This is a genomic window from Tropicibacter sp. S64, from assembly GCF_049803835.1.
Classification (GTDB): Bacteria; Pseudomonadota; Alphaproteobacteria; order Rhodobacterales; family Rhodobacteraceae; genus Pacificoceanicola.
Genome location: NZ_JBNAGK010000004.1, coordinates 221,000 through 275,556, shown reverse-complemented (window position 1 = coordinate 275,556; position 54,557 = coordinate 221,000). Strand labels below are relative to the sequence as shown.

Below are 54,557 nucleotides of genomic sequence, written 5' to 3'. Positions count from 1 at the left end.
CGCTGACGGCGGCAGCGAAAGCGCTCATCAGAACGCGCCGTTCAACCGCACCCGGCCGACGGTGTCACCAGCGCCGCCCGCGACCGCCTCGATGGCGACGCCGATCAGCGTGTTCGAGGTGGCCACGTTGGTGGTGCGCTTGTTGGTGTCGTCCCAGTAGATCCTGGCACCCGCGGTCCAGGCCTGCGAGCCGATCTTGGTGATGTCGAAGACGCCGGTGAGCGCGACCTCGACGGGATCGCCGAGGGCGGCGGCGACCGCGGCGATGCCGAAGATGGAGCCGACGAGCAGGCCATCGCCGGAGGCGACTGCATAGGGCGCGGTCAGGGTGATGGTGTTGCCGGGCTGGACGTAGTTTTTCATAGGAAGGATCCTCGTGGAAAGACGAAGGGCGACCCGTCAGGACCGCCCGCATGTCAGGGTTCAGCATGTTGGGGTGCTGGTTATGCGCCCGGGTTCTTGTAGAGACCGCGCCAGTCGATGGCCTTGGCGCCGAAGTCGAGGCGGCACTTGATCTCGACGCCGTCGACGTCGAAGCCGTTGCGGGTCTCGATGTAGGCGCCCTGCTGGCCCTCGAGATAGGCGTACTCGATCGTGTCGATCTGGTTCGGGCTGGCCGCCAGATACCAGGCGGTCTCGCTGGCCGCGTCGAGCCGGGGCTCGCTGATCGGCGCGAGGGTGCGGATCGACTGCGGCACCACGCTAGACGTCGCGGCGGGCACCAGGTTCTGGGCGACCAGCTGCTCGGCCTTCAGTTCCAGCGAGGCGGGCACGATCAGGAAGGCGGGCCGGACGTTCAGCACCGTCTTCTTGTCGAGCCCAGTCTGCTTGGCCATGGCGGCGCGGGCCGCGCCCACGCTGCCGACGTCCAGCGCCGCGCCGGTGCCCGCGAGGTTCTTGTGCGTGGTGTGGAACAGCGCGTTGCCATCGGCCATGGCCGGGTTCGCGGTGATGATCCCCCAGACCACGTCCGACTCCAGCTGGGCGATGGAGTTGCCGTACATCGCCGGGATGCGGGTGAAGGCGTCGAGATCGTCGTTGATCAGCGTCTGTCGGGTAATCGCGACCACCCGGCCATAGGTCTTGACCTTGTAGCTCTCTTTGCTCTCGCCCAGCGTGCCGCGCTTGAACTCGCCGCTCTCGCCAACCTCGAGCAGCTGCGGGGCCTCGCCGAGCTGGACCCGGTGCATGGCCTTGAAGTCGGTGGCGAGCACCTGGCGGCAGAACAGCATGAAGGTGCGGGGATAGGCCTCGTAGGCCTGCCGCAGGGTCTTGTTGGTGACCGCCGACAGGATCTCGGGGAAGTCCGAGGTCGAGTGCAGCGCCCGCGTTGCCACCTCTTCGCGCGACAGGCCCCGGGTGTTCACCCCGGCGTTGCCGAGACTTTCGCGGGCCAGTTCCAGGAGCGTCATGCCGCGGTACTGGCGCGCCGCGTCCTCCAACTGGAACAACGTCGGGCTGTAGCGGTGCAGCAGCGCGTTCGCCACCGCGTCGCGGCGGGTGATGCGCTCGTCCCGGCCGCCAAGGGGGACCGAGACATGCGGGAAGGTCCGGGTCTCGTCGGACTTCGCGGCGACCTGGTCGAGGATGAGGCGGCGGGACTCGTCCACGCAAACGCCGCGCTTGACCAAATCCTCGGCGAAGCTGCGCTCGAGGTTCAGCCGCCCAGCCAGATCGTAGATGGTGGAGACGCGGTCGCGCTCGGTCTCGCGGGCGCGGGTGGCGATGGCTTCGGTGTCGGGAGCCTCGGGCTTGGGGGCCTTGGGCTGGCTGCGCGTCTCAGCCGCGCGCGTCTGCGCCTCAGTCGCGCCGGTCTTGTCGTCGGGCATGGTGATCTCCTCGGTCGCTGCCGTCTCTTGGGTGTCGTCGGCCGGGGCGGCCGGGGTCGTCTTGTCGGTCATCGGGGGTGCTCCTTCGCTGGTTTCGGCGTCCCGGCGATGGAGGACGCAGTCGTGATGTTCGCCCTTGGCGCGGAAGCCGGCGGCGGGATCGGCGCCGACCGGCACGGCCGAAATTTCGAACGGGGTCCAGTCGACCGCCCGCCAAAGCTCGCGTCCGCCATCGGGTTTCGAGATGTCGAAGCGGTGGACCTGATAGCCGATCGAGACCGCGCGGATGTGCCCAGCCTGGATGTCGCGCCAGATCGGCTCGACATCGGCACGCTCGCTGATCCGGACCAGCGCGATGCCTCGGCCGTTCTCGATCCGGGCCGAGCCCGGCACGACCGAGCCGATCACAGCATCGAGCGTGTCGAGCTCGTGCACCTTCAGGAACGGCGCGCCAGCGTTCAGCCGGTCGAGCCGGACATGGGCGGGGTCGAGGCTCAGTTCCTCGTCATAGGGCTCGCCGAAGAAGGTGGCGCGGCGGACGCGGGCCCCGGCCGACCAGACAACCTCGACGGTGCGGGTGTCGGCATCGGCCGTGTTCGGCGCAAGCTCCGCCGACCGGCGCATGGCCGGCAGTTCGATCATCGTGTCCATGAAGGTCAGTCCTGTTGGTCGGCCTGCGCCGGGTCGGTTTCAGCGTCGGCGGCCGGGTCGTCGGTGTCTGGTTTGTCGGCGGCCGGATCGCTGGCCCCGTCTTTGGATTGTGCGCTGCCGGTCTTGGTGACGCGGCGCGGGTCGCTATCGAGCACAAGCCCCAGCGCGTCGAGCTTGGCATTGGTCGCGGCGATCTCGGCCAGCACGGCGTCCGGGTTGCGGCCCTGCCGCGCGATCACCTCGGCCAACGTCATGGTGCCGGAGCGGATCGACAGCAGGTTGGCCATCGCGTCCTTCTGCGGATCGACCGCCTCGAACTTCGGCGGCGACCATTCGACCGGTACGGTCGGTGACGGGATGTGCCCCGCAGCCCACGCGGCCTCGGTGAACCAGCGCCAGACCGGTGCGCAGAGCATCGGGATGAAGAGCTGCCATTGCACGGCATCGATCATGCGCCGGAACTCGACCAGCCCCGCACGGATCGAGGAATAGTTGACCTGGCTGAGGTCCCCGGTCAGCAGCTCGTAGGGCACCCGGAACCCGGCCGAGATCGTGTGCAGGCTCGCCCGCTTGTACTCGCCGTAGCCGCCTGTGGCGGAGGGCTGGTTAAAGCGGATGTCTTTGCCGCCGCGGGCATAGGCGATCAGTCCCGGCTCGAACTGCTCGACCCGGTTGCCGTCGGCATCGACGACCGATGGCGCGATGCCCTGCTGCGCCTCGTCGTCGCCGAAGACGATGGCGGTGACGCAGGCCTCGGTCTTCTTACGGACCAGTTCCGCCACCTCGTAATCGTCGAGATCGCGCAAGCTGCGGATCACTGGCGCGCCCCAGGGAACGCCGCGCGCCTGCGTGCGCTGCTTTTCATAGATGTGGGCGATCTCGGTCGCGGGCACCGGGCGCGATCCAAGTCCGCCGTTCAGCGCTCCCCAGGCGTCGCCCGGGTGCTCGGCATGCAGCCAGTAGGCCCTGCGCTTGCCGACCGGATCGAACTCGATCCCCTGCACCAGCCGCCCCGCGCCGAGCACGCCGGATTTCGAGGCGTCGAGGAAATCGGCCTCCAGCACCTGCAATTGCAGCGGCACCGGCAGGCCATCTGACGCCCGCCGCAGCCTGCGGCGCACCAGGACCTCGCCCGCTTCGACCATCTCGCGGCAGATCAGCGTCTGCAGGCCGTAGAAGTCGAGCTGACCATCGGCATCGCACTCCGCCGTCCAGCGTTCGAAGAGCGTCTCGACCTTGCGGTCCAGCCTTTCGTCGCCACTGGCGGCGCGCGGCATGATGCCCGCGCCGATGATATTGTTGACCAGCACCGCCACGGCCTTGGCCGCATGCGGGTTGTTGCGCACGAGGTCGCGCATCCGGTCGCGCAGCAGCGCCCCGGCCACGCCGATCTCGGTGTCGGCCGAGGATCCCGGCGCGCGCCAGCCCTCGGTGCGCCGCCCGCGCGCCGCGCCGTCATAGCCTCGCGTCAGGGTCTCGAACGCCTGCCGCGCCATGATGCGACGTGCGGCCATGCGCGGGGCCACCGTCGCGATGGCGTGATCGAACCAGGTCGCCGACATCACCGGTCCCCGCGCGAGAAGCCCGCGAGCCCGGCCACCGGCAACGGCCGGGTCGTCCCCGCGATGGCCCGCTCGATGGTCCGGATGCGGGCGAGCAGATCCTCGGCCGAACCGTAGTCGACGGACTTGCCGTCATAGCTCACCCGCGTCGTGCCGCTGGCATAAGCGCGGCGCAGCGCCGAGAGCTCGGTTTCCGTCCAGTCCGTCATGTTCAGAACCATCCCTCCCGCCGCCCGAGCCAGTCGGAGCGGCGCTTGCCCTGCGGGGCCTGTCCCGGCCGGTTGATCTGCCCGGCGGGATCGGTGTCGGTGGGAGCCGCCCCGAGCTGATCCTCGAGGTCGCGCCATTTGTCGTCGGGCCAGCGATCCGCGCCCGCGATCCAGGCGGCGGCGCGGGCATAGACCCGGCAATCCAGCGCCTCGTTGCGCTCGCGCAGTTTCTGCCATTCCAGCCGGGCGAAGCCGCGTTTCGTGCGCACCGTCACCAGCTGCTCGGCCACGAACTGCTTCAGCCATTCGTTCTCGACCCAGTGTGGCAGGTGGACCGAACCGGGCGGAAACGCCGCCCCTTCGGCCATGTCCTCCTCGGTCGGCCGCGCCAGCCGCAGGAAGCGGTAGGTCTCGGCCTTGAAGGTCGACACCGCCACGGTCCAGAGCCGGGCACCGCGCCGCAGGCGTTTCCCGCCCTCGGTCGCGTCGACGAAGGTCGGGCCGGACACCGGGCTCGAGCGGTTGAAGCCTTCGACGCCCTTGACCGGCGACACCTGCGCGAAGCCTTGCGCCCGCGACCAGGAATAGACCGCCGGGGCCTCGTAGCCCGTATCGATGGCGAGACGGGCGATGCGCAGATGCGCACGGCGTTCATGCGGCCAGCTTCGGTCGAGCAGCGCGGTCAGCTCCGACCATGCGTCGTGCCGGTCGGGCCCGCCCTCGATCACGACGTGATCGACGAGCCAGCTTTCCAGCCCGCGACCCCAAGCCCAGACATCGACCTCGATCCGGTCCTTCTGGACGTCGGCCCCGGCGGTCAGGAATAGCCCGCCCGCTGGCACCGTGCCGGAGGTCCAGCGCTCGCGCCGGTCGTAGAGCCGCTGCCAGTCGGGGGCTTCCCCGGTCTCGACCCAGGTCTCGCCGAGGATCGTGTTGCGGAAGGCCTTGATCGCCTCGTCCGACCCCTGTGCCGCGTCCCAGGCCCGCACGATCCGCTCCCAGCTCAGCCAGCCGATCGGCGAATAGAGCGCCGAGAGGTGATACCCGACCGTGGCCGGATTGGCCGCCGTGGCGGTCGCCCGCCATTTGCCCCCCTCCAGCATCGCCGTCTTGTGGTGCTCCGCGATTGCCGCGTCGCAACCCTCGCAGTGATATTCCGCCGTCTCCGGACGGCCCTTCTGCCAGCGCAGCCGGTCGAACTTCAGCCACTGCAACGCGCCGCAATGCGGGCACGGCACGAAGTATCGCCGCTGGTCGCTGGCCTCGAACTCACGCTCGATCCGTGAGAGCCCGCGGATCGTCGGCGTCGAGACCAGCAGCACCTTGCGCCGATGCGCGAAAGTCAGCGACCGCGCTTCCGCCAGCGTGACCGGATCGCCTTCCTCGTCGGCCGAGGCCGGATAGGCGTCGACCTCGTCGAGGAAGATGTACCGCGCCGGGGTGGAGCGCAGACCGACCGCCGAGTTCGCCCCGGTCATGATCAGGATGCCGCCCGCGAATTCCTTCGACAGCATCGTGTTGCCCGCGTCGCGGGAACGGGCGGGCTTCACCCGCTCCCGCAGCTCCGGGCTTTCGTCGATCAGCGGGTCGATCCGCTGGCGCGAGTTGCGCTTGGCCAGTTCGACCGTCGGCTGGACCGCGAGCATCGGCCCCGGCGCCTGGTGGATGGCGAACCCGATCCAGTTGTTGCCCGCCTCGGTCGCGCCGACCTGCGCGGCCTTCATGAACACGATCCGCTGCGTGGGATCGCCGGGCGACAGCCGGTCCATGATCTCGCGCATGTAGGGCGTGCGCACCGTGCGATACCGCCCCGGTTCGGCCGAGGCGCGGCCCGAGAGCATCCGATGCCGGTCGGCCCATTCCGAAACGGTCAGGTCAGGGTCGGGCCGCAGCCCGCTGCCCCAGGCGCGCAGGATCTCGCCCGCGCCGTCGAAGTCCGTCAGGCCATCATCGTCACCGGAAGTCGGGCCGGACCTCGGCGAGTTCGTCGAGGTGGGCGCGTACATGTTTCTCCAGAACCTTCTGCATCGTGGCTGGCTCCACGGCGATCTGCTGGCCCGTCGCGTCGCTGCACGAGGCAGAGAGCTCTGCCGCCATCAGCGCCGCCGCACGCGCGGGCCAGGTCACCCATGCGTCCCGTTCCTGCCGCGCCAGACGGAACACCAGCGCCAGCGCGCGGGCCCGCTCGATCAACTCCCCCTTCAGCTTCTGGAGCCGGATGCGCCTTTCCTGCGCCTTCAGCACCTCGTTCGCCGTCTTCGCCTGCAGGAAGGTCGTGCCGCCGCCGACTGCCGGAACCGCCAGTCCCTGTTCGCGCAGCGTGTCGCCAACCGCAGCCACCGCCGCCTCAGGGACGGGCTTCAGCTTCGGCGCGGGCGGCTTTCTCGTCTTGGACGGGTCCGTCGTCTCCGCGCGCCGGGCGTCGCTGGCGGGCGCGTTGATGCTGCCGTCGGGATAGAGAACCAGCCGCTCGGCCGTCTTCGCCTTCTGGATCGCGCCCCGCGACAGCCCGACATGGGCGGCGTACTGGCGCTCGCTCATGCCCTGCATCGACGGCTCCGATTATCATTCAAGATCATGTGCTTATCGTGTTGATAAGCGTCGCGGACAGAGGGAACGTGATCCCACGAAGACGATGCAACTCACCAAGGAGCCACGACGATGACCACCCGCCTGAACCCGATCACCACCCCGCGCCAAGAACTTCGCGCACAAATGGCCCGGCGCAACAAGGAAGCGGCACTAGCCGCCTTCATCGGCAAGAAGGCCGAGATCGACGAGATGCTCGCCCGCCTGCAGGCGCTCAGCGACGACCATTTCAATTGCGCCCCCGACGAGGCGGGCTGGGCGATGGTCGGCACCCTCGAACACTACGCCAGCCTCCTGAAGCGCATCACCGACAGCGCCTTTGGCGAGGGCGAGCACGCCCGCTGATCTTCGGCACCGCCGGAACTCCCGCCGCGCCAACGCGCGGCTCGGGGTCGTAGAAGGCGCCGCATGTCGCGGGCCCGAATACGGAGACGACCCCATGACGAAGATTTCCGATACGCAAGCCATCATCCTCAGCGCCGCCGCACAGCGCGAGGACCGCATCGCGCTTCCGCTCCCCGACAGCCTGCGCGGCGGCGCCGCCGCCAAGGTGGTCGGAGCGATGCTCACCAGGGGCTTCCTCGAAGAGGTCGAGGCCGACATTCGCAACGGCGAACCCATGTGGCGCGAGACCGGCGATGGCCACGGCGTCACGCTGGTGGCCACCGACGCGGGCCTCGCCGCCATCGGCATCGAGCCCGAGGACGCGAACACCGCGCCTGCGGGCGCGACGGACGCGCCTTCCGAGGAGTCCGCGCCGACAACCCCCACTCAGCCCGCAGCCGCGCCCAAGGCGCGCACGCCGCGCGAGGGCACCAAGCAGGCCACCCTGATCGCCATGCTGCGCGCACCGGACGGCGCGACCATAGAGGAGATCATGGCCGCGACGGGCTGGCAGTCGCACACGGTGCGTGGCGCGATGGCCGGGGCGCTGAAGAAGAAACTCGGGCTCGAGGTGACCTCGGAGAAGGTCGAGGATCGGGGGCGGGTCTATAGCCTGCCGCGCGACTAGCGTAGCGCACCACACCGGTCGAAATGCCGCCGTCCCTCGGGGCGGCGGCTTCTTTGTCTCAAAGCGAAATGTTCCAGTAGTCGAGCACCTTGAGGACATCATCCCGAGGATAATGCGGGCCAGCGGATGCTAGATCCTTGCAAATGGAGGCCTTCCTGCGTTCTGCAGCGTCCTTGATCCGCGCCGAGAACTTGGCCGTGCCAAGAGGGAGCGAGGGCCGATCAGGCTTCGGCCAGCTTTCCGGGTAAGCGTCCCAATCCGACCATTCCGCCACCTGCCGCTCGTTGTCTGCGACCTCCTCATGGTCACAAGACCAACCGTAGAGTTGCAACGCGCATACCCGCAGCATCATCTTTACTTCGGTCATGACGTCCGTGAATGCCTTTAGTGGCGTGGGGAGAAGGACCATATTCGCCACACAGGAAAAGAAGCGTCGATCCTGCACCACCGTATTACTGATCTGATAAGCGGCATCATCCACACCCCATATATGGCAGCATGACCAGTTTGGCCGTTCCCCGGCACGAAGGCCCAGTGCGAGCGTCAGAGCCTTGTTCGCGTGAATGTTTCCTTCGAATTTGTGGATGATCGCGCCCGTTTGCCGATTACGGTTCATCTGCGGCTCGGACCAGTTCGCCTTATAGAACAGGGCTCGTCGCGCGTGTTCTGGATACCAGACGGGAAGATACTCGAATGTTCGCGGGTCGACCCATCGCGCAGTCCTCTCGATCAACCCCATCACATCTGCGAGGCCGAGCTCTCGCCGCAACGCCTCTAGGCCGTCTGGAAGCAAGTCGGCGGCGTCGCTGTTTCCTTCTTCCTTTTGGTTCTGCAGCACTACAATCTCAATCCCAAATCTCTGGGCGGCAAATTAGATCAGCCGCCGTCTCCAACTCGGAGAAACCATAGGATCTGAGTGGTATAGCGGCAACTTCGAAACCGCTTGGTAGTGATCGGCCTAAAGCTGGTGTTTCTTGTCCATGGCGAATCGGATCGCCTCGAACACCCGCCGCAAGGCGAAGGAACGAGCTATCGACACGACCGTGAACACCGCCCCCAACTTCAGGTTCTGCGCCAGTGTCGTGTGCAGCCCGAAGACCGGGAAGATCAGGATCTGCGTGACGACGGCGACGCCGTAGCCGACGAGCACGTTGGCGATGGACTCGACCAGCGACATGAGGCGCGACTGCTTCATGCCGCTGCCTCATCCATCTGCCAGCAGTTCAACCGCCAGAGTTCGAAGCGCAAGCGCCGCAACCAAGGGGACCACGCCGTTGCCACAGAGGCGAAGCCGGTCCACCCGGTGGGCCAGCCCATCAGCGCCTCGACGAACAGCGGGTTCAAGGTCCGGCGCGCGTCGGAGGCATCGCTCCCAACCATCGGCATCACCAGGACCTGGCGGCCAAGCAGTCCGTTCACCGGCGTGTTGGCAAGGCTCGTCGCCCCGTCCTTGTGATCGCGCGCTGTCGGCGTCATCCACATTCCGGCCGCGTGTGTCAGATCGGCCGTCTTGCGGTTGCCCGCGCTCGGCTTGCATCCGTCCGTCGCCATCGGCGTCGGCCAATCCCGCGCCATCAGGTCCAGACCTTTCTCGTCGCGCCTGTCGCCGCCCCGGCTTCGAAAGCTGTCGATCTGCGGCGTGGGCCACATCGCGGCCGTCGTCGCGAGATTCATCCCGTGCTGGCCCGCCGCCTGCGAGGGCGTCGGTTTCGTCTGCCGGTTCTCGTTGGCGCTGGCCCTCGGCGTCGGCCATAGCCGCAACAGTTCCGTCCGGTTCCCGCCGCTCGACCGGGTGCCAGAGCAGGCGCGCGGGGTCGGCCAGCTCGTCGCCCTCGCGGATGGCGAGAATGAAGAGCCGCTCGCGCTTGTGGGGCGCGCCGACCTCCGCCGCCGTGAAGAGGCCTGCCGCAAGGCGGTAGCCCATGCCGACCAGTCCGCCGGCGACTTCGGGGAAGCCGAGGCGGAGATGATGGGCGACATTCTCGAGGAACACGAAAGGCGGTTTGATTTCGCCGATGACGCGAGCGACGTGCGGCCAGAGGTGGCGCGGGTCGTCCGCGCCCCGGCGCTTGCCCGCGACCGAGAACGGCTGGCACGGATAGCCCGCAGTGACGATGTCCACCGCGCCGCGCCAAGGGCGGCCGTCGAAGGTTCCAACATCGTCCCAGACAACAGCCTGATCCAGGGACGCGTCTTCCATCCGCGCCACGAGAGTGGCTGCGGCGTAGGTTTCCCGTTCGACATGGCCCACAGCACGATATCCGGGGAGGGCGATGGCGAGCCCGAGATCGAGACCGCCCGCGCCGGAGCAGAGGGAGAGGCCGAACAGACATGCGTCTCCGGCTCCGGAAGCGTCTCTGGAGGAAGGTAAAGCCAGGTCATGCATGTCACGCGGCGGTCTGGCGCTTTCGCGCGGGTTCGGGTTCGGCGTCCGTGTCCGGCGTATCGGTGTCGTCGCCCAGCCGCTCGGTTCTCACCTGCGCGAAGGTCCGGCCGTCGCCGTCGAGGATCGCGTCCTTGCCGGTTTCGGCCTGCCAGCGTTCAACGGCGACATCGATGTAGGCCGGGCTGATTTCCATTGCGAAGATGCGGCGGCCGTTGGCTTCGCCCGCCATGATCTGTGAGCCGGAGCCCGAGAACGGCTCGTAGCAGAGGCCGCCCCGCGCAACATGTTGGCGCATCGGGATGCCGAAGGCGTCGAGCGGTTTCGGCGTCGGGTGGTCGGGCCGCTCATCCTTGGCGAAGGACGGCATCTCCCACGTTGAGGGCAGCGTCTGTTCGGCCACCTTCGGCGGGCGGTTCGGGCGGCGCCAGCCCATGAAGCAGGGTTCGTGCTTCCAGAGGTAGTGCGACCGGGTCAGGACCCCGCGGTCCTTCACCCAGATGATCTGCTGATGCACGAAGGCACCGGCCTTTTCCCAGCAGGCTTCCAGCATCGCCTGGCGGCGCGATGCGTGCCAGCAGTACCAGGCGGCGTCCTCAGTGATGGCCTCCGCCACGGCCGCCGAGATGAACCCGTCGTAGAGCTCGGCGCCCTGCGAACTGTCGTCCCAGGTCGTGCCGTAGGACGCCGACCAATCCTTGTTGCGGGTCGGATGGTTCGAGCCGTCGTAGTCGACGAGATACGGCGGATCGGTCGCGAACAGGATCGCGCGCTCGCCATTCATCAGGCGGCGCACATCCGCAGCGCTGGTGCTGTCGCCACAGAGCAGCCTGTGGTTGCCGAGGATCCACAGATCGCCCTTGCGCGACGCCGGATTGCGTGGCAGTTCGGGGATGGTCACCGGCGGCACGGAGCCCCCGGCGCTACCCTCTTCACCGTCCCCCTCCGGCACGAAGGCCAGCAGCTTGTCGAGTTCGCCATCGGAGAACCCGACCAGCGACAGGTCAAAATCGTCGGCCAGCAGGTCGTTCAGCTCCGCCGACAGCAGCGCCTCGTCCCAGGTGCCCAGCTCCGTCAGCTTGTTGTCCGCAATCCGGTACGCCCGGCGCTGCGCCTCGGTCAGGTGCCCGAGCACTATCACCGGCGCTTCGGTCAGTCCAAGCTGGGTTGCTGCCAGCACGCGCCCGTGGCCCGCGATCAGCTCTCCGTCCTCGGCGACGAGGCAAGGCACTGTCCAGCCGAACTCGGCCATGCTGGCGGCAATCTTCGCGACCTGGTCCGGCCCGTGCGCCTTCGCGTTCTTCGCGTAGGGCTGCAGGCGCGACAGCGGCCACGTCTCGATCGCGTCCGGGGCGAAGCTCAGCGTCATGGTGGGCAAGGTTCCTCGGTCGGGTGGATGCCGATGGCTTCCGGACTCCGGATGCCGGGCTGGACTCCAGACGGGGTCCAGCGGCCACCAGCGGTGTCCGGTCGGAAGGCCAGCGTTCATTGGTGTTTGCGCGTGGGGTAAGTGGGTCCGGCTTCCGGGTGGCTTCCCAAAAATCCGGCCCTGTCGCTGGCGATGTCCCGCGCTTCGCCCGCCAGCATACGAATATCGCCAGGAAGGAACCGGGCACTGCCGTGGGCTGGACCCCGGCCGGACCCTCGCTGGATACCGGGGTCCAGAAGGCCCCGTTAACGCAAAGGGGAGAGCGAGCCTTCCAGCGCACTCTCCCCATCTTGCCTTCGGAATAGCATGGATCTGTTGCATATGTCGAAGGAAAAAGTGTTGCAACACATTGGATTCACTGCGAATTCAGGCGCGCGGCGATCTTGGTCAGCGCCAGTTGCCAGCGACGCCAAGCCGTCGTGCGGTCGCAGCCGAGCTCGCCGCTGATCTGCTTCCACGGCACACGGGCCGCGCGCGACCAGACCAGCTTGCGCTCCGCCTCCTCGATCCAGAGCACCCAGTCGAAGGTCTGCTCGAGCCGGGTGATCGCGGCGGCCGAGGGCCACACGCGCATCGGATGCGGCTCCATCGCCGCGATCTCGCGGCTGGTCCGCACGATGTCGGGCCAGGTGTTGAAGTAGCCCTGCGCCTTCACCGGCGGCAGCTTGCGCAGCGTGCGGAACGCCTCCTCGAAATGATCGGCGACGCAGTCGGCGGTCCATTCGCGATCAGCCATGGCGCGCCTCCCTGTCGGAAGGACGCGGGCCGTAGAGCTTCTCGCCCAACTGGCGGACCAGTTCACGCTCGGGCCAGGTGAGGCGGTCGTCATCGGCGGAGACCGCGAGGACGCCCTGTTCCCGCCAGCCCTCGCGCTTGACCTGTTCGGGATCCCGGCGTCGGCCGCCGTATCCGTGGGGGTGCCATCTCATGCGACACCTCCCTTCGTCTCGATCGCCCAGAGCAGGATGGCGATGGCGTCGGCCTCGTTGTCGTCGGCCGGGCTGAAGCCGCGGGCGCGGACGGCGGCAACCATCGTGGCCTTGTCGGCGTTGCCCTTGCCTGCGGCATGACGCTTGATCGTGCCGACCGGGACGCCCTCGTAGGGCACGCCGCGCAGCTCGGCCCATGCGGTCAGCGTGGCCATGAGCCCGCCGTAGATGTGGCTCGCGTCGGTGCCCGCGTGGCGGCGGACCTCCTCGAACCAGATCGCCGCAACCGGACCGGAAAGCCGGTCGATCTCGGTCAGCCAGTTCGTGAAGCGCAGGTAGCGCATGCCACCGCCGTCGAAGCGGCCGGGACGCAGCGAGACGGTGCCGCTGGTGATCAGCCCGTCATGGCCGCGGATCGCCCAGCCGGTCGAGGTGCCGAGGTCGAGCGCGAGGATGCAGCGGTTGCGGGGGGTGTCGAGCGGCAGCGATTCAAACCTTGCGCCGTCGGATTTCGGGATCAGAGTCGGCTGAGCCATGATGGGTCTCCTTTGCCGGGGGCCTGTGGTGGTGGAAGACGACGGCGGTCTGGTGCTTGGCGGTACGGGGCCGCCGTCGTCGGATCGGAGAGCACAAGGGAGCGTCACGGCGGCGCGCGCGGCTGGCCCGGACGTATGGGAGGAGTGGCCAACCCTGTGGGGTGGCCCTCCCATACGTAGTATGGGGGTTTGACACCTAACTGATCCGGGGAGGACAAGTGGCTGAAATCATTGTGGAATAAGACTTCATGAAGTCTTCGGGCATGAGTTAGGGACCTGACTCTTATTTTCTGGTAACCCGTTGTTTTCGTTGAGTGCACAGTTGGCGCTGTCATATGAGTCAGGCCTCACTCATATGAGTTAGGTCGTCCTCGAGCCCCTCCGGGTAGACCCAGACGGCGGGGTTTTCGACCTGCAGGCAGAGCCCGGATTGGGGGCACTTGAAGTGGCTGGGCAGGACCGGACGGGCGGTTGTGGTGACCTCGCCAGTGTCTGGATCGACATGCTCGACGGGCGCGCCGAACTGCATGCCCTCGACGCAGAGATAGCCGAACCGCGACCGGGTGACGGGGAAGCCGAACCCCGAGGGGTCGCGCAGGAACTTCACGAAGCCCTTGGTCGCCAGCACGCTGAGGCGCTCGCGGATCGTGTGCTTGCTGCCCAGACCGCCCCGGTTCTCGAAGGTCTCGGCGAACTGCATGGCGGTTTAGAGGCGCTCGCTCGCCGCCTCATCCAGCAGCATGCCGAGGATGACATCGTGCTTGCGGAGCCGTTCGGCATCGAGTTTGGCGCCGACCTCCTTGCGCACCAGGCGCTCATTCATCGGGTTCAGCTCGACCCACTCGCCCTTCACCTTGTCGATCAGCTTGCCCGGCAGCGCGGGGCCGTTGCGCAGTTCCATCTCCAGTCTGCGGACGGTGCTGTCCTCGTCGGGCCGGTGCATGAGCAGCCCCGAGGTGTAGAAGCCGCGCAGCGCGCTGGCGCCGGAGAGGGCAAGGAAGGGATCGTCCTTGACCTGGTGCTTGCTGGCCTTGCGGGTGTGGTGGGCGAGGATGACGCCCGCGTCCGGATTGACGGCATCGCGGAGAAGCTCCACCCGGTCCTTCAGGAAGAACATCATGGCGGTGTTGTCGTTCTCGCCGCCGCCCTCGGGTCCGCCGTCGAAGAGATTGCGGATCGGGTCGATGACGATGATGTCGGGCGGCGCGTCGGCGAATGCGGCCCGGATCGCCTCGGCCACGCGGGCGACGCCCTCCGCGTCGAGCAGCAGCTTCAGCTTCGGTGTGGCGATGAAGGTGTCGCGCGCGGCGGCGATCACGGTGGCGGGCAGCGCGATCTGCTGCATGCGCTCGCGCAGGTAGTGATACTGGATCTCCGCCTGAAGGTAGAACACGCGGAGCGGCCGGGGCGGCGTGAAACCGAGGAACGGCACGCCCGCCGCCATGTGGACGAGCCAGCTGATCAGGAAGTCGCTCTTGCCGACCTTGGGCGCGCCGCCCAGCACCAGGAGACCGCCCGGCGTCAGCACGCGCGGCCCGATGACGTCCTCGGGCATGGGGCTCGTATCGTCGAGCAGAGCGCCGAGGCTGAACGTCGGCAGCGGGCTGGCCGGGGCGTCGATGCGGGCTGTGCGCAGGAGCGGCGGGCCGTTGCGCTTCACATGCAGCTCCCAGAGGCGTTCGGACTCGGCCATCAGCCGATCGAGCGGCCAGGACGGGCGCAGCATGGCGGCGTTGTAGCCGCAGATCGCCTCCCAGCCCGCGAACGGGTCGAGGCGGCCCTCGTGCACCAGGCGCACGTAATGGCCGATGGCGGCACTGGCCCCCTGGAACCGCGACCAGTCGTCGACCGCGCCTTCGCGCACCGGCGTGGTGAGCACCGCGTCGATGCCGGGCTTGGCCTGCGGGGCCGAGACGTCGCTGGCGAAGCCCACGCCGGGCAGCGGCGGCATCTCGGCGACCCGTTCGGCGAAATCCACAAGGTCCACCTCGACGTCGCGATGTTGGCGGATCTGCACGAGGCGTTGATGGCCATGCTTGTGATAGACGGTGCCCGGCACCCGGATCGGCTGGTGTGCCGAGCGGAAATGCGTGTCGCCGCCGACCTTCACGGCGATCTCGCCCCGCAGGCGGCAGAGGGTGGTTAGCTCTTCGCTCTCGGCGGGTTCGGTCAGTTTCCACCAGACATGGAGCTTCGCCGCGCCCTCGGGCGTGCGCCCGCCGCTTTCGATGATGAGCGTCGGCGCGCCGAGGTGGCGGGTGACATGGTCCAGCTTGGCCGGGATGTCGCCCGCGTCGAGATCGACCACGATGGCCTGCATCTGCAGCACATCGGCGGCGCGGGCCTGGCCCTGCTCCTCGACTGTGCCGGGGATGACATAGACGGCCGCCCCTTCGCGGTTCGCCCATCCGGCGAAGGTTGCGAGTTTCTCGGGCGCGGTGTCGTCGGCCGGGTTCCAGATGTTGTGCGGCTTGCCGTCCCGGCCCTGACCCTTGTCGACGAAGCCGCGTAGCGGGATCAGCCCCTCGCACCAGCTGAATACCGTGTCGAGGAAGACGGCGATCTGCTCGGGGTCGGGGTCGCAGCCGAACGGGTTCTCGGACGGTGGCCCGTCATTGAAGTCCATCCACGGGTTGAAGTGCAGGATGCCGTCGTCGCTCATGCCGGCAGCCCCCAGCAGCGCTCGGCCCACGGGCAGAAGCGGCATTCGAAGAAGTCGGGCGTGGTGGCGATGCGCGGAAGCAACTCGCCCGCATCGGTCGCCTGAAGGATCCGCACGCCCCGGTCGGACATGCGCTGCGCGAGATCGGCGTCGAAAGGCACCAGTTCGTGGTGCATCTCGGCCGTGTCCTTGTTGATCGCGGTGAAGAGCGCGGGCGCGGCCGAGATGCCGGGGACCGTTCCTTCCATGTAGGCCTGGTAGAGCGCGATCTGGGCGGCGTAGACCGGCTTGGATTTCCTCACGCCGTCCTTGACGCAGGCGCGCCAGTTCTTGGCGTTCATGGTCTTGCATTCCCACAGTGCGGGGACGGCGAGACCGAAACCCTCGGGCCCGGCGGCGATGATACCATCGACATGGCCGCGGATGCGCCCGCCTGCGACCGAGAAGCCGAACTGGCCGCCATCGGGCCGGTTGCCCTTGCGGGTGTAGAGGTCGAACCCGGCGCCGCGCAGCCAGGCGACGGCCAGATCTTCGAGCGCGTGGCCGATGGCGAAGATGCGCAGCGACTGGCCCGAGAAGTCCTTACCCTCGTCCTTCGGCGTCGCCGTGAACTCGAACTGCAGCGCCCGCTCGCAGGCATGGCCGAGGCGCGAGCCGCCGAGATAGTCGCGGGGCGGCCGCGTGGCCTGATCGGCGGTGAGCGCCCGATCGACGGCGGCGTTGACCTGCTCCGCGAAACTGGGCCGATGATTATAATCGAGGGTCAAAACGGCACCTCCGGCGTCTGCGCCCGGGCGATGTCGGACATGGCCTCGCGGAAGCCCTCGACGGCTTCCTCGATCAGCGCGCGCACCTGCGCCTCGGTCAGATCCGCAAGTGGGGTGGCCCAGCCGATCTCGTCCATCAGCAGCGCCACGCGCTTCATGGTGGCGGTGATCGCGGCGCGCTCCTCCTCGGTCAGGTCAACCATGGCGAAACGCTCCCGCGCCAAACGCGTCCAGAAGGACTGGCAGGGCATCGAGCAGAACCAGACCGAAGGCCGGGGCTGCTTCGACCGGTGCGGATCGAACCAGCCAAAACCACGGGTGTGTTGCCGGCAGACAGCACAGAGCGTCCCACGCGGATGCCAGAGCCGCCGCCGGTCCTCGGCCTTGATGGTGGTGCAGGTGGACATGGGTCATGCCGCCCTCCGTTCGGGGCTGGCCGCGCTGTCGATCAGCTGGCGGATGGCGCGCTTGTTGAAGCCGAAGGTCATCAGCGCGGAGGCGCGGTAGCGCGTCAGGCCGAAGTCATGGCGGCACTCGGGCGGCAGGTACTGGAGCTGCTTTTCGGTTGGCGGCTGGCGGAGCCAGGAACGGGTCTTGAAGGCGCTTTCGTCGGTCTCGTGGGTGTTCAGCCAGTCGTCCGCCTGTGCGAGGCAGACCGTGCGTTCGCCCACGCCCAGCAGATGCGGGCGCTCGCCCTTCGCCCCGCCGATGGCGTACCAGACCCCATCCAGCCAGAAGATGCCGCCCCAGGCTGCGAAGCCCGTGGCCATCAGCGCGTCGTCCGTGCCGTAAAGGTCGACCCACGCGAAGCTGGACCGCTTCAGCAGGTCGATCTCGGTCATCATGAAGCCCGACAGCGGCGCGGCACCGCCACCTTCACCGGCCTCTTCGTCCTCGCGCGGGAACACCTCGCCGCAAAGCGGGCATTCGGTGGCGGCCAGCGGGATCGCCGCCTCGCAGGTCGGGCAGGTTTTGGTCGGCGCCTCGCCAGTCTCGGTCTTGCCGTCGAGATCGACATCCTGTTCCAGCGTGCCGTGGATCAGGCTCGACGTCCCGAAATCCAGCACGACGCAGTCGGTCTTGACGATGCCGGGATGTTCCTCGGGATCGACGGTGCGCAGCCCGCGCCCGACCATCTGGATCATCGTGGACTTGTAGGAACTCGGCCGAAGCAGCACGACGCAGGAGGTGGGTGGATGGTCCCAGCCCTCGGTCAGCACCGCGACGTTGACGACGACGCGGATGTCCCCCGCCGCGTAGTCGGCGAGGATCGCCTTGCGGGTCTCGGCCGCCAGATCGCCGTGGATCAGCGCGGCGGAAACGCCAACTGCCCTGAACGCGTCGGTGACGTGTTCGGCATGCGCGACGGTGGAGCAGAACACTACGGTCTGCCGGTCGCCCGCCTTCTCCTTCCAGTGCCGGATCACCTCGTCGGTGACGGGGGCGCGGTCCATGATGCCGGCCACCTCTGCCATGTCGAAATCCGACATGGTCTTGCGGACAGAACGCAGCTCGTCCTGCACGCCCACGTCGATGACGAAGGTGCGCGGCGGCACGAGATGGCCCGAGGCGATCAGCTCGCCCAGCCGCACCTGATCGGCGACATTGTCGAAGACCTCGCGCAGGCCCTTCCTGTCGCCCCGGTTCGGCGTCGCCGTGACCCCGAAGATCCGGGCGTCGGGATTGGCCTCGCGCACCCGATCGATGATGCGGCGGTAGCTGTCGGCGACGGCATGGTGCGCCTCATCCACGACCAGCAGGTCGAGACGCGGCATGTCGGCCAGGTTCGAAGCCCGCGCCAGCGTCGGCACCATGGCGAAGGCGACCTGGCCGCCCCAGGACTTCTCCGTGGCGTCGATGACCGAGGTGGCGACGCCCGGCACCACGCGCTGGAACTTGGCGCGGTTCTGCGCCGTCAGCTCGTCGCGATGGGCGAGCACGCAGGCCTTCGCGCCGTCGCCGATCATCTCGCCGGTGACCGCCGAGAGCATGATGGTCTTGCCCGCACCGGTGGGCGCCACGCCCAGTGTGTTGCCGCGGGAAGCGAGCGCAGCCACGCTGCGCTCGACGAAGGTCTTCTGGCGGGGGCGCAGGCGCATGGCCGGTCTCCCCCTTACTGCGCCCAGCTCGGCCGACCGGCGGTGCCGGAGGCGGACGCGGGCTGGCTGGGCTGGGTGGTCGTGGTGGGCTGCTGCGGGGCGTGGCCCTGCGCCGGGGCGGCGGCGAGCTGAGGCGCGACCGTGCCCATCAGCCCGGCATAGTCACGGTGATCGGGGGTGACCGCGGCGCGGATCTCGTTCTTGTCCTCGCCGTTGGTGTCGGTGCCGATGTCGATGCGCGCGACAAACTCGACGCCGTCGAGGTCGCCGAACCCGTTGATGCGGCGGCGCGCCTGCGCCTCCGGCGAGTTGTCCTTGTCCGACACGCCGCGCGCGGAGTTGAGGATACCGCGGATCAGGCCGCGCCCCATGTTCGCCCAGTCCGGGCCCTTCGGGCTGTAGAGGCCGATCAGCGACCAGACCTTGCGGCGGGCATAGGGCCCTTCGAGCACCGTGTATTCGGCGTCGAGATAGACGGCGCCGGTGGCTGCGCGGCGCGCCCAGCCGCCGGTCCAGCCCTGCGAGGGGTCGTCGAAGCCGCCGGGGCGGAGCGTCAGGCGCACCTTGGCGAGCGTGCCCTTCGGGATGACGTTGGTGTTGGATTGCGCGGAGTTGAAGTCGTTCCAGGGTCCGGACATTGCGCGGCTCCTTTCAGTTGGAGGCTGGGACGCGCAGCGGCGTCAGAAGGGAAAAGCCACCCCGGCGACCGGATCGGGACACCGGGCGTGGCGAGATGCGCTTAGCCATGGCCGGGCTCCTGCGCGGGCGCGGGATCGCCCGGGATCACCGGCGGCCAGGTCAGGCGTTCGGAGGCTGGCGCCGCGGGACGCTGGATCTTCTCCATCAGCCGGCCGAGATGCGGGGCCTCGACCCTGTCGAGGCGGCCGGAACGGTCCTTGGCCGGATAGCCCCAGGGGTTCAGCGTCTGGCAGACGAAGGCGCGCTGCGGCTGGCCGCCCGGGTCCGGGATGTCGGCCATGGTGATGACCTGATCGACGATGCCCGGCAGTTCGAGCCCGGTCTTCGAGCCGTCGATCTGCGGCTGGAAGACCTTGCGGTTGAAGTCGTCGATCCGCTCGTCAAGGATGCCGACGAACCAGACATGCTTGCCGCGCGTGTGCTGCAGATGGGTCAGCCAGCCGATCATCTCGCGGCCATGCAGCCCGTAGGCGCCGCGGATGTCGGGCTTGCCGGCCTTCTCGGAGAACGCCTCGGGCTGGCCGCGGCACCACTGGAAGCAGAGCCGCCCGGCCACGGTGATCGAGTCGATGAAGACGGTCTCGTATTTCCCGATCACCGCGGGATCGCCGTATCGGCCGCAGACCTCGTCGAAATGCGCCTGGCTGTAGGGTTGGTCCTCGCGCAGCGCCGGGTTCGGCCCGCCGATGAACACGGCGAAATCGCGGCATTCCTTCCAGGTGCGGGGCCGGAGCGTGTCGATCTCCAGGCCCTCGACCGCCAGATCCCCGGCCTCGAGATCGAGGAAAAGCGTGGTCGAGGCGTTCAGCGTCCAGAGCAGGCTGGTCTTTCCGATGCCGGACCGGCCGAAGATGACGCCCTTGATCCCCTTGCGCTGCGCGAGCCGTTCGTCGGCGCCGATGATCGGGAGGGCCATCACTGGCCCTCCTTCTTCATCACCGCCGCGGCGGCGCGATCTGCGCCGATGCACCCCGCCTCGCGGGCGAGCTTGTAGAGCCGCTTCAGCGCGTCGGCGCGGCGGTAGGCGGCCGAGCTCTCCCGCTCCGCCTCCACGATCGCGAAGGCGATCTCGTCGACGCTCGCCTCGACGACCGGCAGCGGCTCGCGCGGCTCGTCACCGGCGCGCTGCGGGAAGGCGATGGTTTCGGGGAGGTCTTCGAGCGCGTAGCTCGCCTTGCGAAGACGGGTGATGTCGTCCGGTTGGTCCGGCATGGCGTTTCTCCGTGGGATGATGTGATCGAGGAGGCGCATCAGGCGGCTTCGCGGACGTCGGCCGCGGGCTCGGCGACGTAGATCGCCAGTAGCGGCGTCCCGTCGGCATGGGCGCCGGCGTCCTCGATCTGGTAGTTGCGGTTGGGCTCGCAGACCTCGGTCAGCTCCCAGCGGCGATAGAGCCCCGGGAGACGCCTGAAATCCTCGAGCGACAGATCGGCAGTGCGGTTCATGCGTGTCTGCTTTCGGTTGGAGGGAAGGCGCTCGGGGCGCTCGAATGGGAAAAGCCACCGGCGGGACCGGATCGGGACATCGGTTCAGGGGATTTCCTCGAGGGCGTCGTGCAGCCGGCGCATGGCGCGCTGGTACCGCTTGCGGGCGGCGGCCTCGGTCAGGCCTAGTTCGACGGCGACTTCGGCCTGGGAGAAGCCCTCGATCGCCACGCGGATCACCAGCAGGGCGTCATCGCCGAGCAGCTTCCGCACGGCGCCGTTCAGCCGTGCGTACCCGGCCGCGCCGATCCCGCTGTCGCCGCTGTCCGCCACCTCGTCGGGATCGGCGCCGCTGGCGAGATGTTCGCGTGTCTGGTCGCGCTGGCGCACGCGGATCATGTCGCGCTCGACATTCCGCAGCACTGTGGCCGCGATCCAGTTGACACGCCCGAGGTCGAGGCCGCGGACAGCCTCGGTGGTGCGCGCCAGAACATCGGATGCGACCTCGTCGGCGGTGCCGATCCTGCGCCAGATCGACCGGCGCCGGATGGCGTCGAGGCCGGGCCAGAGTGCCAGCAACAGCAGCGTCAGGGCGCAGTCGGACGCGGGTCCGTCGCCCTGCGCCGCCCTGACGAGCGCGGAGAGGATCACGTTCTTCTGGCCCTGATCGCCGGGCGTGCGGTGCAGCCCATCCAGCAGGGCCGCTGGATCCCGGAACGGTGCGAGGGCGGCCTGCGCACGCCTGACGGCGTCGAAACTGCGCTGGAAGTGAAGGTTGGAGGAAGATTGCATGAGGTGATCACGGATCTCGTGCCACGCGAAGGACATCGGACGCCTGCCTTGCGGCCAGGCGTCCGGCGCCTTCTCGTGGCCAGGTCAGGACGTCGCGCGTCTCTGCGATTTCAGTGGGTTGGGTGAATGCGCGCGTCAGCGCGCGGGCGCGGCCGCGTGGTTCAGCGTGCCGCAGCCCCGGCAGGTGGCCTGAACCGGAAAGCCCACGAGATACTCGTGCCCCCGCGCGAAGCGCAGGTGCATGCGGCCGTCCCGGCAGACGCCGAGCAGCTTGTCACAGCGCGTGCAGCGCCATTCCGAGTTGGAGGTGGTGGGCTTGGTCGTCGCGGCGCCGGACCAGTTCGTCGTGGCTGCCTCGCGCGAGGGGAAGGGAGTCGGCATGGAAGTGCTCCTCTATGTGGAGCCCTTCCAATAATCAGCGGTTTGTTAGACCGTCCCCCTTCGCATGTTAGACCGTTGTTAGACGGGTTCCTCGACCGGGGCTTCGGCCGCGTCTTTGACTGGCTGTGCATCGACGACCAGCAGGCGCCAGTATCCCCGTTTCGCACCCGCGCCGATGTAGACGCCGCGGATGCTGTCCCAGGTTTCCTTCCGGAATGCCTGCTGCGGACTGCGCGATCCAAGCCCGTCCATCAGCTGCTTGACCTGAACATCGGGGCTGCCAGCCTTGTCAGCGGCGACCAGACGTTCGAAGATCGTGATCTGATCCGCACCCGTCAGCGCGAGCGATGTCTTGCCGGGAATGTGCAATGTCGCCGATTGCGTACCCGATCGCAGGACCTGCGGCGTCGCACCGCCGCGCGCCAGCGAACGATTGGTTCGGTAGGCGAGTTCGAGCGCATCTCTGGAGAGAAGAAGTTCGTCGGTGCCGGTTGACGTGCAGCCAGAAACGGGAACGACGAGGTTCGGCCCGAGGTAGCCTGGCCCGTCAGTGCTCGCCGACAGCACGATCCCGACGCCGGCCGCGTTGCGCGCGCGCATCAGCTGATCTAGGCGCGAAATCGTCTTGAGGTCGTGGAGGCGGCGGGCAAAGTAGATCGGAACATCGGCACCGTCGATCCGCATGGACCCGAGCATCGACAGGTCCGGATCGAGCACCTGCGCAGCAAGTTTGTTCAACATCGGCTTCAGAAGCCCAACCACGGTTTCGTGCAGCCACTCGCGGTTGATCTCGTACATCTCGAGATCAGATGTTGGCCTCAGCCCCCCATCTTTTCCGAAAGCACCGACAACGCGCGACATGTCCTCAGTGCCGGACGGCTTGACCTCGGCTTCCCCGCCCATGTCGTCATCGTCGATGAGCACGATGTCCTGCCGCCCCCGCCGGTCGAGAAGACCGCCTTGGATCATGCGGTCCGGATCGAGACCGAGTTCGCGCAGATGCTCTCCGCTGACATCATCCTCGGTCCGGTCATGAAGCATGACCAGTTGCGGGAATATCCCGCGCAGGTCGGTGGGCTCGATCTGCTTGAAGGCGCTGAGAATGCCCCAGGCATCGAGAAGCGCGAACCCGAGGTTGCGCTCATCCGGATCCTTGTTGCTCTGGAGGTTGCAGCTCTTCGAGCCGGAAATGGTGATGTTGAGCGTGCGCACCTTTTCGTCACCGATGCGATTGTAGCTGACGGCGATCCCCACGCGGCTGAAGCCATCGGCGCGGCGGAAGATGTTGTTGGGCTTCAGATATCGGTCGGCGACCTCCTCGATGTCGTTGTCGGCCGCCACCTTCAGAAGAAGCTTCCGGCTCCATGAGCCAAGGCGGATTTCAGCCTCGAGGACGCGCGCGTCCGTGATCTCGTATCCAGAGATACGCGGCAGATCGAGCCGCAGCGAACTGCGGAAACGCGAAAGGTTGTAGCGCTTCCAGGTCAGCGGCTTCTGCGAAATGTCGTGCCCCAGCGCCTCCTCAGCGAACGACCCGGCAACGCCCTGCCGCACGACCGGACTGTCCGCGCAGACCTCGATCTGTCGGATGGCGGGTGTGTAGATGAGAGTGGCCTCGTTCGGCGGACGATAATAGATCGTGCCCCGACGCCCGTCGTCACGATGGTCATGGACGCTCGAGAGCGGCCCGCCGTGGCGAACGATCAGCATGATCGACGCTGGGTGCGCGGCAGTGGCGGGCAAATCCAGCGCCTTCACCGTGCAGGCCGTCTTGAGTTGCAGAACCGACGTGATCTTCGCGGCCAGAGCTTTCTCGTCGATCGACCCCGAATTGAGGTTGACCGCCTTTTCCAGTTCCACCTCGAAGGCATCGTAAAGCTTGCCATAGTCCCTGAATTTGCGGGCGAAATGGAAACTCTCGGCGTCCTCGAATGTTTGGCGGGCATTCAGAAATGCCCAGATGCTCTTGCAGAGCGGATCGGGTTGCCGATCAAACTCGAGCGTTTGCGCATCGCCGAGTTGTTGTTCGGTGATTGCCGTGAGCGAATCGATACCCTTACCTTCGGCGAGTGCCAGGACGCGGCGTGATCTCTGCTCGGCGGGCCGCAACTCGTCTGCATCGAATTTCGACAGGATCTGCAACAGGCTCTGCCGAAATCCGTGAGCCAATTCCTCGTCCGAGGGATCTGGAATATCAGTGGGCAGGCCGAAATCGGGCTCGTTGTCGCCCTCTCGCACCGCGAGGACAGCCCGGACGAGGTCAATGCGGGCATCCTCGATCAGGCTATGGATGTGCGGGCCAACCGGGGATGCCTTTCGCGCCATGAAACCACCTCAACGAATACATTCTCTTGATTGATTCAACTTCCGATAATCGTGGACAAAACCGCACCCTGCAAGACCCGATGTTCTTAACCTGTTCGCATCGAGGAAGCTCGTGGCGCTGTCATGTCCCGTCTCTATCGGCCGGATGGCTTTTGATCGGTAGCAACTCCACCGAACACGGCCGATCCCCGCATGAAACGCCCCAATCCGCTCCCGCCCGACCAGATGACGCCCGCAGAGCGCCGCACTGAGCTTTGCGGCCTGCTCGCCCTCGGCCTGGTCCGCTTGATGCAGCGAGAGCGGGGCGAACCTTCTGACGATACAGGAGAAATTCGCCTACACTATCCGGTCGACCGATGCCGTCATGCAACCCCGAACCCAACGGAGACCGCATGACGACGCACGATCCCATTCCCGCGCGCCTGGCAGCGCTGAAGACCACGCCGACACCCGACCTGAAAAAGCAGTGGCGCGAGTTGTTCGACAGCGAACCGCCGCCGTTCAATCGGCGCTACCTTGAATCCCGTCTGGCCTACCGCATCCAGGAACTCGCCTATGGCGGGCTGAAGCCGGAAACCATCCGGCGGCTGGAACGGCTGGGCGAGGAACTGGACGGCGGCGACAAGAAGAAGCGCGGAATGCGCCTCGACCGCCACCGCCCCATCACCGGCACGCGCCTCCTGCGCGAATGGCAGGGCGTCGAACAGGTCGTCACCGTCACAGCCGACGGCTTCGAATGGCGGGGGCGGCCCTACATGTCGCTTTCGGCCATCGCGCGCGCGATCACCGGCACCCGCTGGAACGGCTGGGTCTTCTTCGGTCTCAAGAACCACAGGGGCCGGACATGACGAAACCTGTCGTTCGCAAGCTACGCTGCGCGGTCTACACCCGAAAATCCTCCGAAGAAGGACTGGAGCAGGAATTCAACTCGCTCCACGCACAGCGCGAGGCCTGCGAGGCGTACATCGCCAGCCAGCGGTCTGAGGGCTGGGTGCTGGTCCGCGATCAGTATGACGACGGCGGCATACCGGGCGGCACGCTGGAACGCCCCGGCCTGAAGCGACTGATGGCCGACATCGAGGACGGGCTGGTCGATGTGGTCGTGGTCTACAAGATCGACCGCCTCAGCCGCTCGCTGGCCGACTTCGCCAAGCTGGTCGAGGTTTTCGACCGAAACAGCGTCACGTTCGTCTCGGTCACGCAGTCCTTCAACACGACGACTTCCATGGGCCGACTGACGCTGAACATCCTGCTGTCCTTCGCCCAGTTCGAGCGCGAGGTCACGGCCGAGCGCATCCGGGACAAGGTCGCGGCGAGCCGGAAGAAGGGCATGTGGATGGGTGGGGTGCCGCCCTTCGGCTACCGGGTGGAAAACCGCAAGCTGCTGGTTGACGAGACCGCTGCTGCGCATGTGCGTTGGATCTTCGCTCGCTTCATCGAGATCGGATCCTGCACGGTGCTGGCCAGCGAGGTCGGCGTGCGTGGCCTCGGCACACCACATGGCAACCGGATCGACAAGAAGTACCTCTACCGGATGCTGAGCAATCGCGCCTACCTCGGCGAGGCGGTCCACAAGGGCGACAGCTATCCCGGTGAGCACGATGCGATCATCGACCGCGAGACGTGGGACAAGGTTCACGCCATCCTGCAGGAAAGCCCGCGCAAGCGCGCCGCGCGCACTCGAGCCGACACCCCCGCGCTCCTGAAGGGGCTCCTCTATGGTCCGGACGGCGCGGCCTTCTCGCCAACGCACACCCGCAAGGGCGGGCGGCTGTACCGCTACTACGTCAGCCAGACGGTGCTGAAGCATGGCGCCGGGTCGTGCCCCGTGGGCCGCGTGCCAGCGGGGGAGATCGAGGCCGCCGTCATTGGCCAGCTGCGCGCCGTGTTCCGCCAGCCCGAGATCGTGGCAGGCACTTGGAGGGCAGCGCGGGCGCAGGACGGTGACATCACCGAGGCCAACGCCCGCGCCGCCCTGCAGCAGCTCGATCCGCTGTGGAATGAACTGTTCCCCGCCGAGCAGGCGCGCATCGTGGCACTGCTGGTCGAGCGCGTGGACATCGGCACCGACGGCCTGAACGTCCGGCTCCGCGTGGATGGTCTCGGCGGCCTCGCGCGCGAAATGATGGCCGGCGACGTGGGCGCGGCGGCATGACCCGCGGGACCCCGATCCCCGAGACCGTGACACTTCACGTCCCGTTCAAATTGGTAAAGCGCGGCGGACGAAAGGAGATGCAGATGCCCGAGGGCGCTGCACAGCCGCGCAGGACGGACAACACGCTGGTCAAGGCGCTGGCGCGCGCCTTCCGCTGGAAGCGGATGCTGGAATCCGGCGAGTTCATGACCATTACCGAACTGGCCGAGCGCGAGGGGATCGCGCCGTCCTATATGACCCGCGTACTGCGTCTGACGCTGCTCGCACCCGACATCATCGAGGCGATCCTGGACGGAAAGCAGGGGCCGGGGGTTAATTTGGGTGGGGCGCTTGAACCGTTTCCAGTCGAGTGGTCGGGGCAGTCCTGCCTTTTCCACGGAGGCGCGCGCACCTAACAGAAGTTTGCCTTGCAGACAGTTTTTTGCTGCACTAAACGTACTGAATGGCAAGACCGAAGGGACGGACAAAGACAGCCAGGGTAACGATAAACCTGGACGAGCGAGCATACGCAATGTTGCTCGCGCTGGCTGAACGCGACGATGCTCCAGTTGCACAAATTGCTCGCCGAGCCGTAGCTGACTTTCTGAGTCGGGTAGAACCATCAATAGATCAAGGCACACTCCCGCTAGTGCGCCCACAACGAGAAGAAAAATAATGGCGCATGGGGCACATGAAACTTTACAGGCAGACTTGGAAAATTGGCCGGACCCTGCTTGTACTGAGGACGCTATCAAGTCGTCGCTAGGGGCTATTGATTGGGGCTTCGCAGATCGGAGGAGTCATAGCGAAATCGAAGGGATTCATCCATATCCCGCAAAATTCATTGCCGAGATACCGCGCGCAATTTTGAGTTCCTTGCCAATTCCAAAATCAACTGCGGTCCTTGACCCATTTTGCGGCAGCGGAAGCACTTTGGTCGAAAGTCAGCGGCTTGGGATCCCAGCGGTTGGGATAGATCTAAATCCGATCGCCTGCCTGATGTCTCGTGTAAAAACGACTTCGTGCCCCGTAGATCTCGAGCAGCACGCCGCACGAATCGTTAGAAGTTCAAGAGGAGCTCCGAAACACGACGTCCCGGAGATTCCGAATCTTGATCACTGGTTCTCACCAGGTGTGCAAATTGAGATTAACAAGATCGCCACTGCAGTAAACTCGGCCGCGAGTGAAGTGCAAGATTGCCTAAGGCTCGCGCTCTCAAGCATCATTGTTCGTGTGTCGAACCAAGAGAGCGACACACGGTATGCTGCGGTGGACAAGAACATTGCCCCTGAGACAGTTCCAGCTCTTTTCCTGCGCGCTACCGGTCGGATCAATGTCGCGCTGCAAAACCGCGAATACGAATTGAGCCCGGTGGACGTGATCGAAGGGGACATTCTGAAGGTCGAGCCGCGCGAGATCGGGCAGCCCGTAGGCTTGGTCGTTACGTCTCCTCCTTATCCGAACGCTTACGAGTATTGGCTCTACCACAAGTACCGCATGTGGTGGCTAGGTTATGACCCCCTGAAGGTTAAGGCTGATGAGATTGGAGCGAGAGCTCACTTTTTTAAGAAAAACCATCACACCGCTGAAGATTTTGCGCGTCAAATGAGGCAAACATTACATCTGCTGGATAACGTAGTAGTGAAGGGCGGCTTCGTTGGATTCGTAGTGGGCCGCTCGAAAATTCACGGCAAGCTGCATGACAATGCGGAAATCATAAACGACGAGGCATCAGCTATTGGGTTCAAGCCGTTTTTTGTGACTGATCGCATTCTGTCCGCAAGCAGGAAGTCCTTCAATCTTTCGCATGCTAACATAAAAACCGAAACTATTTTAATTCTGCGCAAGGAGGTCGAGTAATGCGCCTCCGGTGGCACGACTACAAATACTATCCGTATGAAAGGGAACTGGCTTCTAGAGAGGCCTCTTCACTCATTGGATTCTCAGAGTTACATGAGGCCCAGGATGGGATCGAGCTGCAGGACACAGCGGACCATACTAACGCCGATCGCCTAACTTACTTCAAAGGGTATCAAAACGGCGGCGGCTTTGTTCCTACGACGCAGTCTGAATTGGAGAGTGCTGCAAGGAACGGAAGGAACAGGCAAGCTACTCGCTATTCGGTTCACGGGCTTCACGAGTACAAGGGAAAGTTCAATCCTCAGGTAGCTAGGGCACTTCTCAACATCTTTCAGGTGACACCTGGCCAAGTTGTGCTTGATCCGTTCTGTGGCAGCGGCACTACGTTGGTAGAGTGCTCGCACCTTGGGATAGACGCAGTCGGTACGGACATAAATCCGCTAGCAGTGTTTCTCTCTAACGCGAAGCTTTCCGCCCTATCTGCGCCCGTTGAATTGCTACAAAAGGTGCAGAAAGAAATTTCAGATCAGCTATTGTCCAACAGTAGACCTTCTTGCCTGAAATCGTCCGACGAGCGGCAGAAATATTTGTTGGGTTGGTTCGATCAGGAAATATACGTTGAAATCGAAAACATGCGAAAAGTGATCCTCGATATCGCTGGCGATTTTTCGCCGATATTTCTTGCGATTGCCAGCAACCTGCTCCGCGATTACTCGCAACAGGATCCCCGTGACCTCAGGATACGTCGAAGAACATCGCCTCTGCCCTCCGAGTCTTATACCAAGGCGTTTTTGAGCGCAGTCTCGCAAGTGCTCGGGCGGATCTTCGCAACGCGCGAGGTAATTGGGACCGGAGCGACATCAGGTCGAGCACTTCTTTGTGACGTGTCGGAACTGATGCAAGATGACTGTCAGCAGAGGTTCGACGCCGCCATCACCAGCCCTCCTTATGCCATGGCGCTGCCGTACATTGACACGCAGCGGCTTTCATTGGTCTGGCTTGAGCTTCTGCCTGCCGATCAAATTCTTGAACTCGAAGCAACGCTGATCGGCAGTCGCGAGCTACGTGGAAGCTCGAAGCGTGAGCTTCCTAAAGCTATGGCTACCAACGAGGCCGATTTGCCGGCAGACGAGCATGATCTTTGCCTGACGCTCGCCACCTCGCTCGGTGAGAGCGATGGCTTTCGCCGACGCGCCGTGCCGTCGCTGCTCTACAGATACTTCGCAGCGATGAAGACCAATTTCCACTCGGTAAATGCTCTCATGAAAGCGGGAACACCCTACGCTTTGATTGTCGGGCACAATCACACGACCATCGGGGGGCTTCGCTACGATATTGACACTCCATCGCACTTGGCAAACCTGGCGGTATCCGTTGGATGGAGCATCGATGAACTAATTCCGCTGCAGACCTACAAGCGATATGGGTATCATGTGAGCAATGCAGTCGCGGCTGAAACGCTGATAATTCTCCGAAAAACATAGTCCGTCTGTTGGGATTTCTGGAGCCTCTACCATTGGGGTGAAGTGCCGGAGGGCAGCCAGCAAGCACCTTGTCCCACGAGCGCGCCCGTGGTCGAAGCGGCGGTGAGCAATGCGTCAACTGTCCCGAATAGCGGGTGCCCCTTATCAACAAAAGTGGCCTTGAAGCAGGGATCGGCTGCGGTTGGCCATTCAAGGATCATCGGATCGTTTGCCGCAGGGACACGAAATCCGTTTGCGGTAGCATGATCGCGAATGTCACGCGCCGGAGCGGCCGGAACTACCATCCTCACGTCTCCGTGGCCGGATTCCCCAGAAGCATACCCATATACCATTACGTTGGTGCTGGATGCGGGAGCTTCATGGGCGCCCAAATTTGAGACAAAACGCATTCGAAGGTCGAATTCCGCACGCGGCCTTTGATACTTCCCCTGAAACACTCCGAATCTTACCGTACCAATTGTCGCGACGGGCACACTGACGTTTGCCGTACCACTGCCTCCGGAGAAGTGTCTCGCGCTGTCTTTGTTTAGGCGGATTACCAAGCCAGCAGCCCCACCCGCGAGGCTCGATCCAGTCAATGCCACAGCGCCTTGCGTGGGCGTCATGATGCCTGGTGCGAACAGTACATATGCCGGAAATGGCGGCCGCGGACTTGAGGTAAGTGCTGCGGCAGGAGTAGCGGTCGGCACCGTGTTCGGTAACGTCGGCTGAGCGGCCGCCGACGAAGCTGCAACAGGGCCAGTGCTGCTCTTCGTTGAGACTGATGGGAATTTGATAAGCGGCTTGAGCCCGACTTTGTTCAACGTTCCCCCACTGCTCGTAGAGGCGCTTTGCGTCGTGCGTGGAGTTGGTGCAACCCCAAGGACACCTGCGGCGACAAGGGGCGCGAGGTCGGATAGCGATGAAATCGATGAAATCCCTGGCCGGGTGTCAGTGAACCAAGCGTCGATCGCCGATGCTACGTCCGACAGGACATCATCAGGATCTCCGGTGGAGGAGTCCAAGAGCATACCTGCCTCAATATTCATCCCCGAAATGCCGGGAGAAGTCAGATTTGCCGATCCCACGTATGCGGCCTGCGTACCGTCTTGTCTGGTTAAATGATAAACCTTCGGATGGAAGAGGCCTGCTGAATAACTGACAACACCGATCCGTGCGTTTGCCCGCGGGCTGCCGACAAGCTGGAGGAGTGTCTCGATATCTGGCTCCCCGGTCTCTCCTCCGTTAGACCCGATCACACAACTCGTCAAAAGATCTTGAGTCTTGAGCTCGTCTATCACCGGCACCAACGGTGCCAAGCCATCTGCGCTAAAGTAACCGGTCTGCCACCGTAGAGCTCCCACCGACAGCGGGTCGAAGCTGGCGAGCCATTCGCCAAGAACGTCAGTTGTGTTTCGAGATGCTGAATCAATGTATCGCACTGACAACCACTCCGCTTGGGGGATGTGGTACGAATATCAGCCGCTTATGTCTGAGCACAAGCAGCATACCGTGAGCCAGTTGTACCGAGAGCAGAAACTCGAAAGAGCCGTATAGATCATCGCGCCGTGCGGGTCTCCGCCGCTGCATCAGCCATGCTAACGCGCCTCATCTCCGAGTTCGATCTGTGTTCCATTTCACGTAACGCCACTGGCGTCGAAATCGAGTTCGCGGATCACGAAAAAAACATACAAGATCAATCTGTTGCAAAGAATTCACCAAAATGGCGCAGTCATGAGGTTCGGAGAATATCGCGCCTGAGAGACCGCTTCCGGGTCACCTGGTGCCGCGGCCAGTGCTCAGCCCCTCCCGCATAACCCTCGAACATAACGGAAAAATCCGGCCGCAGCGGGAACGGGAGAAACTTTTCTCAAGGGCAAGTGGCGGAGACGAAGGGATTCGAACCCTCGATACCGTTTCCGGTATACTCCCTTAGCAGGGGAGCGCCTTCGACCACTCGGCCACGTCTCCACCGACGCGTATAGCCAAGCAAACGCAGGGAGTACAAGGCCATTCTGCCCTGTTTGGAAAAAACCTACCTGCGGCTTTCTGAAGGGGCGAATGGCTTGTGCGCTGCGGGAATGGCAAGCGGGATGGGCGGGTCCGCCTGATCCGCAGAGGAGCCGTCCACTCGGTGGGCGCGTTCGCCCCGACACCCTGCGGAAAGACGCAAAGCGAGGCTCGAAGCCTGTCTTGCCCGTTTCGGCGCTGGGGGCGAACCCGAACCGGGAAGAAGAGGTTTCGCTGGCAACGGATCACGCCCCTTGGTCCCGGGCCGACTTCGCGGTTTCCGCCCGGATACCTCCATCCGGGCGCAAGGTCGGGCAGGCGGTGATCAGTCTGCCGCGGTGACCCGCCAGATCACGTCGCCGACGTCGTCGGCCATCAGAAGCGACTTGCCGCCGGGACCGATGGTGACCCCGACAGGCCGCCCGTAGGCCAGTTTCTCGTCGTCCGACAGGAAACCCGACAGGATGTCCCGCGCCGGTCCGCTGGGTTTGCCGTTTTCGAAGGGAACGAAGATCAACCTGTAGCCGCTGAGTTTGGAGCGGTTCCACGAGCCATGCTGGCCAATGACCATACCGTCGCCAAAGCCGGGCAGGGTGCCCTCCGGCATCCAGCACAGACCAAGCGAAGCCGTGTGCCCGCCGAGCGCATAGTCCGGCTGGAGCGCCTTGGCCACCATCTGCGGATCCTGCGGCACCCGATCGTCGATGGTCTGTCCCCAGTAGCAATAGGGCCATCCGTAGAAACCGCCATCCCTGACCGAGGTCAGGTAATCCGGCGGAGTTTCGTCGCCGAGGCCATCGCGTTCGTTGACCACCGTCCAGAGAGCGCCGGTCACCGGCTCCCAGGCCATGCCCACCGCATTGCGCAGGCCGGAGGCGAAGATCCGGGCCTTGCCGGTCGCGACGTCCAGTTCCCAGATGGCGGCGCGGCCTTCCTCGACCGCCATGCCCTGGTCGGCGATGTTGGTCAGCGAACCGACCCCGGCATAGATCTTTGTCCCGTCGGGGGAGGCCAGCAGGCTGCGGGTCCAGTGGCCATGCGGTTTGAAGCCCACGAGTGTCTCGCCTTCGCCCTGCAGCGGCTGGCCTTCGACATAATCGAAGACGCGAATACCGTCGGTGTTGCCGAGATAGAACCGTCCGTCCACAAGCGCCATACCGAAGGGCTGGTTCTGGTTCTCCACGAAGACCTCGCGGATCTCGGCGATGCCGTCGCCGTCCGCATCGCGCCAGAGGGTGACGCGGTTGGCGCTCTTGCCGATGGCCTTGACCCGGCGCATGGTCGCCTGCGCGGCGTGGTCCATGAAGGTCTTGGGCGGGCCGGCCTGTTCCTTGGACTCGGCGACAAGGACATCGCCGTTCGGCAGCACCTCGATCCATCGGGGGTGGTCGAGGCCGGAGGCAAAGGCGTTGACCTTGAGACCCGGTGCGCAGGTCGGGACGTGACCGTCCTTCCAGCCTTCGGCGACCGGCATCTTCAGCGTCATGATGCCCTGTTTGCGGGCTTCCGGGATGTCCGGGCTGGCGCCGAAGGCCTGATGCGCGGGTGATCCCATGCGGCGGAAATAGGCGACGGTGCCGCCGACGACGGATGTGGCCTTTGCTAGGATGCTCATGTCTTCGGTCCTTTCAGGAAGTCTCGGCGGCCCCTGTGGTGCCGCCATTCGGCCAAAAGGCGGAAAGGCGCCCCGGGGAGCGCCTTTCCTGGGTTTCAGGTGATGTCAGGCGAGGTCGCCCGGCAGCAGCGCGTCCGGCATGTTCTGGTAGCAAACAGGGCGCAGGAAGCGGCGGATGCTGAGTGTGCCGACGGAGGTTGCGCCGAAGTTGGTGGAGGCGGGGTAGGGGCCGCCGTGCACCATGCTGTCGGCCACTTCCACGCCGGTCGGGAAGCCGTTCACCAGGATGCGACCTGCCTTGCGCTCCAGCACCGGCATCAGGCGTCGGCCAAGGTCCGTGTCGCCGTCGTCCATGTGCAGGGTGCAGGTCAGCTGTCCTTCGAAGCCTTTCGCCAGTGTCTCCATGTCATCCGGGCCGTCGACGCGCACCACGAGGCCGAGCGGGCCGAAGACTTCCTCGCCAAGCGCGTGGTCCTGCAGGTAGTTCTCGGAATCGGTCTGGTAAAGGTTCGGCGAGGCGTTGCGGCCTTCGCTGTCGGTGACAAGCACCGGCTCGACCGCGTTGCGCCCGTCAAAGCGCGTCTTGCCGTCCTTGTAGGCGGCGGCGATGCCGTCGGTGAGCATGCACTGGGTCTGAACGCCCTTCAGCGCCTCGGCAGCGGCATTGACGAAGGCGTCGCCCTCGGCGCCCTTCTGAACCACGGCGATGCCGGGGTTGGTGCAGAACTGACCCGCACCCATGGTGAGCGAGCCCGCCCAGCCGGTGCCGATGGCCGCGCCACGCGCCTTGAGCGCCTCGGGCAGGATGAACATCGGGTTGACGGAACCAAGCTCGCCGAAGAAGGGGATCGGCTCCGGGCGCTGTGCGCAGAGGTCGAAGAGGGCGCGGCCGCCACCAAGCGAGCCGGTGAAACCGACGGCCTTGATCAGCGGATGCTGGACGAGGGAGGTGCCCACGTCACGCTTACCGCCTTGGATGAGCGAGAAGACGCCCTTGGGCATGCCGGTTTTCTCGATCGCGGCATGGATGGCTTCGGCGACGATTTCGCCGGTGCCGGGGTGGGCGCTGTGGCCCTTGACCACAACCGGGCAACCAGCGGCCAGCGCGGCAGCGGTGTCGCCCCCGGCGGTGGAGAAGGCCAGCGGGAAGTTCGACGCGCCAAAGACTGCGACTGGGCCAATAGGGCGCTGGACCATTTTCAGGTCGGGCCGGGGCAGGGGCTGCCGATCCGGCAGCGCCGCGTCGTGGCGACGGTCGAGGTAATCGCCGTCCATGATATGCGTCGCGAACAGGCGCAGCTGGCCGGTGGTGCGGCCACGCTCACCCTGCAGGCGGGCTTCGGGCAAACCGGTTTCCTCGGTGCCGATCTGGGTGATCGCCTCGGCGCGGGCTTCGATCTCATCGGCAATCGCGTTGAGGAAGTCGGCGCGCTGCTGGCGCGTGGAATAGCCGTAGGTCCAGAACGCCTCTTCGGCGGCCTCACAGGCGCGGTTCACCAGTTCGACGGTGCCGACGGAGAAGTCATGCGCCTCGCCCGTCGCAGGCTCGGACTTGAAGGTCTGGCCGGAGGCGACCCATTCGCCCGCGATCAGATGTTTGCCATGCGGTTTGAACGTCATTCGAAAATCTCCCGTATCTGCCTCATTTGCCCCAGCGGAGGGCAACGAGGTCCATTTCCTTTGCGAGGCTCAGCAGACGGTCCTTGGTCCGCTGGCTCATCGGCTTCAGGGGATGGCGTACATGGTCGGAGCCAATGACACCACCCTCCATCATCACGGTCTTGGCCGCCCGCAGGCCGCATTGCCGGTTTTCGTGGTTGATCAACGGCAGGCACAGTTTCCAACGCGCGAGGGCCGCATCCTGGTTCCCGGCAAGATACTCTGTGACAATCGGCCGGATCATGTCGGGCTGGAGCGCCGAGGTCATGGTGCCGGTGCAGCCCGCGTCGAGATCGGCCAGCAGCGTCACCGCCTCCTCGCCGTCGAAGGGACCGACGATATGCTCGCCGCCTTCCTCGATCAGTGCCGCGAGCTTGTCGGCGGCAAAGGGGGTCTCGATCTTGAAATAGGAGACATTCTCGATCTCTTTGGCCATCTTCACCAGGAGCGGCACCGGGAGCGACACGCCGGACAGTGGCGCATCCTGCACCATGATCGGGATGTCGATCGCATCGCTGACCATCTGGAAATGCTCATAGATGCCCTCCGGGCCGGGAACAAGCCCGACGCCGTGGTAGGGCGGCATCATCATGACCATGCTTGCGCCGAGATCCTGTGCGGCCTTTGCCCGCTTCGCGGTGATCGGCGAGTGGAAATGGCTGACGGTGACGATGACCGGCACGCGGCCCGCGACCTGCTCGTGGCTGATGCGCATGACGCGGTCGCGCTCCTCGTCCGACAGCAGAAACTGCTCGGAGTAGTTCGCAAGGATGCAGATGGCGTCGACACCCTGGTCGATCATGCAGTCCATCACGCGGCGGCAGCCTTCCTCATCAAGAGAGCCATCGGCGTGAAAGGGGGTGGGGGCGACGGGCAGGATGCCGGTAAGCGGGGTTTTCATAGCTGTCTCCTCAGAAATCAAAGGGGGCGACGATTTCGCGCCGTCCCAGCATGTGCGCGTCGGCCACATGCACGAAGGGGCTCAGGTCCATGTCGATGGCGCCAAGGCTCACCAGTTCGGTCATGCGGGCATAGAGCCGGGGATACTCGCCGGAGAGCGGGCTGTCGTCGCCCGCGTGCTCGGCTCCATCGAGAACCATGCGCGCGCCGCCCTCGTGGAGCGAGAGCGTGCCTTGCGTGGTCTCGACGTCGATGGACCAGATGTCCTTGTCCTCCTCGCGCCAGTCGAACTCGGCGGAGGTGTTGCCGGTGAACTGGAGCCGCGCCGCAATCGGCGTCTGCCGGTTCGCCGGGTATTCCAGCGTGGCGGAGGTCAGGTGCACGGGCTTCGGCAGGATTTCCGTCAGGATGCTTAGCGCATTGATGCCCGGATCGAAGACGCCCATGCCGCCGGGCTCGAAGACCCAGTCCTGCCCGGGATGCCACTTCCGCACACTCTCGCGCCAGGTGATATGGGCGCGGGTGATGGTCTTGTCCTTGAGCCACTCCTTCGCGGCAGGCACCTTGTCGGCGCAGCGCGAATGCCAGGTGGCAAAGAGGCTGACGCCCGCCTTCTTCGCCATCGCCTCAAGCGCATGGCATTCCGCCAGAGAGGCGCCGGGGGGCTTCTCCAGCATCACATGCCGCCCCGCCGCGATGGCCTTCGCGGCGTAGTCATAACGCGGCACCGGGGGCATGCAGAGCGAGACGACCCGGATGTCCGGCCTTTGCTCCAGCAGTGTGTCGAAGTCGGTGAAGGCCTCCACGCCATCCACGGACCCGTGGCGCGAGCAGGTGGCGGCAAGTTCCCAGTCCTCGCTCCCGGCAATCGCGGGAACGTGCTGGTCGAGGGCGATCTTGCCCACGCCGATGATCGCGATCTTCATCAATGCGAATCCTTTCCGACCGGCGCACCGCGACAGCCCTTGAGGAAGTCGAGATCGGCGCCGGTGTCGGCGCCTTCGACATGCTGCTGGTGAAGCCAGGCGTAACCAGACGTCGGCCGCTCGTGGGTCGGCTGCCATGTCGACAGACGCTCCGCCAGCTCGGCATCGGAAATGTCGAGATGCAGGCGGCGGTTCGCCACGTCCACCTCGATCATGTCACCGTTCCGCACGACCGCCAGCGGACCACCGGCGGCGGCTTCGGGCGACGTGTGCAGGATCACGGTGCCATAGGCTGTGCCGGACATGCGGGCGTCGGAAATCCGGATCATGTCCTTGATGCCCTTGCGGAGCACCTTCGGCGGCAGACCCATGTTGCCGACCTCGGACATGCCGGGATAGCCCTTCGGTCCGCAGTTCTTCAACACCATGATGCAGGTCTCGTCGATGTCGAGATCCTCGTCGTTGATCTTCGCCTTGTAGTCGTCGATGTCCTCGAAGACCACGGCGCGGCCCTTGTGCTGCATGAGCGCGGGCGTTGCCGCGGAAGGCTTGAGCACCGCGCCGTTCGGGGCCAGGTTGCCCTTGAGCACCGCGATGCCGCCCTGTTTGGTCAGGGGCTTGTCGACCGGCAGGATCACGTCCTCGTTCCAGTTCGTAGCATCCTTGACCTCCTCCCACATCGTGGAGCCGGAGACGGTCAGCGCGTCCCTGTGCAGCTTGCCGCCTTCCCCCAGACGCTTGAGCACCACGGGCAGGCCGCCCGCATAGAAGAACTCCTCCATCAGGTACTTGCCGGAGGGTTGCAGGTTCAGGATCGTCGCCACGTCCCGCCCGCAGCGGTCCCAATCGTCGAGCGTGATGTCGACGCCGACGCGCCCTGCGATGGCGAGGAGATGCACCACGGTGTTGGTCGAGCCGCCCACCGCACCGTTGGTGCGGATGGCGTTCTCGAAGGCTTCTCGGGTCAGGATGTCCGACGGCTTCAGGTCGTCCTTGACCATCTGCACGATGCGCCGGCCTGAAAGCTGGGCCATGACGCGGCGGCGGCTGTCCACCGCCGGGATCGCGGCGTTGCCACTGAGGGCCATGCCCAGAGCCTCGGCCATGGAGGCCATGGAAGACGCCGTGCCCATGGTGTTGCAGGTGCCTGAGGAGCGGGTGACGGCGGCCTCCGCGTCGAGGAATTCGTCCTGCGTCATCTCGCCCGCCTTCACGGCCTCGGAGAAGCGCCACAGGTGCGTGCCCGCGCCGACCCGCTCGCCCTGGAACCAGCCATTGAGCATCGGCCCGCCCGTCACGACGATCGACGGCAGGTCGCAGGAAGCAGCCGCCATCAGCAGCGAAGGCGTGGTCTTGTCACAGCCGACCATCAGCACGCAGCCGTCCATCGGCTGCCCCCGGATCTGCTCTTCGATGCTGAGCGCGGCGAGGTTGCGGAACATCATCGCCGTGGGGCGGAAGGTATTCTCCGACGCGCTGAACACCGGCACCTCCACCGGGAAGCCGCCCGCCTCCCAGATCCCCGCCTTGACCTTCTCCGAAAGCTCCCGCAGGTGGCCGTTACAGGGGGTCAGATCGGACCACGTGTTGAGGATGCCGATGATCGGACGACCATCGAAAAGGTCATCGGGGTAGCCCTGATTCTTGAGCCATCCCCGGTGATAGATCACATCGCGGCTGGTGCCGCCGTACCATTCCTGACTGCGCAGCTTGCGCGGCCACTTCGCCGGCTTGAACGCCATGGCTCCCCCCATTTTCGGTGTTTGCCGAAGGGGTATCAGGGGTCTCGCATATCAATCAAATCTGGATTTGGCAGAAGTGGATAGCGTTTTTGGTATGAAGCGGAGACGCATGGTTGCCGAAGCGAACTTTATTGATAGGCTCTGGGCCATAGAGGAAAGGAAATGCGATGTCCGTCGGGGCAGTCAGCAGCGCGCCAATCATTCCAGCCGAAATCGGTCTGCTACCCTGGCCCTCTGGACGGGCTCGCGAGATTGGGTCGGTCATCGCCACATTGGACAGACTATCCGAGGTCTTTCGAACGCCATTCTTTCTGGACGAAGAGTCGGTCTTTGCCATCCTGCGCCTGCCGCATGTTGGATTGGTGTTGCTCAGTCTTGATCTGAAATATGTCCCAGGTCGGGAAGCGGTCATGGACGGGGACTTTGCGCCAATAAGCAAGGAGACTTTCTTCGCGGTCCATGTCGATGCAGAGGTATCCGATGAGACCTGTGCCCGTGTCTTCGGGGAACTTGGCGGCGAGGGTGTCCGGTTCGATTTGCATTGAGCCACCTTCTTGCGCACGTTGCGAGATGAGAGGGAATGTGGTCACAGCAGCAAAGGGCGCTCTGCGCCAGACAAGGCAGCGAATATCTGCCCGCAGAGCCGCAGCAGGTCGTCGGCATCGCCCGCTCCGCACTCGATCTGACCATGCCCCTGAACGGCCTGCGCCACCCGCCGGAGGGGCAAGCCTGCGGCTGGTTCCTCTGGGGCGGAGAAGTGTTTCGGAGTTCTTCCCGCCTCTGCACGTCAGCCACCTCGCAGAGCGTCTGCCGCTGGTCTTGCCCTATCTCGGCCTCGCCCCCGGCTGGCGTTTCCTCGTGACGCCGACCTACGAGGATGTGTGGTTCGATGCGGCTCTTCTGAAGGTTTGAGTGCGCCTCACACCCCCAGATACTTCCCCGCGATCTCCGCCGTGATCTGCTCCGGCGCACCCATCCAGACCGAGCGCCCGCGTTCGAGGATCACCGCCCGGTCCGCCACCGCTCTCAGTTCCTTCAAGGACTTGTCGATGATCAACATCGCCATGCCGGTCTCGCGTTTCAGCACTGTCAACGCCGACCAGATTTCCTGCCGCACGATGGGCGCAAGCCCCTCTGTCGCCTCGTCCAGCACCAGAAGCCGGGGGTTCGTCATCAGCGCCCGCCCGATGGCCAGCATCTGCTGCTCGCCGCCCGAGAGGCTCCGTGCGATCTGCCCCTGCCGTTCGGACAGACGGGGGAACAGGTTACCGACCTTCGCCATGTCCCAAAACCCCGGCCGCGCCGCCGCCGTCAGGTTCTCCAGCACCGACAGATCCGCAAAGCAGCGCCGTCCCTCCGGCACCAGCCCGATCCCGAGCCGCCCGACCTCGTGCGAGCGCAAAGGGTGCAGGTCCCGCCCGGCAAATGTCAGCACTCCGGAGGAGGGCATCATCCGGCACAGGCATTTCACGCTGGTCGACTTGCCCATGCCATTGCGTCCCATGAGCGCCAGCACCTCGCCTTCGGCAAGGGTGAAATCCACGCCAAAGAGCGCCTGCGCCGCGCCATAACGGGCGGTCAGCCCCCGAACCTGCAACAGGCTCATGACGCTTCCCCCAGATAGGCCTCGCGCACGGCGGCATTGTTGCGGATCTCCTCCACGGTCCCCGTCGCAATGATCTGGCCGTAGACAAGCACGCTGATCCGGTCCGCGAGGGCAAAGACCGCGTCCATGTCGTGCTCCACCAAAAGGATCGGAGCCTCACGCCTGAGCTCGTCCAGCAGCCGCGTCAGGGACGCGCTGCCTTCCGTGCCGAGGCCTGCCATCGGCTCGTCCATGACGAAGACCTTTGGCCTCAGCGTCAGCGCGACCGCCACTTCCAGCAGCCGACGCTGGCCATGCGAGAGCTCCGCCGTCACGGCTGACGCCTGCTCCGCAAGGCCGACCCGTGCCAGCGCCGCCTCCGCCGTGTCCCGCATGGTCTTGTCCGACAAGGCCGGGCGAAAGAAATGCCAGGGCGATCCGGACGCGCCGAGGGCACCGAGCACCGCGTTCTGGAGCACCGTGTCGTCCATGGCCAGCTGGCTGACCTGAAACGTCCGTGCCAGACCAAGCCGCGCCCGCGCCTGCGGTGGCCGCGCCGTTACCTCCACGCCAGCGAGGTGCACGGAGCCGCTGTCCGGCACCAGCGTGCCGCAGATCTGGCCGATCAGCGTCGACTTGCCCGCGCCGTTCGGACCGATGATGGCGTGTATCTCGCCCGCGCACAGGGAGAGCGAGACATTGTCCGAGGCCCGCACGGCACCGAACGCCTTTGTCAGCCCCCGGGTTTCCAGCAGCACGTCAGTCATGGGCCACCCGGCGACCGGCCAGGAGCCCGATGAGGCCGCCCTTGGCGAACAGCACGATGACCAGAAGCAGGGCGCCAAGGAACACGTGCCAGTAGTCGCTCAGCCCCCCAAGCCAGTGCTCCAGAAGGACAAAGACCACGGCACCGACCACTGGCCCGAACAGCCGCGCAGTGCCGCCGAGTATGAGAAAGACCATGAGCTCGCCCGACAGTTGCCAGCTGAACATGGTCGGACTGACAAAGCGTGACAGATCGGCGAACAGCGCCCCCGCCAGCCCCGTGATCGCGCCGCTGATCACGAAGGCCACAAGCCGCAGCCGATAGGGATCGAGCCCCACGGCCCGCGCCCGCTCCGGAGCCTGCCGCGCCGCGTTCAGGGCGAGACCGAAGGGGGACCGGGCCAGGGCATGGCCCAGCAGAAGCGCAAGACAGAGCAGCGCGAAACACAGGCCGTAGAACTGGATCGGCACCAGCGTATTCAGCCCGGGAAAGCCGTTGCGGACGTAGATCGACAGCCCGTCCTCACCGCCATAGGCGCTCCAGCTGATGGTGAAGAAATAGAACATCTGGCCGAAGGCGAGGGTGATCATGATGAAATAGACCCCGGAAGTGCGCAGCGACACCGCCCCGATCACCAGCGCCGCGAGCGCCGCGGCAACTACGGCGACAAGCCAGATCACCGGCATCGACTTCGTGCCTTCGATCAGGAAAGGCCACTCCGCGAGCGGCGTATAGCTCTGCGCATGGGAGGCAAGCACGCCCATGGCATATCCCCCGATCCCGAAGAACACTGCATGGCCAAGGCTCACCAGCCCGCCGAGTCCCAGCGCCACATTCAATCCGACCGCCGCCAGCGCCAGGACCACCGCCCGTGTGGCCAGCGTGATGGTAAACGGCTCATCTGCCCAAAGCGCCCAAAGCGGCACGATCACCAGCCCTGTCAGCACGCCAAGATTGACCCATGCCTCCCGGCTCATGCCCGCCCCCTGCTTCTTTGGTCCCCAAATACCTGGGGGATCCGGGGGCAAAGCCCCCGTGGTAAAATTTTGTCCCGGCAAAATTTTCGCCCGGCCTCGGGGCGGGGCGCACCATTCACGCCCGCACTCCGAACAAACCCGTCGGCCGCCAGATCAGCACGCCTGCCATCAGGATGTAGATTGCCATGGACGCCAGCGCCGCTCCCGCCTGTGTCGCCGCTGCAGGGGCCATGAAGAGTTTGAACATTTCCGGCAAGAAGATGCCGCCGAGCGTATCCGTCAGCCCGACCAGCAACGCTCCGATCAATGCCCCCTTTATGGACCCTATCCCGCCGATGACGATGACGACGAAGGCGAGGATGAGCACCGGCTCGCCCATGCCCACCTGCACGGACTGGATCGCGCCCACCAAAGCCCCCGCCAGCCCCGCCAAAGCGGCTCCCAGAGCAAAGACCAGCGTGTAGAGCCGGTCGATGTCCACGCCAAGCGCCGCGATCATCTCGCGGTCGTTCTCGCCGGCGCGGATGCGGATGCCGAGACGGGTGCAGCCGATCAGCCAGAACAGCAGGACCGCGACCGCAAGCCCTGCACCGATGATCGCGAGGCGGTAGGCGGGATAGAGGATGTCGAAGGGCAGGGTGACAGGCTGCGCCAGAACGGCGGGCACGTCGAGATAGAGCGGGAAGGAGCCAAAGAGCCAGCGGGTGCCTTCGGAAAAGATCAGGATGAGCGCAAACGTAGCGAGCACCTGGTTGAGGTGGTCGCGGGCGTAGAGCCTGCGGATCACCACGCGCTCGATAAGCGCCCCCGCCAAAGCCGCCCCCGCCAGTGCAGCCACCAGACCGAGCAGGAAACTCCCGCTCCAGCCCGCAACGGCGGCGGCGCAGAAAGCGCCGACCATGTAGAGCGAGCCATGGGCGAGGTTGATCAGCCCCATGACGCCGAAAATCAGCGTCAGGCCCGCGGCCATCAGGAACAGCATGATGCCCGATTGCAGCCCGTTCAGGACCTGTTCGAGGATGAGGGTCAGCGTCATGTCAGAGGGTCATGTCCTCGATGGAGTGAATGCCGCCGTCCCAGCCCTGGGCAAGCTCGAGCGCGTCGGCGTGGTCCGGGTGCAGGGTGGTAACGATATCGGACCAAGGCTCCTGGCGCGGCTTGCCCGCGTCGAAATCGAACAGCAGGAGATCGTCAATCTCGTCATGCACGGCATCCGCGTCGTCGCCCCAGACCGCGATCACGATACAGCCCTGCATGGCACAGTCTTCCACGAAGGCGGGCAGGCGGCCCAAGTCGGTCAGCGGGGTCTGCAAGAGGCGGATCATGTCTGTTGGAGCGCGCCGGGGCATAGCCCCGGCCTGCGAGAGCGATGCGGAGGAAAACAGGGACCGCGCAGAACCACGGTCCCGTAGGGCGGGGCTGTGCCCCGCACCCCTCGCCAATCACATCTTGCACTCATCCACATAGGCGTTCGCGCGGTCTTCCATCGCGGTGGCGACGATCTTGTTCGTAAAGATTTCCCCCTCCTTGATGACCTCGCGGACATAAACGTCCTGTACCGGGTGGTTGTTGGCCGCGAAGGAGAACTTGCCCCGCACGGAAGCGAAATCCGCCGCCTTCAGCGCCGCGCCAAACGCTGCGTCGTCGTTCACGTCCGCCTTGTCGACGGCCGAGAGCAGCAGGTTTGCCGTGTCATAGCCCTGTGCCGCGTAGATCGACGGCAGGCGGCCATACTTGGCCTCGTAGCTCGACACGAAAGCCGCGTTGGCTTCGTTGTCCAGATCCTTGGACCAGGTGGACGCATTCTTCACGCCGACCGCCGCATCGCCGACCGCCTGAAGGATATTCTGGTCGAAGGAGAAAGCCGGGCCGACCAGCGGCAGGTCGACGCCGGAGGCGGCGTATTGCTTGAGGAAGGAAATCCCCATGCCGCCCGGCAGGAAAAAGAAGACCGAGTCCGCGCCGGACGCGCGGATCTGGGCGATCTCGGCGGCGTAGTCGGTCTGGCCGAGTTGGGTGTAGATCTCGCCCGAAAGCGCCCCTTCGTAGAAGCGCTTGAAGCCGGTCAGGCTGTCCTTGCCCGCCGGGTAGTTCGGCGCGAGGATGAAGGTGTTCTTGAAGCCCGCCTGCGTGGCATAGGCGCCCGCGCCCTCGTGCAGGTTGTCGTTCTGGTAGGAAATCGCGAAATAATTCGCATTGCAGCCCGCGCCCGCAAGCTGCGCCGGGGCAGCGTTGGTCGAGAGGTAGAACAGCCCCTGCGCCGTCGCGGCGGGCACCACGGCCATTGCGAGGTTCGACCAGACGATGCCGGTCAGCACGTCGACCTTCTCCGATTGGATCATCTTGTCCGCCAGCTGCACCGCAATGTCCGGCTTCTGCTGGTCGTCCTCGACCACGACGGTCACGTCGTCGCGGCCCGCGTTTTCCAGCGCCAGCAGGAAGCCGTCGCGCGTGTCGATGCCGAGCGAGGCACCGCCGCCGGAAAGCGTGGTGATCATGCCGACCTTGACCTCGGCCTGCGCGGACATGGCGGCGGCGGCGAGGGCGGTGGTGAGAAGAAGTCCCTTGAAGGTCATGAGAAAAGTCCCTGTCTTTTTTGGTTTTTTATACGTCGGAAAGGCTCAGAAGGCCCGGAAGGTCAGCGTCGTCAACGTCCGCTCGATCCCGTCGATGTCGAGCAGGTGGTCGTTGATGTACTTGCCGACGTCCTCGCCCTCCGGAATGTAGAGCTTGACCAGCAGGTCATACTCGCCGCTCGTCGAGAAGAGTTCCGAGTGGATCTCGCGCAGCACGATATCGCCCGCGACGCGGTAGGCGGTGCCGGGTTTGCAGCGGATCTGGATGAAAACGCAGGTCATGGGGTGCGCTGTCCTTGTGTGGTTCCGGGGGTGAGCCTTGCGCATATCGCGGGGCATTTCCAGCCCCAAAACGGGACCACCCGGCGGCAGCCCTTGCCCCGCGGCGGCGGATGTGGACATCTGGGACGGAGTTTGCCGGGGAGGACGCACATGGCCGCCGAAGTATTTTCCGAAACCGCTTGCGCGCTCGGCGAGGGGCCGCTCTGGCACCCGGAGCGCGGGTCGCTGTTCTGGTTCGATATCAAGGGACACCGGATGTACGAGCTGGGCGGCGAGACCGAGCGGCACTGGCAGTTCGACCGCGCCGTCTCGGCTGCGGGCTGGGTCGACCACGACCGCCTGCTGGTGGCCACGGCGCGGGACCTCGTGCTGTTCGACCTGACCGACGGCACCCACGGCCATCTCGCCGAGCTTGAGGCGGACAAGCCGGAGACACGCTGCAACGACGGGCGTGCCGATCCGCAGGGCGGTTTCTGGATCGGGACCATGGGGTATGACTGCGAGACGGGGATGGGGGCGATCTATCGCTATTATCGGGGCGAATTGCGCCAGCTGTTCTCTGGCATCTCCATCCCCAACGCGATCAGCTTCACCCCCGACGGCCGCCACGCCTATTTCGCCGATACCGGCGTGCAGAAGGTCTGGCGCGTGGCATTGGACGACGATGGCTGGCCGGACGGTGAGCCTCAGTTGTTCCTCGATCTGAAACCGGAGGGGTTCGCGCCGGACGGGGCCGTTGTTGATGCGGTGGGCAATTTCTGGAACGCGCAATGGGGGGCGGGTCGCGTGGCCTGCTATGCGCCGGATGGCAGCTTTCAGCATGCGTTTAAACTGCCCGCGAGCCTGACCACCTGCCCGGCGTTCGGTGGACCCAGCCTGACGACGCTGTTCGTGACCTCGGCAGCGGATGGGGCGCCGGAGGGGCAGACGGCAGCAGGCAAGACCTTCATGCTGGATACGCTGGTGACGGGCCAGCGCGAACACCGGGTCATCCTGTGACCGGCCCGGAGCCGCATCCGCGTGATGTCTTGCGGGAGGGGGAGACGATTCTCGACGTGCCGCTGCCGACCGACGTCGGGCTGACCTTCATCGGCACGATCCATACGCCATTCACGGCGCGGGGGATGTGCCCGCGCCAGGGGGATGTCGAGGACGGCCCGGAGTGCCGGATCGTGCTATTGCCCGAACTGGAACCCGCGCTGGACGGGATCGAGCGATTCGAGCGCATCGAGGTGCTCTACTGGCTCCACCTCGCCCGGCGCGATCTGTTGACCCAGAGCCCGAAGGGCGACGGTGCGGCACGCGGCACCTTTTCCCTGCGCTCGCCGCTCCGGCCCAATCCCATCGGCACCTCCAGCGTGCGCCTGCTGCGCCGAGACGGGGCAACGCTTTTGGTGCGCGGGCTGGACTGTCTCGACGGCACGCCGCTGGTCGATCTGAAGCCGGATCGGTGCAGCTACGCGGTGCAGGCGCGGGCAAAAGGGCAGGATTGATTCAAAACCGCCTCATATTTGCGCAGCGCGCGCAAAAAACAGCCAATCTGATGGCGTCTGCCGCATTCTTCAGCGCAAACGTCCCGCCGGTATCAGCGGATGCCTTGAGGCTGGAAAGGGTAGGGCGGAGGCTCGGCCCAAGACCTGCGAGGAGCCTGCCATCCCTTACGATCACACATCACCAATGTCTGCCGCGATGACCGCGCCGCAGCGGGCGCGGGGACGGGCGCATCTTGTTGCCAAGTGCCGCGACGGCCGGTCGGTGATCGGCGATCTGGCCATGTCCGGCAGCAGCAAGCTGCTGTTCCCGCAGACACGGGGGGCGATGCTGGACGCGGTCTATCTCAATTCTTCGGGGGGCGTGACCGGCGGCGATGACTTCACCATGAGCGCGGAGGCCCTGCCGGGCGCATCGTTGCGCCTGACCACGCAGGCCGCCGAACGCATCTACCGCGCCGCGCCGGGGGCTCCGGGGCGGGTGCACGCGGCTTTGCGGGCCGGGGAGGGGGCAAGCCTGACGTGGCTGCCGCAGGAAACGATCCTCTTCGACGGGGCGGCGCTGGACCGGACGCTGACGGTCGACCTCGCCAAAGGCGCAAGGCTGCTGGCCTCCGAAGTTCTGATCTTTGGCCGTGAAGCCATGGGCGAGACGGTGCAGGACCTACACCTGCGCGACCGGATCGACCTGCGCGTGAGCGGCAAACTGGTGTTTGCCGACCGGCTGCGCCTGGATGGTGATACCGCCGCCACTCTTGCAAAACAGACCGTGGCAGGCGGCGCTATCGCCCTCGCCTCCGTGCTCTGCGCGGCGCCGGGAATAGCCGAATGGCTCGACGCGCTGCGGGCCGGGCTGCCCGCGACCGCCGGCGCCTCGGCCCTGAACGATGACCTTGTGTTCCTGCGCCTTCTCGCGCGTGATGGATTCGAGTTGCGGCGTTGCCTCGTGCCGCTGCTCACCGACCTCGCCGGGGCGGACCTGCCCCGCCCCTGGATGCTGTAAGAGCCTGACAAGAGACAACACACGATGAACCTGACCCCGAGAGAAAAAGACAAGCTGCTGATCGCAATGGCGGCGGAAGTCGCCCGCAAGCGGCTCGCCCGCGGCGTCAAGCTCAACCACCCGGAAGCGATTGCGCTGATCACCGACGCGGTGGTCGAGGGTGCGCGGGACGGGCGTTCGGTGGCGGAGATGATGCAGGCCGGGGCGCAAGTGATCACGCGGGATCAGTGCATGGAAGGCGTGCCGGAGATGATCCACGAGGTGCAGGTGGAAGCGACCTTCCCCGATGGCACCAAGCTGGTGACGGTGCACAATCCGATCCGGTGAATTTCGAGGTTTTTCAAACAGAAGAAGCGAAAGGGACAGTGACATGATGAAACTTGGTCTGACGGCGGCTGCGGTGCTGGTGGCGGGTCCTGCGTTGGCACATCCGGGTGTGCATGTGCATCCGCATGACGGGGCAAGCTGGATGGTGATGGCGGCGGCGCTGGCGGTGATCGCTGTGTCCGGCGGTGTGGCTCTGGCGCGGGCACGGGGACGCAAGTGATCCCCGGCGAGCTTTTCCCGGCAGAGGGCGACCTGACCCTGAACGGCGACCGGACGGCGATCACGCTGATGGTCGCCAACACCGGCGACCGTCCGGTGCAGGTGGGCAGCCACTACCATTTCGCCGAGGCCAACGCGGCGCTGGACTTCGACCGCGACGCGGCGCGGGGCATGCGGCTGGACATCGCCGCGGGCACCGCCGTGCGCTTCGAGCCGGGCCAGAAGCGCGAGGTCAGCCTGATCCCCATCGCCGGGGCGCGGAAGATCTACGGCTTCAATCAGGCGGTGATGGGAGACCTCTGAGATGGCGACGGTCGTGCGGGTGCGCGGAGAAGACCAGATCGCGGCGGCCTCCGCCCTGGTCTGGGAATTCTTCGACACCGTGCGCGTGCGATATCCCGACATGCAGGACGAAATCGACGCCTATATCGCGGATCAGGACGTGAAAGGTCAACTCGCCAACTTCGAGGCCTTTTTCCTGCCGCCAAGGGGCGAATGTTTCCTTGCCGAGCACGAAGGCCAGACCGCCGGGATCGTCATGCTGCGCCCTGCAAAGGACGGCGATGGAGAGATGAACCGCATGTATGTGCGCGAAGCGTTCCGGGGGCTGGGTCTTGGCCGTCTGCTCTGCGTCGAATGCATTGCCGAATCCCGCCGCCTTGGCCACGGAACCTTGTGGCTCGATGCGCTTTATCGTCATGTCGAGGCCCTGCCGCTCTATGAGAGCCTCGGATTTCAACGGTACACCGACCCGGACGCCTACGGCGGCGACGACACCCGGGTCATCCACATGAAGCTGAGACTGACATGAGCCGTTCCCACACTCCCGATCCGTTCACCATGATGCGCCTTGGGCACCAATTGTCGCTGATGTCCGTTGAGGCGGGCGCGGTGATCTGGATGCGCACGCTCGGCATGCTGGGGCTTTGGCGTGTGCCGAAGACCGAGAACGTCCGCATGGTTGCCGAAAAGCAGGCCGCCTTTGCCGAAGCCGGCCGCGCCGCCTTCTCCGCCACGTGGAAGGGCAAGTCGCCCGAAGCCGCGCTGGCCGCCGCCGTCAAGCCGCTGCGCCGCACCACCAAAGCCAATTCCCGCCGCCTGTCGAAGCGCAGGACCGCGCGGTAAACGAGACAACAAGGACCGATCATGCCCGCCAAGATTTCCCGTTCCGACTATGCCGCCATGTTCGGCCCGACCACCGGCGACAAGCTGCGTCTGGCGGACACCGACCTGATCATCGAGGTCGAGCGCGACCTGACTGCCGAAGCCGTGGGCGCGGCTCAGTCCGGCGGCTCGGGCGCCAATGCGGCAATCTATGGCGAGGAGGTCAAGTTCGGCGGCGGCAAGGTGATCCGCGACGGCATGGGCCAGTCGCAGGCCACGCGGGCCGAGGGTGCGGTCGACACGGTGATCACCAATGCGCTGATTGTCGACTGGACCGGGGTGTACAAGGCGGACGTGGGCTTGCGTGACGGGCGCATCCACAAGATCGGCAAGGCCGGCAACCCGGACACCCAGCCCGGCGTGAACATCATCGTCGGGCCGGGCACGGAGGCGATTGCCGGGGAAGGGCGCATCCTGACCGCTGGCGGCATGGACAGCCATATCCACTACATCTGTCCGCAGCAGATCGAGGACGCGCTGCATTCCGGCCTGACCACCATGCTCGGCGGCGGCACTGGCCCGGCGCATGGCACCCTTGCGACGACCTGCACACCGGGGCCCTGGCACCTCGGGCGGATGCTCCAGGCGGCGGATGCCTTCCCGATGAACCTCGCCTTTGCAGGGAAGGGCAATGCCTCGCTTCCCGGCGCTCTGGAGGAGCAGATCCGGGCCGGGGCCTGCTCGCTCAAGCTGCACGAAGACTGGGGCACGACGCCGGGAGCGATCGACTGCTGCCTTTCGGTGGCGGATGCCTGGGACGTGCAGGTGATGATCCACACCGATACCCTGAACGAGTCCGGTTTCGTCGAGAACACCGTGAAGGCCATGAAGGGCCGGACGATCCACGCCTTCCACACCGAAGGCGCGGGCGGCGGTCATGCGCCTGACATCATCCGCATCTGTGGCGAGGAGTTCGTGCTGCCGTCCTCGACCAACCCGACGCGGCCCTACACGGTGAACACGCTCGAAGAGCATCTCGACATGCTCATGGTCTGCCACCATCTGGACAAGTCGATCCCGGAGGATGTGGCCTTCGCCGAGAGCCGCATCCGCAAGGAGACCATCGCGGCGGAGGATATCCTGCACGACATGGGGGCGTTCTCGATCATCGCGTCGGACAGTCAGGCCATGGGGCGCGTGGGCGAGGTCATCATCCGCACCTGGCAGACCGCCGACAAGATGAAGAAGCAGCGCGGCAAACTGGCCGAGGAGACCGGCGACAACGACAACATGCGCGTGCGCCGCTACATCGCGAAATACACCATCAATCCGGCGATTGCCCATGGCATCAGCCATGAAATCGGCTCCATCGAAGAGGGCAAGCGGGCGGACCTGGTGCTCTGGTCACCCGCCATGTTCGGGGTGAAGCCGGAGATGGTGCTGATGTCCGGAACCATCGTCTGTGCGCAGATGGGCGATCCCAACGCGTCGATCCCGACACCGCAGCCGGTCTATTCGCGCAGCATGTTCGGCGCCTATGGGCGCTCGGTCGAGCACTCGGCGGTGATCTTCGTCAGCGAAGCGGCGCAGGCGGAGAACATCCGCGGGACACTGGGTCTGGCGAAGCAGACGGTGGCGGTGAAGAACACCCGGGGCATCGGCAAGTCCGACCTGAAACTGAACACGGCGACGCCGAAGATCGAGGTGAATCCGGAGACCTACGAGGTGCGCGCCGATGGCGAGCTTCTGACCTGCGAGCCGGCGAAGGTTCTGCCCATGGCACAGCGGTACTTCCTGTTCTGACGGGGGAGGCCGGGCGCAAATTCCTTTCAAGGAATTTGCAAAAGTCCGTCCGGACTTTTGTTGCCAGCCGGGAGGGCCGGAAAACCGCCGTTGACGGCATTCCCGGCTTCTGGCGCAGTGGGCGCAAGCATCGACAGGAGAGAGACATGCGCAGCCTGACCCTCATCGCCGCCCTCTGGGCCCCCGCCGTTCTCGCGGAGTGCCCCGTGGCGGCGGATCTCGACACCGGCATCCGGATGCGCACGGCGGATGGGGCCTACGAGGAGCTCAAGACCTTCACGCCCGGAACCGTGACGTCTCATTACTACGAAAACGGCACACTCGACTCGCGGGTCCTGCTGGCGCGAGGGCTCTACATGGTCGAGTTCATCCAGGCCAGGGACGGCGCACTCGACACCACGGCGCGGGATACCTACAGCTATGGCCACAGCCCGCAGGACATCCCCCTGCCGGAAGTCGGCAAGTCGCTGCAGATGCCGGTGGTCATCAACGAGGGTGGCGAGATTTCGCAGGGCCTCGACGTCTTCGAGGCCGATCCGGAGACGACCATGACGTTTGGCGACTGCACCTACACGGTCCTGCCGGTGCGCATGTACTTCGACCCGGCGGACCGCGAGACCTACGACATCCTGCACTACCTGCCGGACCTGGGCGCAAGCTATCTCGCCCGGTCGTTCTATCCGGGGGCGGATGACGTCTATGACTATGTGGCCATCGAAAAGATGGAATGACGGCGCATTCCGCGCCCTGAAGGAGCCGACATGAAGACCGCGCACAGCTACCACCCGCATTCCCACAAGGGTTTAAGCGACCGGCTGATCCTGAGCTACGAAGACCGCTTCCTGCGCCGCAAGGTGCTGGTCATGGCCTCGGGCGGGACGCTGCTGGTGGACCTCGCGCAGACCACCTCGCTGGATCATGGCGGGGTGCTGGTCACGACGGAAGGCGAAGAGATCGCGGTGGAGGCGGCGGTGGAGCCGCTGCTCGCCATCACCGGCGCGGACATGGTGCGCCTCGCCTGGCACATCGGAAACCGCCACACGCCTTGCCAGATCGAGCCGAACCGGCTGCTGATCCAGCCCGATCATGTGATCGCTGACATGCTGGTCCGGCTCGGTGCCCGGGTCGAGGAGGTGGAGGAGCCGTTCACGCCGGAGGGCGGGGCCTATGGCCATGGCCGAACCCACGGGCACGACCACTCCCATGCCCACGGCCCGGAGGGCCATGCGCACGGCCACGGCCACACTCACAGCCATGACCACTGACGTGATCGAAGACCCCCTGCTGGTGCTGCACCAGCTGTTCTCGCCATCCTTCCCGGTGGGGGCGTTCGCCTGGTCGCACGGGCTGGAGACGGCAATCTCCGAAGGGGTCGTGCGCGATGCGGCCTCCGTCGAAGCCTGGCTGCGAACCGCTTTGGAGCACGGGGCGGGATGGTCCGACGCGGTGCTCTGCGCGCGGGCGGCGTTCGGGGATGACCTTGCGGCCCTAGCGGACCTCGCTGCAGCCCTCGCCCCGTCGTCGGAGCGCCGGGCGGAGACGCTGGAACAGGGCGCGGCCTTCGCCCGGACCGTGCGCGACGTCTGGGGTGTGGCAGTCCCGGACGCGGCCTATCCGGTGGCGGTGGGCGCGGCAATCCGGGCACTCGGGTTGCCGGTGCAGGATGGTCTGCGGCTCTTCCTGCAAGCTTTCGCCGCCAACCTCACCGGCGCGGCGGTGCGTCTCGTCCCACTGGGCCAGACCGCAGGGCAACGCATCACCCGGGCTTTGGCACCGCTCTGCCGGTCACTCGCGGACAAGGCCCTGAGCGCCGATCCGGACGACATCGGCGGCTTCGCCCCGATGCTCGACATCCAGAGCATGCGGCACGAGATCCTCTATTCGCGGGTCTTCCGCTCTTGAGACGACAACAAAGGAGGATGCCATGGCATCTGTGAACGGCCCCCTGCGGGTCGGCATCGGCGGGCCTGTGGGCGCGGGCAAGACCAGCCTGACGGCGGCGCTCTGCGCAGCCCTGCGCGACCGCTGCTCGATGGCGGTCATCACCAATGACATCTACACCCGCGAGGATGCGGAGGAGCTGATGCGGCGGCAGGTGCTGCCGCTGGAGCGGATCAGGGGCGTGGAAACAGGCGGCTGCCCACATACCGCGATACGCGAGGATGCGTCGATCAATCTCGCGGCGATTGCCGAGCTGAATGAGCGCTTCGACGATCTGGACCTGATCCTGATCGAAAGCGGCGGCGACAACCTGTCGGCCACCTTCAGCCCGGAACTGGCGGATGTGACGATCTACGTGATCGACACCGCCGCGGGCGAGGAAATCCCGCGCAAGGGCGGCCCGGCCATCACGAAATCGGACATCCTCGTCATCAACAAAACCGACCTCGCGCCCTATGTCGGCGCGTCGCTGGAGGTCATGGAGCGGGATGCAACCCGGATGCGCGCGGGACGGCCCTGGCTGTTCGCACAGGTGAGGAACGGCAAGGGCGTTGAGGAAGTGGTCGATCTGCTGGTGAGAATCGGCGGGCTAACGCTGAAAGAGCCGGTGGACGGCTGACCGAACGCGAAAGCGGGGCACAGCCCAGCCCTACGTACCGTCACCACCAGACCTCAGGCGAACACGCTGTCCTCGCCATCTCTCTGCAACGGTCTGGTCGCCGCAGGGCGCTGCGCGGTGATGCAAAGCGAGGCGATGGGGGCGCCGCGGTCATGGCGGAGGGTGCAGGGAGTCAGGCGCACGCCGGTGAACCCGGCCTGCGCCAGGAGGTCGGTGACATACGCCCGGCTGTGCGCGAACCGGCGGCTCTCGCGCAGCGTCAGCGGTGCGCTGTCGTCGCGTTCGAGCGTAAAGGCCAGGGTGCCGCCCGGCTTCAGCGAGGCGGCGCACCAACCGATGATCTGCTCCAGCGCACCGAGGTAGATGAACACGTCGGCGGCGGTGATCAGGTCCCAGGTTTCCGGCTGGAGATCCAGCGCCCCGATGTCGCGCTTTTCGAGGAGATCGTAGAGCCCTTTCGCCTCGGCCTCACCCAGCATGTTCTGCGACAGGTCATACCCCGCGAGGTGCCGGACATGCGGGCGCAGTTCCTCGCCCATGAGCCCCGTCCCGCACCCGAGGTCGAGCGCCTTCTCGGCGGCGATCGCCGTGCCGAGCGCCCGGGCGAGGATCTGCGGCCCCCTGTAGTGCAGCTTGTCCTGCAGGGAGGCGTCGAAGCGGGGTGCGTACTGGTCGAACAGCAACTCGACGAACGCGCTCGGCATGCTGTCGGCGACGGGTGCGCCGGACAGCAGATCGCGCTTGAGCCCGGCGCCGAGCGGGTCGGCCGGGTCGGCCTCCACGGCGTGGGTCCAGGCGTCGCAGGCCAGCTGCGTCTCCCCGAGCAATTCGTGGTATTCGCCCAGACGGAACCATCCGGCGGCCCAGCCCGGAGCCAGATCGAGCGCCCCGCGCAGGGCCTCGATCGCACCGGCGAGATCGCCAAGATGGGCGAGGGTTTCGGCAAAGCTGGCGCGCCGGTCAGCGGCCGGATCGCCGGAGGGAAAGGACGTGCCTCTCATCTGTCAATGTCCAAAGGGGCGCTCATTTGCCCTTCGAAAGGCCACGCGGCGCGATCACGCTGCTGTCCTGTCGGACGCATCGACGGCGCAGATAGGCAATGGCACTGATCCTGTCAATCCATCACCGGAGCACCCCGATGCAGTGCATTTGACGGCGGCCGTCTGGCGCGCGCCTATGCTTCTTTGGTCCTCAAATACCCTCGGGGTTTGGGGCAGAGCCCCAACCGGGCGGCGTGGGGAACGAAAGACGCCCCCCCGCGGGGCTGGGGAGCCACAC

At 65.6% G+C, this 54,557-nt stretch carries 61 protein-coding genes, 1 tRNA gene and 2 pseudogenes (1 of these 64 cut by a window edge); 21 read left to right on the top strand and 43 right to left on the bottom strand.

Translation table 11 applies throughout. From position 1 onward, the window contains the following. The 7 genes from ACP159_RS08975 to ACP159_RS08945 all read right to left on the bottom strand — a co-directional run. Positions 1–28 carry the beginning of a head-tail joining protein gene (locus tag ACP159_RS08975; RefSeq protein ID WP_425099332.1) on the bottom strand. 284 nt of this gene lie to the left of the window's left edge, so 28 of the gene's 312 nt are visible here — the first part of the coding sequence; its start codon is at positions 26–28; its stop codon lies beyond the left edge, outside the window. Further along, positions 28–363 carry a DUF2190 family protein gene (locus ACP159_RS08970; protein ID WP_425099331.1) on the bottom strand — a complete coding sequence of 112 codons (336 nt, stop codon included), beginning with the start codon at positions 361–363 and terminating at the stop codon, positions 28–30. Before ACP159_RS08970 ends, ACP159_RS08975 begins: the two co-directional genes overlap by 1 nt. Positions 364–443: 80 nt before the next feature. Beyond that, positions 444–2,480: a prohead protease/major capsid protein fusion protein gene (locus ACP159_RS08965; protein WP_425099330.1), complete on the bottom strand. Its 2,037-nt coding sequence runs from the start codon at positions 2,478–2,480 to the stop codon at positions 444–446. A gap of 5 nt (positions 2,481–2,485) precedes the next feature. Beyond that, entirely contained in the window at positions 2,486–4,042 is a 1,557-nt protein-coding gene (locus ACP159_RS08960; RefSeq protein ID WP_425099329.1) for a phage portal protein, read from the bottom strand. Continuing rightward, positions 4,042–4,251: a phage head-tail joining protein gene (locus tag ACP159_RS08955; RefSeq protein ID WP_028030714.1), complete on the bottom strand. Its 210-nt coding sequence runs from the start codon at positions 4,249–4,251 to the stop codon at positions 4,042–4,044. Before ACP159_RS08955 ends, ACP159_RS08960 begins: the two co-directional genes overlap by 1 nt. Positions 4,252–4,253: 2 nt before the next feature. Next, positions 4,254–6,257 carry a phage terminase large subunit family protein gene (locus tag ACP159_RS08950; protein ID WP_425099328.1) on the bottom strand — a complete coding sequence of 668 codons (2,004 nt, stop codon included), beginning with the start codon at positions 6,255–6,257 and terminating at the stop codon, positions 4,254–4,256. After that, on the bottom strand, positions 6,205–6,801 hold the full coding sequence (locus ACP159_RS08945) for a hypothetical protein (protein ID WP_425099327.1): 597 nt from the start codon (positions 6,799–6,801) through the stop codon (positions 6,205–6,207). The genes ACP159_RS08950 and ACP159_RS08945 overlap by 53 nt, the downstream gene beginning before the upstream one ends. 111 nt (positions 6,802–6,912) lie before the next feature. Between ACP159_RS08945 and ACP159_RS08940 the strand changes: the two genes are divergently transcribed. Both ACP159_RS08940 and ACP159_RS08935 read left to right on the top strand, forming a co-directional pair. Continuing rightward, complete coding sequence (locus ACP159_RS08940; RefSeq protein WP_425099326.1) at positions 6,913–7,185, top strand: hypothetical protein; 273 nt, start codon at positions 6,913–6,915, stop codon at positions 7,183–7,185. A 94-nt stretch (positions 7,186–7,279) separates the two neighbouring features. Further along, entirely contained in the window at positions 7,280–7,852 is a 573-nt protein-coding gene (locus ACP159_RS08935; RefSeq protein WP_425099325.1) for a DUF3489 domain-containing protein, read from the top strand. 58 nt (positions 7,853–7,910) lie between these two features. Here ACP159_RS08935 and ACP159_RS08930 read toward each other — a convergent pair whose 3' ends face one another. From ACP159_RS08930 to ACP159_RS08835, 20 genes and pseudogenes are all read right to left on the bottom strand, one after another. Continuing rightward, positions 7,911–8,690: a hypothetical protein gene (locus ACP159_RS08930; RefSeq protein WP_425099324.1), complete on the bottom strand. Its 780-nt coding sequence runs from the start codon at positions 8,688–8,690 to the stop codon at positions 7,911–7,913. Between the two features lie 120 nt (positions 8,691–8,810). Beyond that, on the bottom strand, positions 8,811–9,047 hold the full coding sequence (locus ACP159_RS08925) for a DUF7220 family protein (RefSeq protein WP_425099323.1): 237 nt from the start codon (positions 9,045–9,047) through the stop codon (positions 8,811–8,813). Next, the gene (locus ACP159_RS08920) at positions 9,044–9,613 is read right to left on the bottom strand and encodes a hypothetical protein (protein ID WP_425099367.1); all 570 of its coding nucleotides are present in this window, start codon (positions 9,611–9,613) and stop codon (positions 9,044–9,046) included. Before ACP159_RS08920 ends, ACP159_RS08925 begins: the two co-directional genes overlap by 4 nt. A gap of 115 nt (positions 9,614–9,728) precedes the next feature. After that, a pseudogene (locus tag ACP159_RS08915) lies at positions 9,729–10,238 on the bottom strand (DNA cytosine methyltransferase); the annotation flags it as partial. Position 10,239: 1 nt separating this feature from the next. After that, on the bottom strand, positions 10,240–11,604 hold the full coding sequence (locus ACP159_RS08910) for a site-specific DNA-methyltransferase (RefSeq protein WP_425099322.1): 1,365 nt from the start codon (positions 11,602–11,604) through the stop codon (positions 10,240–10,242). A 415-nt stretch (positions 11,605–12,019) separates the two neighbouring features. After that, positions 12,020–12,400: a DUF6362 family protein gene (locus ACP159_RS08905; protein ID WP_425099321.1), complete on the bottom strand. Its 381-nt coding sequence runs from the start codon at positions 12,398–12,400 to the stop codon at positions 12,020–12,022. After that, a complete protein-coding gene (locus ACP159_RS08900; RefSeq protein ID WP_071796301.1) occupies positions 12,393–12,593 on the bottom strand; it encodes a hypothetical protein in 201 nt (66 codons plus the stop codon). Before ACP159_RS08900 ends, ACP159_RS08905 begins: the two co-directional genes overlap by 8 nt. Beyond that, positions 12,590–13,129 carry a crossover junction endodeoxyribonuclease RuvC gene (locus ACP159_RS08895; RefSeq protein ID WP_425099320.1) on the bottom strand — a complete coding sequence of 180 codons (540 nt, stop codon included), beginning with the start codon at positions 13,127–13,129 and terminating at the stop codon, positions 12,590–12,592. Before ACP159_RS08895 ends, ACP159_RS08900 begins: the two co-directional genes overlap by 4 nt. Positions 13,130–13,469: 340 nt before the next feature. Next, a complete protein-coding gene (locus tag ACP159_RS08890) occupies positions 13,470–13,829 on the bottom strand; it encodes a hypothetical protein (RefSeq protein ID WP_425099319.1) in 360 nt (119 codons plus the stop codon). Positions 13,830–13,835: 6 nt separating this feature from the next. Then, positions 13,836–15,836, bottom strand: a complete 2,001-nt coding sequence (locus ACP159_RS08885) for an AAA family ATPase (RefSeq protein WP_425099318.1) — start codon at positions 15,834–15,836, stop codon at positions 13,836–13,838. After that, positions 15,788–16,558 carry a hypothetical protein gene (locus ACP159_RS08880; RefSeq protein WP_425099317.1) on the bottom strand — a complete coding sequence of 257 codons (771 nt, stop codon included), beginning with the start codon at positions 16,556–16,558 and terminating at the stop codon, positions 15,788–15,790. The genes ACP159_RS08885 and ACP159_RS08880 overlap by 49 nt, the downstream gene beginning before the upstream one ends. Further along, positions 16,555–16,965 (bottom strand): DUF6511 domain-containing protein, encoded by a 411-nt coding sequence (locus ACP159_RS08875; RefSeq protein WP_425099316.1) that lies wholly within the window; start codon positions 16,963–16,965, stop codon positions 16,555–16,557. The genes ACP159_RS08880 and ACP159_RS08875 overlap by 4 nt, the downstream gene beginning before the upstream one ends. A 3-nt stretch (positions 16,966–16,968) precedes the next feature. After that, positions 16,969–18,657, bottom strand: coding sequence for a DEAD/DEAH box helicase (locus ACP159_RS08870; protein WP_425099315.1), 1,689 nt, complete (start codon positions 18,655–18,657; stop codon positions 16,969–16,971). Between the two features lie 14 nt (positions 18,658–18,671). Continuing rightward, positions 18,672–19,295, bottom strand: coding sequence for a hypothetical protein (locus ACP159_RS08865; RefSeq protein ID WP_425099314.1), 624 nt, complete (start codon positions 19,293–19,295; stop codon positions 18,672–18,674). Between the two features lie 101 nt (positions 19,296–19,396). Next, a complete protein-coding gene (locus tag ACP159_RS08860) occupies positions 19,397–20,272 on the bottom strand; it encodes an ATP-binding protein (RefSeq protein ID WP_425099313.1) in 876 nt (291 codons plus the stop codon). Then, positions 20,272–20,607 carry a hypothetical protein gene (locus ACP159_RS08855; RefSeq protein WP_425099312.1) on the bottom strand — a complete coding sequence of 112 codons (336 nt, stop codon included), beginning with the start codon at positions 20,605–20,607 and terminating at the stop codon, positions 20,272–20,274. The genes ACP159_RS08860 and ACP159_RS08855 overlap by 1 nt, the downstream gene beginning before the upstream one ends. Next, positions 20,607–20,801 (bottom strand): hypothetical protein, encoded by a 195-nt coding sequence (locus ACP159_RS08850; RefSeq protein WP_425099311.1) that lies wholly within the window; start codon positions 20,799–20,801, stop codon positions 20,607–20,609. The genes ACP159_RS08855 and ACP159_RS08850 overlap by 1 nt, the downstream gene beginning before the upstream one ends. Before the next feature lie 84 nt (positions 20,802–20,885). Next, positions 20,886–21,572: an RNA polymerase sigma factor gene (locus ACP159_RS08845; RefSeq protein ID WP_425099310.1), complete on the bottom strand. Its 687-nt coding sequence runs from the start codon at positions 21,570–21,572 to the stop codon at positions 20,886–20,888. Positions 21,573–21,707: 135 nt separating this feature from the next. Next, complete coding sequence (locus ACP159_RS08840; protein ID WP_425099309.1) at positions 21,708–21,953, bottom strand: hypothetical protein; 246 nt, start codon at positions 21,951–21,953, stop codon at positions 21,708–21,710. A 78-nt stretch (positions 21,954–22,031) separates the two neighbouring features. Further along, positions 22,032–24,278, bottom strand: coding sequence for a hypothetical protein (locus ACP159_RS08835; RefSeq protein WP_425099308.1), 2,247 nt, complete (start codon positions 24,276–24,278; stop codon positions 22,032–22,034). A 392-nt stretch (positions 24,279–24,670) separates the two neighbouring features. On the opposite strand from ACP159_RS08835, the gene ACP159_RS08830 reads away from it, so the two are divergent. From ACP159_RS08830 to ACP159_RS08810, 5 genes are all read left to right on the top strand, one after another. Next, positions 24,671–25,126 (top strand): DUF2924 domain-containing protein, encoded by a 456-nt coding sequence (locus ACP159_RS08830; RefSeq protein WP_425099307.1) that lies wholly within the window; start codon positions 24,671–24,673, stop codon positions 25,124–25,126. Beyond that, positions 25,123–26,433, top strand: a complete 1,311-nt coding sequence (locus tag ACP159_RS08825; protein ID WP_425099306.1) for a recombinase family protein — start codon at positions 25,123–25,125, stop codon at positions 26,431–26,433. The genes ACP159_RS08830 and ACP159_RS08825 overlap by 4 nt, the downstream gene beginning before the upstream one ends. Further along, the gene (locus ACP159_RS08820) at positions 26,430–26,828 is read left to right on the top strand and encodes a hypothetical protein (protein ID WP_425099305.1); all 399 of its coding nucleotides are present in this window, start codon (positions 26,430–26,432) and stop codon (positions 26,826–26,828) included. The genes ACP159_RS08825 and ACP159_RS08820 overlap by 4 nt, the downstream gene beginning before the upstream one ends. A 259-nt stretch (positions 26,829–27,087) precedes the next feature. Then, positions 27,088–28,272 carry a DNA methyltransferase gene (locus ACP159_RS08815; RefSeq protein WP_425099304.1) on the top strand — a complete coding sequence of 395 codons (1,185 nt, stop codon included), beginning with the start codon at positions 27,088–27,090 and terminating at the stop codon, positions 28,270–28,272. Further along, positions 28,272–29,756 (top strand): TRM11 family SAM-dependent methyltransferase, encoded by a 1,485-nt coding sequence (locus tag ACP159_RS08810; RefSeq protein WP_425099303.1) that lies wholly within the window; start codon positions 28,272–28,274, stop codon positions 29,754–29,756. The genes ACP159_RS08815 and ACP159_RS08810 overlap by 1 nt, the downstream gene beginning before the upstream one ends. A 26-nt stretch (positions 29,757–29,782) precedes the next feature. Here the strand turns inward: ACP159_RS08810 and ACP159_RS08805 are convergent, their stop codons facing one another. The 8 genes from ACP159_RS08805 to ACP159_RS08770 form a co-directional block, all read right to left on the bottom strand. Next, positions 29,783–31,099 (bottom strand): restriction endonuclease PLD domain-containing protein, encoded by a 1,317-nt coding sequence (locus ACP159_RS08805; RefSeq protein ID WP_425099366.1) that lies wholly within the window; start codon positions 31,097–31,099, stop codon positions 29,783–29,785. A gap of 517 nt (positions 31,100–31,616) precedes the next feature. Continuing rightward, a tRNA-Ser gene (locus tag ACP159_RS08800) sits at positions 31,617–31,706 on the bottom strand. A gap of 364 nt (positions 31,707–32,070) precedes the next feature. Next, a complete protein-coding gene (locus ACP159_RS08795) occupies positions 32,071–33,360 on the bottom strand; it encodes a PQQ-dependent sugar dehydrogenase (RefSeq protein ID WP_425099302.1) in 1,290 nt (429 codons plus the stop codon). Positions 33,361–33,465: 105 nt separating this feature from the next. Then, complete coding sequence (locus ACP159_RS08790) at positions 33,466–34,980, bottom strand: aldehyde dehydrogenase (NADP(+)) (RefSeq protein ID WP_425099301.1); 1,515 nt, start codon at positions 34,978–34,980, stop codon at positions 33,466–33,468. Positions 34,981–35,002: 22 nt separating this feature from the next. Beyond that, positions 35,003–35,920 (bottom strand): dihydrodipicolinate synthase family protein, encoded by a 918-nt coding sequence (locus ACP159_RS08785; RefSeq protein ID WP_425099300.1) that lies wholly within the window; start codon positions 35,918–35,920, stop codon positions 35,003–35,005. Between the two features lie 10 nt (positions 35,921–35,930). Further along, positions 35,931–36,845 (bottom strand): Gfo/Idh/MocA family protein, encoded by a 915-nt coding sequence (locus ACP159_RS08780; protein ID WP_425099299.1) that lies wholly within the window; start codon positions 36,843–36,845, stop codon positions 35,931–35,933. Then, entirely contained in the window at positions 36,845–38,587 is a 1,743-nt protein-coding gene (gene araD / locus ACP159_RS08775) for an L-arabinonate dehydratase (protein ID WP_425099298.1), read from the bottom strand. Before araD ends, ACP159_RS08780 begins: the two co-directional genes overlap by 1 nt. 281 nt (positions 38,588–38,868) lie before the next feature. Beyond that, positions 38,869–39,129 (bottom strand): hypothetical protein, encoded by a 261-nt coding sequence (locus tag ACP159_RS08770; protein ID WP_425099297.1) that lies wholly within the window; start codon positions 39,127–39,129, stop codon positions 38,869–38,871. A gap of 38 nt (positions 39,130–39,167) precedes the next feature. On the opposite strand from ACP159_RS08770, the pseudogene ACP159_RS08765 reads away from it, so the two are divergent. Then, a pseudogene (locus ACP159_RS08765) lies at positions 39,168–39,499 on the top strand (immunity protein Imm33 domain-containing protein). Positions 39,500–39,506: 7 nt separating this feature from the next. Here the strand turns inward: ACP159_RS08765 and ACP159_RS08760 are convergent. From ACP159_RS08760 to ACP159_RS08730, 7 genes are all read right to left on the bottom strand, one after another. Further along, on the bottom strand, positions 39,507–40,193 hold the full coding sequence (locus ACP159_RS08760; protein ID WP_425099296.1) for an ABC transporter ATP-binding protein: 687 nt from the start codon (positions 40,191–40,193) through the stop codon (positions 39,507–39,509). After that, the gene (locus ACP159_RS08755; protein WP_425099295.1) at positions 40,190–40,939 is read right to left on the bottom strand and encodes an ABC transporter ATP-binding protein; all 750 of its coding nucleotides are present in this window, start codon (positions 40,937–40,939) and stop codon (positions 40,190–40,192) included. Before ACP159_RS08755 ends, ACP159_RS08760 begins: the two co-directional genes overlap by 4 nt. Beyond that, positions 40,932–41,915 (bottom strand): branched-chain amino acid ABC transporter permease, encoded by a 984-nt coding sequence (locus tag ACP159_RS08750; protein ID WP_425099294.1) that lies wholly within the window; start codon positions 41,913–41,915, stop codon positions 40,932–40,934. Before ACP159_RS08750 ends, ACP159_RS08755 begins: the two co-directional genes overlap by 8 nt. 115 nt (positions 41,916–42,030) lie before the next feature. After that, positions 42,031–42,951: a branched-chain amino acid ABC transporter permease gene (locus ACP159_RS08745; RefSeq protein WP_425099293.1), complete on the bottom strand. Its 921-nt coding sequence runs from the start codon at positions 42,949–42,951 to the stop codon at positions 42,031–42,033. Between the two features lies 1 nt (position 42,952). Then, positions 42,953–43,240, bottom strand: a complete 288-nt coding sequence (locus tag ACP159_RS08740) for a hypothetical protein (RefSeq protein ID WP_425099292.1) — start codon at positions 43,238–43,240, stop codon at positions 42,953–42,955. Positions 43,241–43,357: 117 nt separating this feature from the next. Beyond that, positions 43,358–44,491, bottom strand: a complete 1,134-nt coding sequence (locus tag ACP159_RS08735; protein ID WP_425099291.1) for an ABC transporter substrate-binding protein — start codon at positions 44,489–44,491, stop codon at positions 43,358–43,360. Positions 44,492–44,536: 45 nt separating this feature from the next. Then, positions 44,537–44,773, bottom strand: a complete 237-nt coding sequence (locus tag ACP159_RS08730) for an Lrp/AsnC ligand binding domain-containing protein (RefSeq protein ID WP_425099290.1) — start codon at positions 44,771–44,773, stop codon at positions 44,537–44,539. 150 nt (positions 44,774–44,923) lie between these two features. Here ACP159_RS08730 and ACP159_RS08725 point away from each other — a divergent pair, with 150 nt between their 5' ends. The 13 genes from ACP159_RS08725 (at position 44,924) to ureG (ending at position 53,279) form a co-directional block, all read left to right on the top strand. Then, positions 44,924–45,772 (top strand): SMP-30/gluconolactonase/LRE family protein, encoded by an 849-nt coding sequence (locus ACP159_RS08725; RefSeq protein ID WP_425099289.1) that lies wholly within the window; start codon positions 44,924–44,926, stop codon positions 45,770–45,772. 56 nt (positions 45,773–45,828) lie between these two features. After that, entirely contained in the window at positions 45,829–46,266 is a 438-nt protein-coding gene (gene tsaA, locus ACP159_RS08720; RefSeq protein WP_425099288.1) for a tRNA (N6-threonylcarbamoyladenosine(37)-N6)-methyltransferase TrmO, read from the top strand. Between the two features lie 184 nt (positions 46,267–46,450). Further along, a complete protein-coding gene (locus ACP159_RS08715) occupies positions 46,451–47,266 on the top strand; it encodes an urease accessory protein UreD (RefSeq protein WP_425099287.1) in 816 nt (271 codons plus the stop codon). A 24-nt stretch (positions 47,267–47,290) separates the two neighbouring features. Continuing rightward, positions 47,291–47,593 carry an urease subunit gamma gene (locus ACP159_RS08710; protein WP_425099286.1) on the top strand — a complete coding sequence of 101 codons (303 nt, stop codon included), beginning with the start codon at positions 47,291–47,293 and terminating at the stop codon, positions 47,591–47,593. Positions 47,594–47,636: 43 nt separating this feature from the next. Continuing rightward, positions 47,637–47,813, top strand: coding sequence for a hypothetical protein (locus ACP159_RS08705; RefSeq protein ID WP_425099285.1), 177 nt, complete (start codon positions 47,637–47,639; stop codon positions 47,811–47,813). Further along, positions 47,810–48,115, top strand: a complete 306-nt coding sequence (locus tag ACP159_RS08700) for an urease subunit beta (protein WP_425099284.1) — start codon at positions 47,810–47,812, stop codon at positions 48,113–48,115. The genes ACP159_RS08705 and ACP159_RS08700 overlap by 4 nt, the downstream gene beginning before the upstream one ends. Position 48,116: 1 nt before the next feature. Beyond that, positions 48,117–48,623 carry a GNAT family N-acetyltransferase gene (locus tag ACP159_RS08695; RefSeq protein ID WP_425099283.1) on the top strand — a complete coding sequence of 169 codons (507 nt, stop codon included), beginning with the start codon at positions 48,117–48,119 and terminating at the stop codon, positions 48,621–48,623. After that, positions 48,620–48,937 (top strand): antifreeze protein, encoded by a 318-nt coding sequence (locus ACP159_RS08690; protein WP_425099281.1) that lies wholly within the window; start codon positions 48,620–48,622, stop codon positions 48,935–48,937. The genes ACP159_RS08695 and ACP159_RS08690 overlap by 4 nt, the downstream gene beginning before the upstream one ends. Positions 48,938–48,958: 21 nt before the next feature. Beyond that, positions 48,959–50,719 carry an urease subunit alpha gene (ureC, locus tag ACP159_RS08685; protein WP_425099280.1) on the top strand — a complete coding sequence of 587 codons (1,761 nt, stop codon included), beginning with the start codon at positions 48,959–48,961 and terminating at the stop codon, positions 50,717–50,719. Positions 50,720–50,865: 146 nt separating this feature from the next. Continuing rightward, the gene (locus ACP159_RS08680) at positions 50,866–51,450 is read left to right on the top strand and encodes a hypothetical protein (RefSeq protein ID WP_425099279.1); all 585 of its coding nucleotides are present in this window, start codon (positions 50,866–50,868) and stop codon (positions 51,448–51,450) included. Positions 51,451–51,480: 30 nt separating this feature from the next. After that, entirely contained in the window at positions 51,481–51,984 is a 504-nt protein-coding gene (locus ACP159_RS08675; protein WP_425099278.1) for an urease accessory protein UreE, read from the top strand. Next, on the top strand, positions 51,974–52,621 hold the full coding sequence (locus tag ACP159_RS08670) for an urease accessory protein UreF (protein ID WP_425099277.1): 648 nt from the start codon (positions 51,974–51,976) through the stop codon (positions 52,619–52,621). Before ACP159_RS08675 ends, ACP159_RS08670 begins: the two co-directional genes overlap by 11 nt. A 22-nt stretch (positions 52,622–52,643) precedes the next feature. Next, a complete protein-coding gene (gene ureG / locus ACP159_RS08665) occupies positions 52,644–53,279 on the top strand; it encodes an urease accessory protein UreG (protein WP_425099276.1) in 636 nt (211 codons plus the stop codon). Positions 53,280–53,332: 53 nt separating this feature from the next. Here ureG and ACP159_RS08660 read toward each other — a convergent pair whose 3' ends face one another. Beyond that, positions 53,333–54,280 carry a methyltransferase gene (locus ACP159_RS08660; RefSeq protein WP_425099275.1) on the bottom strand — a complete coding sequence of 316 codons (948 nt, stop codon included), beginning with the start codon at positions 54,278–54,280 and terminating at the stop codon, positions 53,333–53,335. Between the last annotated feature and the right edge of the window lie 277 nt (positions 54,281–54,557).

Bases quoted from the DNA above. Each gene is read 5' to 3' on its own strand.
- ACP159_RS08900 (WP_071796301.1), bottom strand. From the start codon at position 12,593: ATGAGATGGCACCCCCACGGATACGGCGGCCGACGCCGGGATCCCGAA.
- ureC (WP_425099280.1), top strand. From the start codon at position 48,959: ATGCCCGCCAAGATTTCCCGTTCCGACTATGCCGCCATGTTCGGCCCG.
- araD (WP_425099298.1), bottom strand. From the start codon at position 38,587: ATGGCGTTCAAGCCGGCGAAGTGGCCGCGCAAGCTGCGCAGTCAGGAA.
- ACP159_RS08830 (WP_425099307.1), top strand. From the start codon at position 24,671: ATGACGACGCACGATCCCATTCCCGCGCGCCTGGCAGCGCTGAAGACC.
- ACP159_RS08905 (WP_425099321.1), bottom strand. From the start codon at position 12,400: ATGGCTGATCGCGAATGGACCGCCGACTGCGTCGCCGATCATTTCGAG.
- ACP159_RS08825 (WP_425099306.1), top strand. From the start codon at position 25,123: ATGACGAAACCTGTCGTTCGCAAGCTACGCTGCGCGGTCTACACCCGA.
- ACP159_RS08690 (WP_425099281.1), top strand. From the start codon at position 48,620: ATGAGCCGTTCCCACACTCCCGATCCGTTCACCATGATGCGCCTTGGG.
- ACP159_RS08895 (WP_425099320.1), bottom strand. From the start codon at position 13,129: ATGGCTCAGCCGACTCTGATCCCGAAATCCGACGGCGCAAGGTTTGAA.
- ACP159_RS08960 (WP_425099329.1), bottom strand. From the start codon at position 4,042: ATGTCGGCGACCTGGTTCGATCACGCCATCGCGACGGTGGCCCCGCGC.
- ACP159_RS08820 (WP_425099305.1), top strand. From the start codon at position 26,430: ATGACCCGCGGGACCCCGATCCCCGAGACCGTGACACTTCACGTCCCG.
- ACP159_RS08815 (WP_425099304.1), top strand. From the start codon at position 27,088: ATGGCGCATGGGGCACATGAAACTTTACAGGCAGACTTGGAAAATTGG.
- ACP159_RS08680 (WP_425099279.1), top strand. From the start codon at position 50,866: ATGCGCAGCCTGACCCTCATCGCCGCCCTCTGGGCCCCCGCCGTTCTC.
- ACP159_RS08675 (WP_425099278.1), top strand. From the start codon at position 51,481: ATGAAGACCGCGCACAGCTACCACCCGCATTCCCACAAGGGTTTAAGC.
- ACP159_RS08740 (WP_425099292.1), bottom strand. From the start codon at position 43,240: ATGATCCGCCTCTTGCAGACCCCGCTGACCGACTTGGGCCGCCTGCCC.
- ACP159_RS08890 (WP_425099319.1), bottom strand. From the start codon at position 13,829: ATGCAGTTCGCCGAGACCTTCGAGAACCGGGGCGGTCTGGGCAGCAAG.
- ACP159_RS08760 (WP_425099296.1), bottom strand. From the start codon at position 40,193: ATGAGCCTGTTGCAGGTTCGGGGGCTGACCGCCCGTTATGGCGCGGCG.
- ACP159_RS08790 (WP_425099301.1), bottom strand. From the start codon at position 34,980: ATGACGTTCAAACCGCATGGCAAACATCTGATCGCGGGCGAATGGGTC.
- ACP159_RS08835 (WP_425099308.1), bottom strand. From the start codon at position 24,278: ATGGCGCGAAAGGCATCCCCGGTTGGCCCGCACATCCATAGCCTGATC.
- ureG (WP_425099276.1), top strand. From the start codon at position 52,644: ATGGCATCTGTGAACGGCCCCCTGCGGGTCGGCATCGGCGGGCCTGTG.
- ACP159_RS08735 (WP_425099291.1), bottom strand. From the start codon at position 44,491: ATGACCTTCAAGGGACTTCTTCTCACCACCGCCCTCGCCGCCGCCGCC.
- ACP159_RS08865 (WP_425099314.1), bottom strand. From the start codon at position 19,295: ATGTCCGGACCCTGGAACGACTTCAACTCCGCGCAATCCAACACCAAC.
- ACP159_RS08780 (WP_425099299.1), bottom strand. From the start codon at position 36,845: ATGAAGATCGCGATCATCGGCGTGGGCAAGATCGCCCTCGACCAGCAC.
- ACP159_RS08965 (WP_425099330.1), bottom strand. From the start codon at position 2,480: ATGGACACGATGATCGAACTGCCGGCCATGCGCCGGTCGGCGGAGCTT.
- ACP159_RS08660 (WP_425099275.1), bottom strand. From the start codon at position 54,280: ATGAGAGGCACGTCCTTTCCCTCCGGCGATCCGGCCGCTGACCGGCGC.
- ACP159_RS08845 (WP_425099310.1), bottom strand. From the start codon at position 21,572: ATGCAATCTTCCTCCAACCTTCACTTCCAGCGCAGTTTCGACGCCGTC.
- ACP159_RS08705 (WP_425099285.1), top strand. From the start codon at position 47,637: ATGATGAAACTTGGTCTGACGGCGGCTGCGGTGCTGGTGGCGGGTCCT.
- ACP159_RS08745 (WP_425099293.1), bottom strand. From the start codon at position 42,951: ATGACGCTGACCCTCATCCTCGAACAGGTCCTGAACGGGCTGCAATCG.
- ACP159_RS08940 (WP_425099326.1), top strand. From the start codon at position 6,913: ATGACCACCCGCCTGAACCCGATCACCACCCCGCGCCAAGAACTTCGC.
- ACP159_RS08860 (WP_425099313.1), bottom strand. From the start codon at position 20,272: ATGGCCCTCCCGATCATCGGCGCCGACGAACGGCTCGCGCAGCGCAAG.
- ACP159_RS08925 (WP_425099323.1), bottom strand. From the start codon at position 9,047: ATGAAGCAGTCGCGCCTCATGTCGCTGGTCGAGTCCATCGCCAACGTG.
- ACP159_RS08725 (WP_425099289.1), top strand. From the start codon at position 44,924: ATGGCCGCCGAAGTATTTTCCGAAACCGCTTGCGCGCTCGGCGAGGGG.
- ACP159_RS08870 (WP_425099315.1), bottom strand. From the start codon at position 18,657: ATGCGCCTGCGCCCCCGCCAGAAGACCTTCGTCGAGCGCAGCGTGGCT.
- ACP159_RS08955 (WP_028030714.1), bottom strand. From the start codon at position 4,251: ATGACGGACTGGACGGAAACCGAGCTCTCGGCGCTGCGCCGCGCTTAT.
- ACP159_RS08855 (WP_425099312.1), bottom strand. From the start codon at position 20,607: ATGCGCCTCCTCGATCACATCATCCCACGGAGAAACGCCATGCCGGAC.
- ACP159_RS08935 (WP_425099325.1), top strand. From the start codon at position 7,280: ATGACGAAGATTTCCGATACGCAAGCCATCATCCTCAGCGCCGCCGCA.
- ACP159_RS08755 (WP_425099295.1), bottom strand. From the start codon at position 40,939: ATGACTGACGTGCTGCTGGAAACCCGGGGGCTGACAAAGGCGTTCGGT.
- ACP159_RS08770 (WP_425099297.1), bottom strand. From the start codon at position 39,129: ATGCAAATCGAACCGGACACCCTCGCCGCCAAGTTCCCCGAAGACACG.
- ACP159_RS08730 (WP_425099290.1), bottom strand. From the start codon at position 44,773: ATGACCTGCGTTTTCATCCAGATCCGCTGCAAACCCGGCACCGCCTAC.
- ACP159_RS08850 (WP_425099311.1), bottom strand. From the start codon at position 20,801: ATGAACCGCACTGCCGATCTGTCGCTCGAGGATTTCAGGCGTCTCCCG.
- ACP159_RS08715 (WP_425099287.1), top strand. From the start codon at position 46,451: ATGTCTGCCGCGATGACCGCGCCGCAGCGGGCGCGGGGACGGGCGCAT.
- ACP159_RS08970 (WP_425099331.1), bottom strand. From the start codon at position 363: ATGAAAAACTACGTCCAGCCCGGCAACACCATCACCCTGACCGCGCCC.
- ACP159_RS08910 (WP_425099322.1), bottom strand. From the start codon at position 11,604: ATGACGCTGAGCTTCGCCCCGGACGCGATCGAGACGTGGCCGCTGTCG.
- ACP159_RS08670 (WP_425099277.1), top strand. From the start codon at position 51,974: ATGACCACTGACGTGATCGAAGACCCCCTGCTGGTGCTGCACCAGCTG.
- ACP159_RS08710 (WP_425099286.1), top strand. From the start codon at position 47,291: ATGAACCTGACCCCGAGAGAAAAAGACAAGCTGCTGATCGCAATGGCG.
- ACP159_RS08950 (WP_425099328.1), bottom strand. From the start codon at position 6,257: ATGTACGCGCCCACCTCGACGAACTCGCCGAGGTCCGGCCCGACTTCC.
- ACP159_RS08785 (WP_425099300.1), bottom strand. From the start codon at position 35,920: ATGAAAACCCCGCTTACCGGCATCCTGCCCGTCGCCCCCACCCCCTTT.
- ACP159_RS08795 (WP_425099302.1), bottom strand. From the start codon at position 33,360: ATGAGCATCCTAGCAAAGGCCACATCCGTCGTCGGCGGCACCGTCGCC.
- ACP159_RS08840 (WP_425099309.1), bottom strand. From the start codon at position 21,953: ATGCCGACTCCCTTCCCCTCGCGCGAGGCAGCCACGACGAACTGGTCC.
- ACP159_RS08885 (WP_425099318.1), bottom strand. From the start codon at position 15,836: ATGCCGCTTCTGCCCGTGGGCCGAGCGCTGCTGGGGGCTGCCGGCATG.
- ACP159_RS08810 (WP_425099303.1), top strand. From the start codon at position 28,272: ATGCGCCTCCGGTGGCACGACTACAAATACTATCCGTATGAAAGGGAA.
- ACP159_RS08945 (WP_425099327.1), bottom strand. From the start codon at position 6,801: ATGCAGGGCATGAGCGAGCGCCAGTACGCCGCCCATGTCGGGCTGTCG.
- ACP159_RS08750 (WP_425099294.1), bottom strand. From the start codon at position 41,915: ATGAGCCGGGAGGCATGGGTCAATCTTGGCGTGCTGACAGGGCTGGTG.
- ACP159_RS08875 (WP_425099316.1), bottom strand. From the start codon at position 16,965: ATGTCCACCTGCACCACCATCAAGGCCGAGGACCGGCGGCGGCTCTGG.
- ACP159_RS08695 (WP_425099283.1), top strand. From the start codon at position 48,117: ATGGCGACGGTCGTGCGGGTGCGCGGAGAAGACCAGATCGCGGCGGCC.